At 69.4% G+C, this 56,460-nt stretch carries 55 protein-coding genes (1 of these 55 only partly in view); 44 read left to right on the top strand and 11 right to left on the bottom strand.

The window, feature by feature from the left end; all coding sequences use genetic code 11:
* The 7 genes from ftsY to QH290_RS35705 all read left to right on the top strand — a co-directional run.
* Positions 1 to 963: the 3' portion of a signal recognition particle-docking protein FtsY gene (ftsY, locus tag QH290_RS35735; protein WP_280387818.1), read on the top strand. It extends 768 nt beyond the left edge of the window; only the last 963 of its 1,731 coding nucleotides appear in the window; the start codon falls outside the window, past its left edge; it ends in the stop codon at positions 961 to 963.
* Between the two features lie 297 nt (positions 964 to 1,260).
* Entirely contained in the window at positions 1,261 to 2,607 is a 1,347-nt protein-coding gene (locus tag QH290_RS35730) for an ammonium transporter (RefSeq protein WP_280269049.1), read from the top strand.
* 4 nt (positions 2,608 to 2,611) lie between these two features.
* The gene (locus QH290_RS35725) at positions 2,612 to 2,950 is read left to right on the top strand and encodes a P-II family nitrogen regulator (protein ID WP_280269050.1); all 339 of its coding nucleotides are present in this window, start codon (positions 2,612 to 2,614) and stop codon (positions 2,948 to 2,950) included.
* Between the two features lie 224 nt (positions 2,951 to 3,174).
* Positions 3,175 to 5,634: a [protein-PII] uridylyltransferase gene (locus QH290_RS35720; protein WP_280387816.1), complete on the top strand. Its 2,460-nt coding sequence runs from the start codon at positions 3,175 to 3,177 to the stop codon at positions 5,632 to 5,634.
* Positions 5,635 to 5,825: 191 nt separating this feature from the next.
* A complete protein-coding gene (locus tag QH290_RS35715) occupies positions 5,826 to 6,137 on the top strand; it encodes a hypothetical protein (protein WP_280269052.1) in 312 nt (103 codons plus the stop codon).
* 65 nt (positions 6,138 to 6,202) lie between these two features.
* A complete protein-coding gene (ffh, locus tag QH290_RS35710; protein ID WP_280387814.1) occupies positions 6,203 to 7,774 on the top strand; it encodes a signal recognition particle protein in 1,572 nt (523 codons plus the stop codon).
* A gap of 21 nt (positions 7,775 to 7,795) precedes the next feature.
* Positions 7,796 to 8,896, top strand: coding sequence for an amidohydrolase family protein (locus tag QH290_RS35705; RefSeq protein WP_280387812.1), 1,101 nt, complete (start codon positions 7,796 to 7,798; stop codon positions 8,894 to 8,896).
* Between the two features lie 14 nt (positions 8,897 to 8,910).
* On the opposite strand, the gene QH290_RS35700 is transcribed toward QH290_RS35705, so the two are convergent.
* The 3 genes from QH290_RS35700 to QH290_RS35690 are packed head-to-tail and all read right to left on the bottom strand — an operon-like array spanning position 8,911 to position 10,002.
* Entirely contained in the window at positions 8,911 to 9,240 is a 330-nt protein-coding gene (locus QH290_RS35700) for a type II toxin-antitoxin system RelE/ParE family toxin (RefSeq protein WP_280387810.1), read from the bottom strand.
* On the bottom strand, positions 9,237 to 9,476 hold the full coding sequence (locus QH290_RS35695) for a type II toxin-antitoxin system ParD family antitoxin (RefSeq protein WP_280387809.1): 240 nt from the start codon (positions 9,474 to 9,476) through the stop codon (positions 9,237 to 9,239). Before QH290_RS35695 ends, QH290_RS35700 begins: the two co-directional genes overlap by 4 nt.
* Before the next feature lie 43 nt (positions 9,477 to 9,519).
* Complete coding sequence (locus QH290_RS35690; protein WP_280264466.1) at positions 9,520 to 10,002, bottom strand: MarR family winged helix-turn-helix transcriptional regulator; 483 nt, start codon at positions 10,000 to 10,002, stop codon at positions 9,520 to 9,522.
* A gap of 58 nt (positions 10,003 to 10,060) precedes the next feature.
* Here QH290_RS35690 and QH290_RS35685 point away from each other — a divergent pair, with 58 nt between their 5' ends.
* The 5 genes from QH290_RS35685 to trmD all read left to right on the top strand — a co-directional run bounded on the left by QH290_RS35685 (position 10,061) and on the right by trmD (position 13,429).
* Positions 10,061 to 11,203, top strand: coding sequence for a questin oxidase family protein (locus QH290_RS35685; protein ID WP_280387807.1), 1,143 nt, complete (start codon positions 10,061 to 10,063; stop codon positions 11,201 to 11,203).
* 265 nt (positions 11,204 to 11,468) lie between these two features.
* Positions 11,469 to 11,915, top strand: coding sequence for a 30S ribosomal protein S16 (gene rpsP / locus QH290_RS35680; RefSeq protein WP_280264464.1), 447 nt, complete (start codon positions 11,469 to 11,471; stop codon positions 11,913 to 11,915).
* Positions 11,915 to 12,157, top strand: a complete 243-nt coding sequence (locus QH290_RS35675; protein ID WP_068013624.1) for an RNA-binding protein — start codon at positions 11,915 to 11,917, stop codon at positions 12,155 to 12,157. Before rpsP ends, QH290_RS35675 begins: the two co-directional genes overlap by 1 nt.
* Complete coding sequence (gene rimM, locus QH290_RS35670) at positions 12,158 to 12,697, top strand: ribosome maturation factor RimM (protein ID WP_280387805.1); 540 nt, start codon at positions 12,158 to 12,160, stop codon at positions 12,695 to 12,697.
* A 3-nt stretch (positions 12,698 to 12,700) separates the two neighbouring features.
* Entirely contained in the window at positions 12,701 to 13,429 is a 729-nt protein-coding gene (gene trmD / locus QH290_RS35665; RefSeq protein ID WP_280264461.1) for a tRNA (guanosine(37)-N1)-methyltransferase TrmD, read from the top strand.
* Positions 13,430 to 13,533: 104 nt separating this feature from the next.
* Here the strand turns inward: trmD and QH290_RS35660 are convergent, their stop codons facing one another.
* The gene (locus QH290_RS35660; RefSeq protein WP_280387802.1) at positions 13,534 to 14,418 is read right to left on the bottom strand and encodes an SDR family NAD(P)-dependent oxidoreductase; all 885 of its coding nucleotides are present in this window, start codon (positions 14,416 to 14,418) and stop codon (positions 13,534 to 13,536) included.
* Positions 14,419 to 14,502: 84 nt separating this feature from the next.
* Here QH290_RS35660 and QH290_RS35655 point away from each other — a divergent pair, with 84 nt between their 5' ends.
* The 11 genes from QH290_RS35655 (at position 14,503) to QH290_RS35605 (ending at position 25,870) form a co-directional block, all read left to right on the top strand.
* Complete coding sequence (locus tag QH290_RS35655) at positions 14,503 to 15,084, top strand: TetR/AcrR family transcriptional regulator (RefSeq protein ID WP_280387800.1); 582 nt, start codon at positions 14,503 to 14,505, stop codon at positions 15,082 to 15,084.
* 133 nt (positions 15,085 to 15,217) lie between these two features.
* Positions 15,218 to 17,677 carry a Tex family protein gene (locus QH290_RS35650; RefSeq protein WP_425303694.1) on the top strand — a complete coding sequence of 820 codons (2,460 nt, stop codon included), beginning with the start codon at positions 15,218 to 15,220 and terminating at the stop codon, positions 17,675 to 17,677.
* A gap of 164 nt (positions 17,678 to 17,841) precedes the next feature.
* Entirely contained in the window at positions 17,842 to 18,708 is an 867-nt protein-coding gene (locus QH290_RS35645; RefSeq protein ID WP_280264456.1) for a hypothetical protein, read from the top strand.
* Positions 18,709 to 18,891: 183 nt separating this feature from the next.
* On the top strand, positions 18,892 to 19,233 hold the full coding sequence (rplS, locus tag QH290_RS35640; RefSeq protein WP_280264455.1) for a 50S ribosomal protein L19: 342 nt from the start codon (positions 18,892 to 18,894) through the stop codon (positions 19,231 to 19,233).
* 154 nt (positions 19,234 to 19,387) lie between these two features.
* Entirely contained in the window at positions 19,388 to 20,212 is an 825-nt protein-coding gene (gene lepB, locus QH290_RS35635; protein WP_425303693.1) for a signal peptidase I, read from the top strand.
* A 150-nt stretch (positions 20,213 to 20,362) separates the two neighbouring features.
* On the top strand, positions 20,363 to 21,106 hold the full coding sequence (locus QH290_RS35630; protein ID WP_425301598.1) for a ribonuclease HII: 744 nt from the start codon (positions 20,363 to 20,365) through the stop codon (positions 21,104 to 21,106).
* Between the two features lie 43 nt (positions 21,107 to 21,149).
* Positions 21,150 to 21,455, top strand: coding sequence for a DUF2469 domain-containing protein (locus tag QH290_RS35625; RefSeq protein WP_011210678.1), 306 nt, complete (start codon positions 21,150 to 21,152; stop codon positions 21,453 to 21,455).
* Between the two features lie 100 nt (positions 21,456 to 21,555).
* Positions 21,556 to 21,912 carry a YraN family protein gene (locus QH290_RS35620; RefSeq protein WP_280264453.1) on the top strand — a complete coding sequence of 119 codons (357 nt, stop codon included), beginning with the start codon at positions 21,556 to 21,558 and terminating at the stop codon, positions 21,910 to 21,912.
* Entirely contained in the window at positions 21,912 to 23,420 is a 1,509-nt protein-coding gene (locus tag QH290_RS35615; protein ID WP_280387797.1) for a YifB family Mg chelatase-like AAA ATPase, read from the top strand. Before QH290_RS35620 ends, QH290_RS35615 begins: the two co-directional genes overlap by 1 nt.
* A 279-nt stretch (positions 23,421 to 23,699) precedes the next feature.
* Positions 23,700 to 24,878: a DNA-processing protein DprA gene (gene dprA, locus QH290_RS35610; protein WP_280387835.1), complete on the top strand. Its 1,179-nt coding sequence runs from the start codon at positions 23,700 to 23,702 to the stop codon at positions 24,876 to 24,878.
* A 68-nt stretch (positions 24,879 to 24,946) separates the two neighbouring features.
* The gene (locus QH290_RS35605) at positions 24,947 to 25,870 is read left to right on the top strand and encodes a tyrosine recombinase XerC (protein WP_280387794.1); all 924 of its coding nucleotides are present in this window, start codon (positions 24,947 to 24,949) and stop codon (positions 25,868 to 25,870) included.
* 19 nt (positions 25,871 to 25,889) lie between these two features.
* Here QH290_RS35605 and QH290_RS35600 read toward each other — a convergent pair whose 3' ends face one another.
* Positions 25,890 to 26,336: a MarR family winged helix-turn-helix transcriptional regulator gene (locus QH290_RS35600; RefSeq protein WP_280387792.1), complete on the bottom strand. Its 447-nt coding sequence runs from the start codon at positions 26,334 to 26,336 to the stop codon at positions 25,890 to 25,892.
* Positions 26,337 to 26,444: 108 nt separating this feature from the next.
* Between QH290_RS35600 and QH290_RS35595 the strand changes: the two genes are divergently transcribed.
* Entirely contained in the window at positions 26,445 to 26,912 is a 468-nt protein-coding gene (locus QH290_RS35595) for a PPOX class F420-dependent oxidoreductase (RefSeq protein ID WP_280387790.1), read from the top strand.
* 37 nt (positions 26,913 to 26,949) lie between these two features.
* On the opposite strand, the gene QH290_RS35590 is transcribed toward QH290_RS35595, so the two are convergent.
* Positions 26,950 to 27,465 carry a DUF1990 domain-containing protein gene (locus QH290_RS35590; RefSeq protein ID WP_280264444.1) on the bottom strand — a complete coding sequence of 172 codons (516 nt, stop codon included), beginning with the start codon at positions 27,463 to 27,465 and terminating at the stop codon, positions 26,950 to 26,952.
* A 130-nt stretch (positions 27,466 to 27,595) separates the two neighbouring features.
* Here QH290_RS35590 and QH290_RS35585 point away from each other — a divergent pair, with 130 nt between their 5' ends.
* Positions 27,596 to 28,357 carry a siderophore-interacting protein gene (locus QH290_RS35585; protein ID WP_280387788.1) on the top strand — a complete coding sequence of 254 codons (762 nt, stop codon included), beginning with the start codon at positions 27,596 to 27,598 and terminating at the stop codon, positions 28,355 to 28,357.
* A 117-nt stretch (positions 28,358 to 28,474) separates the two neighbouring features.
* Here the strand turns inward: QH290_RS35585 and QH290_RS35580 are convergent, their stop codons facing one another.
* Entirely contained in the window at positions 28,475 to 28,975 is a 501-nt protein-coding gene (locus tag QH290_RS35580) for a M23 family metallopeptidase (protein ID WP_425303692.1), read from the bottom strand.
* Between the two features lie 309 nt (positions 28,976 to 29,284).
* On the opposite strand from QH290_RS35580, the gene rpsB reads away from it, so the two are divergent.
* From rpsB to QH290_RS35555, 5 genes are all read left to right on the top strand, one after another.
* The gene (rpsB, locus tag QH290_RS35575) at positions 29,285 to 30,157 is read left to right on the top strand and encodes a 30S ribosomal protein S2 (RefSeq protein ID WP_280264439.1); all 873 of its coding nucleotides are present in this window, start codon (positions 29,285 to 29,287) and stop codon (positions 30,155 to 30,157) included.
* A gap of 125 nt (positions 30,158 to 30,282) precedes the next feature.
* Complete coding sequence (gene tsf, locus QH290_RS35570; RefSeq protein ID WP_280264436.1) at positions 30,283 to 31,107, top strand: translation elongation factor Ts; 825 nt, start codon at positions 30,283 to 30,285, stop codon at positions 31,105 to 31,107.
* 272 nt (positions 31,108 to 31,379) lie between these two features.
* Positions 31,380 to 32,108, top strand: coding sequence for a UMP kinase (gene pyrH, locus QH290_RS35565; RefSeq protein ID WP_280264434.1), 729 nt, complete (start codon positions 31,380 to 31,382; stop codon positions 32,106 to 32,108).
* Between the two features lie 83 nt (positions 32,109 to 32,191).
* Complete coding sequence (gene frr, locus QH290_RS35560; protein ID WP_280264432.1) at positions 32,192 to 32,749, top strand: ribosome recycling factor; 558 nt, start codon at positions 32,192 to 32,194, stop codon at positions 32,747 to 32,749.
* A 117-nt stretch (positions 32,750 to 32,866) separates the two neighbouring features.
* Entirely contained in the window at positions 32,867 to 33,742 is an 876-nt protein-coding gene (locus tag QH290_RS35555; protein ID WP_280264472.1) for a phosphatidate cytidylyltransferase, read from the top strand.
* Positions 33,743 to 33,774: 32 nt separating this feature from the next.
* Here QH290_RS35555 and QH290_RS35550 read toward each other — a convergent pair whose 3' ends face one another.
* Complete coding sequence (locus tag QH290_RS35550) at positions 33,775 to 34,149, bottom strand: LapA family protein (protein WP_280264431.1); 375 nt, start codon at positions 34,147 to 34,149, stop codon at positions 33,775 to 33,777.
* 307 nt (positions 34,150 to 34,456) lie between these two features.
* Between QH290_RS35550 and QH290_RS35545 the strand changes: the two genes are divergently transcribed.
* The 9 genes from QH290_RS35545 to QH290_RS35505 all read left to right on the top strand — a co-directional run bounded on the left by QH290_RS35545 (position 34,457) and on the right by QH290_RS35505 (position 49,441).
* Entirely contained in the window at positions 34,457 to 34,762 is a 306-nt protein-coding gene (locus QH290_RS35545) for a CU044_2847 family protein (RefSeq protein ID WP_280387786.1), read from the top strand.
* A 7-nt stretch (positions 34,763 to 34,769) separates the two neighbouring features.
* Positions 34,770 to 36,647 (top strand): S1 family peptidase, encoded by a 1,878-nt coding sequence (locus QH290_RS35540; RefSeq protein ID WP_280387784.1) that lies wholly within the window; start codon positions 34,770 to 34,772, stop codon positions 36,645 to 36,647.
* 16 nt (positions 36,648 to 36,663) lie between these two features.
* Entirely contained in the window at positions 36,664 to 37,695 is a 1,032-nt protein-coding gene (locus tag QH290_RS35535; RefSeq protein ID WP_280387782.1) for an AAA family ATPase, read from the top strand.
* A 1-nt stretch (position 37,696) separates the two neighbouring features.
* Positions 37,697 to 40,144 (top strand): SAV_2336 N-terminal domain-related protein, encoded by a 2,448-nt coding sequence (locus QH290_RS35530; RefSeq protein WP_280387781.1) that lies wholly within the window; start codon positions 37,697 to 37,699, stop codon positions 40,142 to 40,144.
* 35 nt (positions 40,145 to 40,179) lie between these two features.
* Positions 40,180 to 41,778: a chloride channel protein gene (locus QH290_RS35525; protein WP_280387780.1), complete on the top strand. Its 1,599-nt coding sequence runs from the start codon at positions 40,180 to 40,182 to the stop codon at positions 41,776 to 41,778.
* A 20-nt stretch (positions 41,779 to 41,798) separates the two neighbouring features.
* Positions 41,799 to 43,049 carry an aKG-HExxH-type peptide beta-hydroxylase gene (locus tag QH290_RS35520; RefSeq protein WP_280387778.1) on the top strand — a complete coding sequence of 417 codons (1,251 nt, stop codon included), beginning with the start codon at positions 41,799 to 41,801 and terminating at the stop codon, positions 43,047 to 43,049.
* Positions 43,050 to 43,083: 34 nt separating this feature from the next.
* Entirely contained in the window at positions 43,084 to 46,113 is a 3,030-nt protein-coding gene (gene fxsT / locus QH290_RS35515; protein ID WP_280387776.1) for an FxSxx-COOH system tetratricopeptide repeat protein, read from the top strand.
* Between the two features lie 60 nt (positions 46,114 to 46,173).
* Positions 46,174 to 47,283, top strand: a complete 1,110-nt coding sequence (rlmN, locus tag QH290_RS35510; RefSeq protein WP_280264416.1) for a dual-specificity RNA methyltransferase RlmN — start codon at positions 46,174 to 46,176, stop codon at positions 47,281 to 47,283.
* A gap of 1,501 nt (positions 47,284 to 48,784) precedes the next feature.
* Positions 48,785 to 49,441: a hypothetical protein gene (locus QH290_RS35505; RefSeq protein WP_280387774.1), complete on the top strand. Its 657-nt coding sequence runs from the start codon at positions 48,785 to 48,787 to the stop codon at positions 49,439 to 49,441.
* A 197-nt stretch (positions 49,442 to 49,638) separates the two neighbouring features.
* Here the strand turns inward: QH290_RS35505 and QH290_RS35500 are convergent, their stop codons facing one another.
* Entirely contained in the window at positions 49,639 to 50,529 is an 891-nt protein-coding gene (locus QH290_RS35500) for a helix-turn-helix domain-containing protein (protein ID WP_280387773.1), read from the bottom strand.
* A 227-nt stretch (positions 50,530 to 50,756) separates the two neighbouring features.
* Here QH290_RS35500 and QH290_RS35495 point away from each other — a divergent pair, with 227 nt between their 5' ends.
* The 3 genes from QH290_RS35495 to QH290_RS35485 are packed head-to-tail and all read left to right on the top strand — an operon-like array spanning position 50,757 to position 52,664.
* Positions 50,757 to 50,891, top strand: a complete 135-nt coding sequence (locus QH290_RS35495) for a hypothetical protein (protein ID WP_280387771.1) — start codon at positions 50,757 to 50,759, stop codon at positions 50,889 to 50,891.
* A 52-nt stretch (positions 50,892 to 50,943) separates the two neighbouring features.
* On the top strand, positions 50,944 to 52,173 hold the full coding sequence (locus tag QH290_RS35490) for a hypothetical protein (RefSeq protein ID WP_280387769.1): 1,230 nt from the start codon (positions 50,944 to 50,946) through the stop codon (positions 52,171 to 52,173).
* Complete coding sequence (locus QH290_RS35485; RefSeq protein WP_280387767.1) at positions 52,170 to 52,664, top strand: glycine-rich domain-containing protein; 495 nt, start codon at positions 52,170 to 52,172, stop codon at positions 52,662 to 52,664. The genes QH290_RS35490 and QH290_RS35485 overlap by 4 nt, the downstream gene beginning before the upstream one ends.
* Here QH290_RS35485 and QH290_RS35480 read toward each other — a convergent pair.
* Positions 52,632 to 53,993: an MFS transporter gene (locus QH290_RS35480; protein WP_280387765.1), complete on the bottom strand. Its 1,362-nt coding sequence runs from the start codon at positions 53,991 to 53,993 to the stop codon at positions 52,632 to 52,634. The two genes, QH290_RS35485 and QH290_RS35480, sit on opposite strands and share 33 nt — an antisense overlap.
* A gap of 72 nt (positions 53,994 to 54,065) precedes the next feature.
* Entirely contained in the window at positions 54,066 to 54,587 is a 522-nt protein-coding gene (locus QH290_RS35475) for a pyridoxamine 5'-phosphate oxidase family protein (RefSeq protein ID WP_280264400.1), read from the bottom strand.
* A 334-nt stretch (positions 54,588 to 54,921) separates the two neighbouring features.
* Here QH290_RS35475 and QH290_RS35470 point away from each other — a divergent pair, with 334 nt between their 5' ends.
* A complete protein-coding gene (locus QH290_RS35470) occupies positions 54,922 to 55,500 on the top strand; it encodes a hypothetical protein (RefSeq protein ID WP_280387763.1) in 579 nt (192 codons plus the stop codon).
* 34 nt (positions 55,501 to 55,534) lie between these two features.
* Positions 55,535 to 56,377, top strand: a complete 843-nt coding sequence (locus QH290_RS35465) for a LysR family substrate-binding domain-containing protein (protein WP_280387761.1) — start codon at positions 55,535 to 55,537, stop codon at positions 56,375 to 56,377.
* Positions 56,378 to 56,460 lie beyond the last annotated feature (83 nt).

Raw genomic sequence — 56,460 nt, 5'->3', positions numbered from 1 at the left:
GCACCCGAAACCTCCACGCTCGCACCGGAGCTCGAGGAGATCGAGCCCACGGCAGGGCGCCTCACCCGGCTGCGCGGGCGGTTGTCGCGCTCGCAGAACGCGGTCGGTAAGAGCCTGCTCGGCCTGCTCGGCGGCGGCGATCTCGATGAGGACTCCTGGGAGGAGATCGAGGACACGCTGGTCATGGCCGACCTCGGCACGGCCAGCACCACCGCGATCGTGCAGCGGCTGCGCGAGGAAATGGCCGCGCGCAGCGTCCGCACCGACGAACAGGCCCGCCAGGTGCTGCGCGACGTGCTGGTCGAGGCGCTGCGCCCGGAGCTGAATCGCTCGATCCGGGCCCTCCCGCACGACGACCATCCGTCGATCCTGCTGGTCGTCGGCGTCAACGGCACCGGCAAGACCACGACCACCGGCAAGCTGGCCCGCGTGCTGGTGGCCGACGGCCGCCGGGTCCTGCTCGGCGCCGCCGACACCTTCCGCGCCGCCGCCGCCGACCAGCTGCAGACCTGGGGAGAGCGGGTCGGCGCGGAGACCGTGCGCGGTCGCGAGGGCGCCGATCCCGCATCGGTGGCCTTCGACGCGGTCAGCACCGGTATCGATAACGGCGTGGACGCGGTGCTGGTCGACACGGCGGGCCGCCTGCACACCAAGACCGGCCTGATGGACGAGCTGGGCAAGGTCAAGCGAGTGGTGGAGAAGAAGGCCGCGGTCGACGAGGTGCTGCTGGTGCTCGACGCCACCGTCGGCCAGAACGGGCTCACCCAGGCGCGGGTGTTCGCGGAGGTCGTCGACATCACCGGCGTGGTGCTGACCAAGCTGGATGGAACCGCCAAGGGCGGCATCGTCTTCCAGGTGCAGCACGAACTCGGCGTCCCGGTGAAGCTGGTCGGCCTGGGCGAGGGCGCCGACGACCTCGCGCCCTTCGAGCCCGGCGCCTTCGTCGACGCCCTCCTCGGCTGACATTCCGGTCGGTTCGGTGGGGAGGGCCCGAGCTGAGCGGGCCTCGGATCCGGCGGGTGGTTTTCCCGGATTGCCGGGCTGACCACGGCATACCCGAGTCCGGAAGCTCACAGCCCCGAGTCGATCGCCGCGAGGTCCGTACAGTGGTGAACATCACGAAACGTGATGGCAACAATGCACGTTCATCCGTTCACCCAGCGGAAACATCGCCGCGTCACGGCGGAAACACCGACTGAGGAACCTTCTTGTCAGGCTCGTTCGCCGTAATCGGCCGGGCCCGAGATGAGGAGGAACAAGGTGGCGTTTCCCGTAATCGGTGAACCCAACACCGGGGACACCGCATGGATGCTGGCTAGCTCGGCACTCGTGTTGCTGATGACTCCAGGCCTGGCGTTTTTCTACGGCGGCATGGTGCGCGGCAAGAACGTGCTCAACATGATCATGATGAGCATCAGCGCGATGGGCCTGATCACGGTCCTATGGTCGCTCTACGGCTTCTCGATGGCCTTCGGCGACGACAAGGGCAGCCTGTTCGGCGACCCGACGCAGTACTTCGGCCTGAAGTCGGTCTTCGGCGGCAGTTACCTGGCCACCACCGATCCGGCCGCCCCTGCCTCGGTGCCGATCGCGGGCAGCATTCCCCTGTCGGTCTTCGTGGCATTCCAGCTGATGTTCGCGATCATCACCGTCGCTCTCATCTCGGGTGCGGTCGCCGACCGCCTGAAGTTCGGCTCCTGGCTGCTGTTCGCGGGCGTGTGGGCCACGGTCGTCTACTTCCCGGTGTCGCACTGGGTGTTCTCCTTCGACGGCATCACCGGCGAGCACGGCGGCTGGATCGCCAACAAGCTGAAGGCGATCGACTTCGCGGGTGGCACGGCCGTGCACATCAACGCCGGTATCGCGGGCCTGGTGCTGGCGATCGTGCTCGGAAAGCGCAAGGGCTGGCCCAAGACCCCGATGCGCCCGCACAACCTTCCGTTCGTCATGCTCGGCGCCGGTCTGCTGTGGTTCGGCTGGTACGGCTTCAACGCCGGTTCGGCCACCGCCGCCAACGGCATCGCGGGCGCCACCTTCGTGACCACCACCATCGCCACCGCGGCCGCCATGCTGGCCTGGCTGCTGGTGGAGAAGTTCCGCGACGGCAAGCCCACCTCGCTGGGCGCGGCCTCGGGCATCGTGGCCGGACTGGTCGCGATCACCCCGGCGTGTTCCTCGGTGAATGTCGTCGGTGCCCTGGCCATCGGCATCGTCGCCGGTGCGCTGTGTGCCCTGGCGGTGGGCCTGAAGTTCAAGTTCGGTTTCGACGACTCGCTCGACGTGGTCGGCGTGCATCTGGTCGGCGGCCTGGTCGGCACCCTGATGGTGGGCCTGGTGGCCACCTCGGAGGCGCCCGCCGCGGTCGAGGGCCTGTTCTACGGCGGCGGCTTCGACCAGCTCGGCAAGCAGGCCGTCGGCGCCTTCGCGGTGCTGATCTTCTCCGGCGTGGCCACGGCGATCATCGCGCTGGCGATCAAGTTCACCATCGGCCTGCGCGCGAACGAAGATGCCGAGTTCCAGGGGATGGACGAGTCGGAGCACGCGGAAACGGCATACGATTTCGCTGCTGTGGGTGGCACGGCACGTACGGCCGTCAAGGAGGCATGACGCAATGAAACTGATCACTGCAATCGTCAAACCGTTCACGCTCGAGGACGTCAAGAGCGGGTTGGAGCAGGCAGGCGTGCTGGGCATGACCGTCAGCGAGGTGCAGGGCTACGGGCGCCAGAAGGGGCACACCGAGGTCTACCGCGGGGCCGAGTACTCCGTCGACTTCGTGCCGAAGGTTCGCGTCGAGGTCGTCGTGGACGATGCCTCCGTCGAGAAAGTCGTCGAGGTGATCGTCGAGGCGGCCCGCACCGGCAAGATCGGCGACGGCAAGGTCTGGGTGAGCCCGGTCGAGTCGGTGATCCGGGTCCGGACCGGCGAACGCGGGGCCGACGCGCTGTAGGAACGCGGCACATGATTCGGCGGGAGCGGCAGTTCCGCACGGCCGCGTAGGGCTCGCTCTCGCCGATATCGGCTGCGGCAGGCGACACGCCCCCGCCGCAGCGAACAGCAGCGCACGGCGGCCCCCCCCCGGCCGGACAGGTGGGGGCGGGGCCGCGCGCATGCGATCCGGCCCGCTCCGGGCCGGGCGGATGCACGGGTCGTTCCGCACGCAGGGTGCGGGACATGGATTGGGTGGTGGTTGTGGGTAGGCAGGCGAGAGAGGAAACACCGGGCGGCGCAACGGATCTGGTGCGGGCCCGGGAGCAACTGCTCGACGGCGGCGACACCCGCCATCCGCGCCTGGATGCCGAATCGCTGCGCCAGGCGCTGGTCGACCTGCACGATCTGTGGCTCACGAGCAAGGGCGCCGAACTGGGGATCACCCGCGACAGCGGCCTGGCGGTGGTCGCGGTCGGCGGGCTCGGGCGCCGGGAGATGCTGCCCTACTCGGACCTGGACCTGGTGCTGCTGCACGATGACGTCGATCCCGAGCGCGTGGCCGAGATCGCCGATCGGCTGTGGTATCCGCTCTGGGACGCCCACATCAAGCTCGATCACAGCGTGCGGACGGTCCCGCAGGCGCTGCGGGTGGCCGCCGACGATCTGACCGCCGCCCTCGGCATGCTCGAGGCCCGGCACATCGTCGGCGATACCGAGCTGAGCAACCTGCTGATCGGCGGCGTGCGCCGGGAGTGGCGCACCGGAATCCGTTCCCGCTTCGGCGAATTGGTGGAGCAGGCACAGCTCCGGTGGAAGCGCAGCGGCGAGATCGCCCATCGCGCCGAGCCCGATCTGAAGAACGGCCGCGGCGGGCTGCGGGACATCCAGCTGCTGGACGCCCTCGCCATCGCCCAGCTGACCGATGCCATGCCGGGGCTCGGCCCGGACGTTCCCGGCGGCGGTCTGAAGCAGGCGCACCGCCGCCTGCTGGACGTGCGCACGGAACTGCATCGCGTCGCCCGCCGCTCCCGCGAGCAGCTGCGCGCCCAGGACGCCGACGAGATCGGCGCGGCCCTGCGCATCGGCGACCGGTTCGACCTGGCCCGCACGCTCAGCGACGCCGCGCGCACGGTGGGCTATTCGGTCGATGTCGGATTGCGGACCGCGGGCAATGCGCTGCCGCGGCGCGGCCTGGCCCGGCTGCGCCGCATGCCGGTGCGCCGACCACTCGATGAGGGGGTGGTCGAACACGCCGGCGAGGTGGTGCTCGCGCGCGATGCCCGCCCGCAGAAGGATCCGGGCCTGATCCTGCGGGTGGCCGCGGCCTCGGCGCAGACGGGGCTGCCGATGGCGGCGACCACGCTCAACCGGCTGTCCGAGGACGCGCCGGAGCTGCGCGAGCCGTGGCCGCGGGAGGCGCTCAACGATCTGCTCGTGCTGCTCGGTGCCGGCCGGGGCACGGTGGATGCGGTGGAGGCGCTGGACCGAACGGGGTTGTGGGGCAGGCTGTTTCCGGAATGGGGCGCGGTGCGCGACCTGCCCCCGCGCGATCCGCAGCACACCTGGACCGTGGACCGCCACCTGGTGGAGACCGTCGCCTACGCCAGCGGCCTGAGCACCCGGGTATCGCGTCCGGACCTGCTGCTGCTGGGTGCGTTGCTGCACGACATCGGCAAGGGCCGCCCCGAGGACCACAGCATCGTGGGCGCCGACCTGGCGACGCAGATCGGCCGCCGGCTCGGGCTGTGGCCCGCCGATGTGCGGGCGCTGTCGGCCGTCGTCCGCCACCACCTGCTGCTGCCCGATACGGCGACCCGGCGCGACCTCGCCGATCCCGAGACCGTGCAGCGGGTCGTCGACGCGCTCGGCGGCGACCCACAGCTGCTGGAGCTGCTGCATACGCTGGCCGAGGCGGACTCGCTGGCCACCGGCCCAGGCGTGTGGGGCGACTGGAAGGCCTCTCTGATCGGCGAGCTGGTGCGCCGCTGCCGGTTGGTGATGGCCGGAGAGCCGCTGCCGCAACCGGATCCGATCTCCGGCGACCTGCTGGAGAAGGCGAAGGCCGGTGGCGTGCACGTCGAGCTGGTGCCCGGCGACGGGCGCTACACCCACGTCGTCACGGTTATCGCGCCCGATACGCCCGGCCTGCTGTCCGACGCCGCCGGGGTGCTGGCGCTGCATTCGCTGCGGGTGCTGTCGGCTGACCTGGGCGGTTCCGGGGCCGCCGCGATCGATCGGTTCGTGGTGACACCGATGTTCGGCGATCCGCCGGATCCGGGGCTGCTGCGTCAGGAGCTGATCCGCGCGGTAAAGGGCGATCTGAATCTGGCTGCGGGGCTGGCGAAGAAGGAACGCGATGCGGGTGCGCGGGCGAATCCGTATGCCCAGGCCCGTCCGCGGCTGATCTGGACCGAATCCGGCGCCCCCGGCCAGGTGCTGCTGCAACTGCGCGCCGAGGACCGGATCGGCCTGCTCAGCCGGTTGGCCGCCGCCCTCGCCGGGGCGGGGGTCGACGTGCTCTGGGCGAAGGTGGTCACCATGGGTTCGGCCGTGGTCGACGCGTTCTGCCTGGATCTCGGCGACGAGGATACGGCCGAGCGGCGCGCCGGAATCGAGGCCGCGCTGCTGGCGGTCGTTCCGCAACCGGAACCGGAGAAACCGGCCGAAACGGACAGCGGTGCCGAGTCCTGGGCGATTTACTGATCGATCGCCCCGTTGGGGTTTGCCGGGCAAACCCGATGTTTGCTGGTTAACCAGATCGTTGCGTGCGACTTGCGGCAACCTGTATCGGGTGTGACACGGGCCACTCTAGTATCGGAACCGTTTGGAGTTCTTCCGGCTGTTTCGTCCGTCGCAGTACCTGTCTTGGCGTGAAGCATGAGGGGAGCAGGTCGGTGGCTATTGAAGTCGTATCCGCGTCGATGATGACCAGCGATATGACCCGGCACATCGCGCGCTGCGTCGGCGGAGACCGCTGGGTGGTTTCGTGGCTACCGGGCCGCACGCTCACGGGGCAGCAGGCGGTGACGGCCATGACGATCGCATCGACCGTCACCGACCACGAGCTCACCGCGGCCGAATGGGCGATGCTCGACAATATGGCGCTGGAGCTGGGATTGACCGCCCGCGAGGCGCTGCACATGGTGGCGTCGGAGGACCACGACATCCGGCAGGCCCCGCGGCCGCGACGGCGGTCGCTGGAGTAACGCAACGGCAGCCCGATACCCTGGTATGTCGAGTGACGTCCGTCGAGATACCAGGAGCGCGATCGGTGTTCGAATCCCTGTCCGACCGGTTGACCGGTGCCCTCAGTGATCTGCGTGGCAAGGGGCGTCTGTCACCGGCCGATATCGACGCCACCGCGCGCGAGATCCGCCTGGCCCTACTCGAGGCCGACGTCGCGCTGCCGGTGGTCCGGCAGTTCATCGCCAAGATCAAGGAGCGCGCCAAGGGCGCGGAGGTCTCGGCGGCGCTGAATCCCGCGCAGCAGGTCGTCAAGATCGTCAACGAGGAACTCGTCGGAATTCTCGGCGGGGAGACGCGGCGGCTGCGGTTCGCCAAGACCCCGCCGACGGTGATCATGCTCGCCGGTCTGCAGGGTTCCGGTAAGACGACGCTGGCCGGAAAGCTCGCGAAATGGCTGCGGGGCCAAGGACATACGCCGCTGCTGGTGGCCTGTGACCTGCAGCGGCCGGGTGCCGTCACGCAGCTGCAGGTGGTGGGCGAGCGCGCGGGCGCGCAGGTCTTCGCGCCGCATCCGGGCACCTCGATCGGTGGCGGCGAGAATCCGCTGGGGATCACCGCCTCGGACCCCATCGATGTCGCGCGCGCCGGTGTCGAGGAGGCGCGGCAGAAGCAATACGACGTCGTCATCGTCGATACGGCGGGCCGCCTGGGCATCGACGAGGAGCTGATGCGTCAGGCCGCGGGCATTCGCGACGCGGTGCAGCCGGACGAGACCCTGTTCGTGCTCGACGCCATGGTCGGTCAGGACGCCGTCACCACCGCCGAGGCATTCCGCGATGGTGTCGGTTTCACCGGCGTCGTGCTGACCAAGCTGGACGGCGACGCGCGCGGCGGTGCGGCGCTGTCGGTGCGCGAGGTGACCGGCGAGCCGATCCTGTTCGCGTCCACCGGTGAGAAGCTCGAGGACTTCGACGTCTTCCACCCCGACCGCATGTCCAGCCGCATCCTCGGCATGGGCGATCTGCTCACGTTGATCGAGCAGGCCGAGCAGGTCTACGACCAGCAGCAGGCCGAGGAGGCCGCGCGCAAGATCGGCTCCGGCGAGCTGACCCTCGAGGATTTCCTCGAGCAGATGATGGCCATCCGCAAGATGGGCCCGATCGGCGACCTGCTGGGTATGCTGCCCGGCGCAGGTCAGATGAAGGACGCGCTGGCCCAGGTCGACGACAAGCAGCTGGACCGGGTGCAGGCCATCATCCGCGGCATGACGCCCGCCGAACGGGCCAACCCCAAGATCATCAACGCGTCCCGCCGACTGCGCATCGCCAACGGCTCCGGCGTCACCGTCACCGACGTCAACCAGCTGGTCGACCGCTTCTTCGAGGCCCGCAAGATGATGGCGCAGATGGGCCGCCAGATGGGCATGCCGGGCGGTGGCCGCCGAAATGCCAAGGGCAAGAAGGGGAAGAAGGGCAAGAAGGGCGGCCGCGGGCCCACGCCGCCGAAGATGCGCGGCGGATTCCCGGGCATGCCCGGGATGCCGGGTGGCATGCCCGCAGGCATGCCGGACCTGTCGAGCATGCCGTCGGGGCTCGACGAACTCCCGCCGGGGCTCGAGGGTATCGACCTGTCCAAGCTGAACTTCCCGAAGAATTAGATCCTTTCCCCGGAAGGCGATATGCGACTGCACTTGCGGGGAGTTGTTCTTCCCGGCGACGAGGTCCGTGATCTCTGGGTGCACGACGGCACGATCTCGTTCGAGCCGGTGGGCGATGCCGAAACCCTGTGTAGCAGTGGGTGGATCGTGCCGGGGCTGGTGGATGCGCACTGTCATGTCGGGATCCGGTACGGCGGGGGACACGAGGATCGGGAGGGGGCGGTCGCGCAGGCCGAGACCGAGCGGGATGCCGGGGCGCTGCTGCTGCGCGATGCCGGTTCGCCGATCGATACCCGGTTCATCGACGAGCGCGAGGACCTTCCGAAGATCATCCGCGCCGGTCGCCACATCGCGCGGCCCAAGCGCTACATCCGGGAGCTGGGCATCGAACTCGACGACGAGCGCGACCTGCCGGAGATCGTCGCCGAACAGGCCCGGCTCGGCGACGGCTGGGTGAAGATCGTCGGCGATTGGATCGACCGGTCGGTGGGCGATCTGGCACCGCTGTGGAGCGATGCGGTCCTGAAGGAGGCCATCGACGCCGCCTACCGGGAGGGCGCCCGCGTCACCGCGCACGTCTTCGGTGAGGACGCCCTGCCGGGCCTGCTCGGCGCCGGTATCGACTGCATCGAGCACGGCACCGGGCTGACCGACGAAACGATCGGGATGATGGTGCACCACGGCACCGCCCTCGTCCCGACGCTGGTCAATATCGATACCTTCCCCGAAATCGCCGACAGCGCAACGAAATTCCCGCTGTACGCGGCCCACATGCGCGACCTGCACCGCCGCGTCCGGCAGACGGTCGCCGCCGCGCACGAGGCGGGCGTGCCGATCTACACCGGCACCGACGCGGGCGGCTCGATCCGCCACGGCCGCATAGCCGACGAGATCGACGCGCTGTCCGGTGCGGGCCTGACCCCCGGCGAGGCCCTCGGCGCCGCCTCCTGGGAGGCACGCGCATGGCTGGGCCGCCCCGGCATCGAACCCGGCGCCCCCGCCGATTTCGTCGTCTACGAGGAAGACCCACGCACCGCCCCGCACATCCTCGCCGCCCCGGCATTCGTGGTTCTGCGCGGGCGCGTACACCGCCGCCGCGACCCGGTCACGGGCCACCGCTGAGATTCCGCCCGCGGCTACTCCTTGTCGAGCCCCCGCATCAGCTCCGGAATGTCCCGGCTCTGATGCAACACGCGCCAGACATCCACATGGTCCTCACGCTCGAGATAGAAGACCGTATAGGGAAACCGGGCAAGAGCGCGGCTGCGCAGTCCGGGAATGTCCAGTTCATGGCCGAATCGCGGCGAACCGACTCCCGGGTGCATGCCTATCAGCCGGTAGGTGGCCTGCAGCGCGTCTATCAGTCCCAATGCGGGTGGTTCGGCATCGGTGGCGAGATAGAAATCGATTGCTGCCTCGACATCGAGGGCCGCTCGCGCGCGGGGGATTACGGGTTTGATGGTCATTCCTGTGGCCGCCGTCGGATCCGGCCGCGCAGGTTATCGAAGTATGTCTCATCGGCGGGCTCGGTGAGTTCGGAACCCATCCCTTCGATGAGCAGATTACGCAGCGCCATCCGGTCCTGATCCCGGCGGATCAGGTCGCGCACATACTCGCTGCTGGTGCCGTATCCGCGTTCGGAGACCTGCTGTTCCACGAACGCCTTCAGTGAATCCGGTAGCGAGATGTTCATGGTGCTCATCTTGAAAGAGTATTCGGCTATGGCAAAGATTGTCAACGCCAGATCAGGCGCGCCAGGTGCGGATTTCGTGGGCCCAGGCGCGGAGGCCCGCGGCGAAGCCGTCGCGCTCGGTGGGGGTGAGGGTTGTCAGGGCGTCGAGGAGTGGTTCGGCGCGGCGGGCGACGAAAGTCTCCATGTGGTGGCGTTTTTCGGGGCGCAGGCGGACCAGGGTGCGGCGGCGGTTGGACGGGTCGGGGGTGCGGCTGACCCATTCCGCGCGGTCCAGGTCGCCGACGAGTTCGCTGACCGTGGACAGGGCCAGGCCCATCCGGGCGGCCAGTTCGCCGACGCTCAGCGACTCCTCGGGAACCAGCTGAACGCAGACCGCCCCGTGCCGGTTGGTGAGCCCGGCGAACGCCTCCTCGTACTCGGCGGGCATATCGGCGTGGGCCTTGGCGAAGAACGCCGCGATCAAGGGGAGGAACCCGATGATCTCGGTGATCTCGGTACGGCTGGGAACCCTTGGGGCGCTGGTCTTGTCGGGCACCACCGCATCCTATATCTTCGGATACACAAATAGTTCGTATATCCGAAGTGAGGTTGCGATGACCACGTACCGCGATGCCGTGAACGACGCGCTGGAACGGCTCGACGACCTCGGCTACGAACGCAACCTCGGGGGTGGTGACCTGGCCAACCATGGCCCGATGGCCGCCGAGGCGCTCGCCGTGCTGGGCCACGGCGAGGTGATTCCGGAATGGGTGCGGGTGTATCGCCGCGCGGCCCCGCATCACGAGCCGCCGGTGCCGTATCAGCGTCTCGACGGGGCCGACGAGGCGGATTGGCGTGCGGCGCTGGGGGATATCGGCCGCGCCGGGGATTTCGAGGAGCTGTTCGTGCGGGAGATCGCGGAGCAGGGCTGGCAGGCGGTCCTGACCCGCTGGTGGCCGCGGCTGCTGCCGGGGCCGATGACCGGACTGACGCACGGGCTGATTCGCACCGCCCACGCGGTGCGCGGGCTCGGCGCCACCGACCGGCCGACCCCGCTGCAGGTGCGGGAGCTGGCCCGGGGGCTGGGGTATTGGGCCGCGCGGTTCATCGATGCGCCGGGACGCGGGCGGCTGGTGGGGAAGCTGGCGGTGCCCGCGGCGGTGGCCGCCGTCGGCCGGTTGCCGCAGCCGGTCGGCAGTCCGCAGGAAGGGCTGACCCGCATGCGGAACCCGTCCTCGATGTCCGGATATGCCGAGGCGCTGGACACCCTCGCGCCCGACCACACCGACCGGCTGCTGTCGGATATGACCGCGCACTACGCGGGAGTCTGTGTGGCGCACACGGATTCGTGGTTTCCCATCCCGCTGCTGCACGGTGTGACCGCACCGGCGGCGGCGCGGCTGGTCCTGCCGCACCTGCCACCGGAGCTGCACGAGCCGACGGTCGCCGCGCTGTGGCAGGCCCAGGTCACCCTGCTGATGATGGTCACCACGAGCCCCGCGGGGGAGGACGACGCACTGGACCGCGCGCGACAGGCGCAGCCCCCGGCCTGGGACGAACTGATCGCGCGGGCGGTCGACCACCGCGACGAGCATGTCATCAAATTCACCGAGGCGTGCCTGCGCGAACACGCCCTGCGCCCCGATCCCCGCTACGCCTGGGCCGTCGACATCGCCCAGCAGCGCATCGAGCGCCCGGACGCCGCCGGCGGCTCGGCGGTCGAGGTCAGGTTCCGCGGGGCGACGGCCCGGCAGTAATCCACTGGACCGGAATCCACTGGACCGGCCCGCGTCGGTCCCGGGGCGATTTCTTCGGGTCGGGGGTGGTCTGGCAGAATGGACGACCGTCCTCGTCGGAGCCCTGCGGCTCCGCATCGGGACAGTGTCAGCCCGTCTCCGGTTACGTACCGCGCGGCGGTCACACACTCTACGCAAAACCGGGCCCGCATCCGTGTGGGTCGCTGAATTGCGCCGTGACCAACCGGCCGTCCCCGCGGCGGCCACCACCTGAAAGGCAACAGCCATGGCTGTCAAGATCAAGCTCACCCGGCTCGGGAAGATCCGCAATCCGCAGTACCGCATCGTCGTCGCCGACGCGCGGACCCGCCGCGACGGCCGGGCGATCGAGAGCGTCGGCAAGTACCACCCCAAGGAGGAGCCCTCGCTGATCGAGGTGAACTCCGAGCGCGTGCAGTACTGGCTGGGCGTCGGCGCGCAGCCGACCGAGCCGGTCAAGCGCATCCTCGAGGTCACCGGCGACTGGCAGAAGTTCAAGGGCCTGCCGGGCGCCGAGGGCACCCTGAAGACCAAGGCGGAGAAGCCGTCGAAGCTGGATCTGTTCAACGCCGCGCTGGCCGCCGCCGACAGCGAGCCGGTCGCCGAGGCCACCACGCCGAAGAAGAAGGCGTCGAAGAAGGCCGACGACGCCGAGAAGGCCGAGACCGCTGAGAAGGCCGAGGCTGCCGAGTAATGAGCGCTGTCGTCGCCGATGCTGTCGAGCACCTGGTGCGCGGCATCGTCGCCAATCCCGATGACGTCAGCGTCGAGCTGATCACCAGCCGCCGCGGGCGCACCGTCGAGGTGCATGTGCACCCGGACGATCTGGGCAAGGTGATCGGTCGCGGTGGTCGCACCGCGACCGCGCTGCGCACCCTCGTCGCCGGTATCGGCGGCCGGGGTATCCGGGTCGACGTGGTCGACACCGACCAGTAGATGGAACTGGTAGTCGGGCGGGTCGCCAAGTCGCACGGTGTGCGCGGTGAACTCGTGGTCGAGGTCCGCACCGACGAGCCGGAGCTGAGGTTCGCGACCGGCGCGGTGCTGCGCGGGCGCATGCCGCGGTCGAAGGCGGTACAGGAGTACACGGTGGAGTCGGTCCGGGAGCACTCGGGCCGGCTTCTCGTTCGCCTGCACGGTGTTTCGGATCGCGAGGCCGCGGATGCGTTGCGCGGCACGCTGTTCGTGGTCGACAGCGCCGATCTGCCGCCGTCGGAGGATCCCGACGAGTATTACGACCACGAACTCGAGGGGCTCACCGTGCGGCTGGGCGACGGCACCGTTGTCGGTGAGGTCGCCGAGGTGCTGCATTCGGCTGCGGGAGAACTGCTTTCGGTGCGCGCGGCCGAGGGCGCCGGGGGCACCGCCGGGCGCGAGATCCTCATTCCGTTCGTCACCGCGATCGTGCCGACCGTGTCGGTTGCCGAGGGCGTGATCGTCATCGATCCGCCCGAGGGACTGCTCGACGAGGAGTGAGCGATGCGTAGCGTCGACGAACCCGCCCCGGCGCAGGACGCCGCGCTTCGCCTCGATATCGTCACGATTTTTCCCGAGTATCTCGAGCCCATGCGAACCGCCTTGCTGGGCAAGGCAATCGACAAGGGGCTCGTGGAACTCGGCGTGCACAACCTGCGCCGGTGGACCCACGACGTGCACCAGGCCGTCGACGACGCGCCCTACGGTGGCGGGCCCGGCATGGTCATGAAGCCGACCGTGTGGGGTGATGCGCTCGATGAGGTGTGTCCCGACGACGCGCTGCTGGTCGTTCCCACTCCCGCGGGCGTTCCGTTCACGCAGGAGACGGCCCGGCGCTGGTCCGCCGAACGGCATCTCGTCTTCGCCTGTGGCCGCTACGAGGGCATCGATCAGCGGGTGTTCGACGATGCCGCCCGCCGGGTGCGCGTCGAAGAGGTCAGCATCGGTGACTACGTGCTCATCGGCGGCGAGGCCGCGGTGCTGGTCATGACGGAGGCCGTGGTCCGCCTCATCCCGGGCGTACTCGGCAATCAGCTGTCGCACCAACAGGATTCGTTCTCCGACGGTCTGCTCGAAGGCCCCAGCTACACCCGCCCGGTCAGCTGGCGCGGTCTGGACGTCCCCGAAATCCTGCTGTCCGGCAACCACGCCCGCATCGAAGCCTGGCGCCACGCCCAATCCCTGACCCGCACCCGCCAACGCCGCCCAGACCTCCTCCCGGACAACGACTAGCCCGCCCCGTCCAGCATGCGCGCCATCCTTCCTCGGCGTGCCCGCCTCCATCCATTCCCGCCGAAAGCATGCCGGAAAGACCTGGTGGCGGTGGATGATTCGGCCTAGACGGGCAGGCCGACCAGCCCGGCGCTCGCGGTCCACAGCCGGTCCAGCCGGGCGGTGTCGGTGGTGTGCGGGGCGGTCCGAACGGCCTTGCGGCGCACGAAGAATCGGCCCGTCGTATCCGACAGCTCCGGTGCCGTGGCGAGCCAGACCGGGGTGTCCGCGCCCGCGTCCGGGCCGCCGAGCAGCGGGTTCAGCCATTGCGTCCAGCCGAAGACCCGGAGCAGGCCCGCGGCCGAGTCCCGGCCCAGGCCGGTATTGCGGATGATGCCGGGGTGGGCGCCGTTCACGGTGATGCCGGTCCCCGCCAGCCGCCGGGCGAGGCTGTAGACGAACATCGCGTTCATGTTCTTGGTCCGGCCGTAGGCTACGAAGGGCCGGAAGCTGGGCGCCAGGGCGAACCGCCGCTCGGCCGCGAAACCCAGATCGTCCAGGTCCACCGGCACTCGGCGCAGCGCGGTGGGGGAGGCGCCGACCACCACCAGCCGCGCCGAACGCCCTGTCGCGGAAAGCTTTTCAGCGAGCAGCCGCAGGAGCAGGTACGGCGCCAGATGGTTGGTCGCGAGGGTGCGCTGCAGTCCTTCGGCGGTGTGATCGCCGAGATCCGCGATCACCGCAGCATTGCTGATCACCACGTCGACGGCCGCCGGGTCGAGCCGATCCGCCAGCGCGCGCACCTGCGCCAGCAGCGACAGATCGGCGAGCTCCGATCTCAGGTCGGCCTCCGGTACCGCCGTCCGGATACGGCGCTGCGCCGCCGACAGCCGCTCGGTGTCGCGGCCCACCATCACCACCGTCCAGCCCTGCGCCGCAAGCTGTCTCGCGATCGCCTCACCGATGCCGTTGGTCGCACCGGTGACGACCGCCGTCCGTGCGTCGTGCATTGCCCACTCCCGTTCACTGCCTGGTTGACAACGTCAACCTAGGTCGCCCGGTTGACGTTGTCAACCCCGCCGTAGGATGGGCCGATGCCCCCGACGACCCGCGATCTCCTGCTCGATTCCGCGCTGCGGCTGCTCGACGCGGGCGGGGTCGAGACCGTGACGCTGCGTGAGGTCGGCATCGGCGCGGGGGTGTCGCACAATGCCCCGTACAAGCACTTCGCCAGCAAGCAGGCGCTGCTGGCCGCCGTGGCGGCCCGCGAATTATCCGAGCGCGCAACCGAATTCGCCGCGATCGCACAGCGGTACCCCGACCCCGCGGAGGTGTTGCGGGAGGTGCTGCACAGCTACATCGCGTGGGCGCTGTCCCGCCCGGCGCGCTTCAAGCTGGTCTTCGGCAGCTGGTCGGTCGAATCGCCGGAGTTGGCCGAGGTCGCCCACAACGCGCAGCAGGCGCTGGTGGCGCTGGTCGCCCGGGCGCAGGCCGTCGGAACGGTGCCCGCGGGCGATCCCGAACGTCTCGCCGCGCTGCTGCGGGCGCTGGCGCACGGAGCGGCCGACCTGGCCGCCGCCGGACATCTGTCGGCCGAGGGCAAGGGACACGCCGATCCGGCCGATCTCGTCGACGATCTGCTGGCATACCTGCGCGCCTCGGCCCGCGTCGACTGATCTGCGCTGGTCCCGGCGTGCGACCGTTGTCGCAGTTGAGGTGGGTGCGGCGAGCGTAACAGGGTGCGGCCGAAGGTAGTTCCGGTGCGGCACCCTGGCTGGCTGTCGGGGTACGGCGGTAGTGTCTGCGGGCGTGACGACAGCCCCAGAATCCGTCAGCGCAGCACCCAGCACCGAATCCGCCGGTTCCGTCTCGGCCGATACGCCGGTCGCCGGGACGGTTCGCCTAGCCAGCGTCAGCCGTCGCATCGCCGACGAGCTGAACGTGCGCGACGAGCAGGTGCGCGCCGCGGTGGATCTGCTCGACGGCGGGTCGACCGTGCCGTTCATCGCGCGCTACCGCAAGGAGGTCACCGGCGCGCTCGACGATGCGCAGCTGCGGCTGCTCGAGGAGCGGCTGCACTACCTGCGCGAGCTGGACGAGCGCCGGGCTTCGATCCTGGAATCCATTCGCGGCCAGGGCAAATTGGACGAGGCGCTGCAGCAGCAGATCATGCTCGCCGAGACCAAGGCCCGCCTCGAGGACATCTACCTGCCCTACAAGCCCAAGCGCCGCACCAAGGCGCAGATCGCCCGCGAGGCCGGGCACGAGCCGGTCGCCGACGCGCTGCTGGGCGACCCCACCACCGATCCCGCGCAGTACGACGCCGAACAGCTCGACGGCGCCCGCGCCATCCTGGTCGAGCGCTTCGCCGAGGATGCCGACCTGGTGGGCGAGCTGCGCGAGCTGATGTGGACCCGCGGGCAGATCACTTCCCGGGTGCGCGCCGGTAAGGAGGAGGCGGGCGCCAAGTTCTCCGACTACTTCGATTTCGGCGAGCCGTTCACCAAGCTGCCCTCGCATCGCATTCTGGCGCTGCTGCGCGGGGAGAAGGAGGAGGTGCTCTCCCTGCACCTCGAGCCCGACACCGAGGAGCCGGAAGAGGGCGAGCGCACCATCTACGAGGGCCGCATCGCGCGGCAGTTCGGCATCGCCGAGCAGGGCCGCCCGGCCGACTCGTGGCTGCTGGACACCGTGCGCTGGGCGTGGCGCACCAAGCTGCAGGTGAGCCTGGGCATCGATATCCGGATGCGACTGCGGCAGTCCGCGGAGAAGGACGCCGTGGACGTCTTCGCCGCCAACCTGCGCGACCTGCTGCTGGCCGCGCCCGCGGGCACCCGGACCACGATGGGGCTGGACCCGGGGTACCGCACGGGTGTCAAGGTGGCCGTCGTCGATCCCACCGGCAAGGTCGTGGCCACCGAGACCATCTACCCGCACAAGCCGCAGGGCCAGACCGAGAAGTCCCTGGCCGTGCTCGGCGCCCTGGTCGCCCGCTTCGGTGTCGACCTGATCGCGATCGGTAACGGCACCGCCTCGCGCGAGACCGATGCCCTTGCCGCCGAACTGATTTCGCGGATTCCGGAGAACAAGCCCACCAAGATCGTGGTGTCGGAGGCCGGTGCCTCGGTGTACTCGGCGTCGGCCTACGCCTCCCAGGAGCTGCCCGATCTGGACGTATCGCTGCGCGGCGCGGTCTCCATCGCCCGCCGCCTGCAGGACCCGCTGGCGGAGCTGGTGAAGATCGACCCCAAGTCGATCGGTGTCGGCCAGTACCAGCACGACGTTTCGGAGACGCTGCTGGCCCGGTCGCTGGGCGCGGTGGTCGAGGACGCGGTGAACGCGGTCGGCGTCGACGTCAACACGGCCTCGGTGCCGCTGTTGTCGCGGGTGTCGGGCATCTCCTCCTCGGTCGCGGAATCCATTGTGGCGCACCGCGATCAGAACGGCCCGTTCCGCAACCGCACCGGCCTGCGCGACGTGCCGCGGCTGGGGCCCAAGGCCTTCGAGCAGTGCGCGGGCTTCCTGCGCATTCGCGACGGCGAGGATCCGCTGGACAATTCCGCGGTGCACCCGGAGGCATATCCGGTGGTGCGGCGCATCGTCGACAGCACCGGTCGCGGCGTGCTCGAGATCATCGGCAACAGCGGCGTGCTGAAGTCGTTGCGCCCGGCCGATTTCACCGACGAGACGTTCGGCGTGCCCACCGTCACCGACATCATCGCCGAGTTGGAGAAGCCCGGCCGTGACCCGCGCCCGGAGTTCAAGACCGCGGAGTTCGCCGCGGGCGTGGAGAAGGTCGCCGATCTGCAGCCCGGCATGGTGCTCGAGGGTGTGGTCACCAATGTCGCCGCGTTCGGCGCGTTCGTCGACGTCGGCGTGCACCAGGACGGTCTGGTGCACGTCTCGGCGATGTCGCACAATTTCGTTCGCGATCCGCGTGAGGTCGTGAAGTCCGGCGACGTGGTGAAGGTCAAGGTGCTGGAGGTGGACGTGGCCCGTCAGCGCATCGGCCTGAGCCTGCGGCTCGACGACGAGCCCGGCAAGCCGGACAAGAGCGGCCAGGGGCGCGGCGGCCAGCGCCCGCAGGGCCAGCAGGGCCGCGGTGGCGGCCAGAACCGTGGTGGCCAGGGCGGCGGTCAGAACCGCGGTGGCCAGGGCGGCGGCCAGGGGCGTGGCAACCAGGGGCGCGGTAATCAACAGCGCCGCAATGCTCCCGAGCCCTCCGGGGCCATGGCGGACGCGCTGCGCCGGGCGGGATTCGGCAAGTAGCGACCGGCTGGCGCCCGCAGCCGCACACCGTCGTCATCCGGCATGCTCCGGTTCGGCCGGTCGTCACGTAGTTCCTGCACAATGTGGCAGCGGGTCCGGCACAGCGCGGCGTCCGGATCCGGGTACGGGACCGATCCCGCGGCGACTCCGGAGACGACTGGGACATGGCAGGTATCAGACGGTGGCTCGATGACTCGGTCATCGCGCAGGGACGCCTGCCGCTGCTGTGCTTCCTGCTCGGATTCATCGTCGGATTCCTGCTGATCCGCCTGAGCGTCCGCCTGATCCGCAAGCAGGTGCGCTGGTGGCCGGGCAATCTGCGTGCCGGGGACGTGCACATCCACCACATGGTGTTCGGGGTCGTGCTCGTGTTGTTGTCGGGCATCGGGCTGGTCGCGACGTACGGCTCCGGGGTCGGCACGGTGAGCGCGCTGGCGGCGGCGTTCGGTGTCGGCGCGGCCCTCGTGCTCGACGAGTTCGCGCTCATCTACTACCTGCGCGACGTGTACTGGGAGGAACAGGGCAGGACCTCGGTCGACGCGGTCTTCGTGGCACTGGCGGTGACGGGGCTGCTGCTGCTCGGCTTCCATCCGCTGTGGCTGCTCGAGGTCAACGACATTCGTTACGACGGCAGCAGGCCCGGCCAGATCCTGGGGGCGCTGTTCGCCGTCGTGAACCTGGCGCTGGCGGCGATCGTCATCGCCAAGGGCAAGATCTGGACCGGCCTGTTCGGCATGTTCTTCCTCCCGCTGCTGGTGGTCGGCGCGTTCCGGCTCAGCCGCCCCGGAGCACCCTGGGCGCGCTGGCGCTATGCGGGCCGGGCGAAACTGATGCAGCGGGCGATCCGGCGCGAACGCCGCTACCGCCGCCCGGTGATCCGCGCCAAGATCTTCGTGCAGGACCTGATCGCGGGCAGCCCGGATGTCGTCGCCCACGTGCGCCGCGCGACGGAAGAGGAACTGGCCCGCACGGTGGTGCCCGCGCCCGCGCCGCCGCACCCGCTCCGGGTCGGCAGGAAGGCGGCCGACTGAGCGGCTCGTAGCGGCCATGGGCGGCACTGGCAACCCGATTAACCCTCCGGTCGCGTGGTCTGGCACAATAGCCGGGTTGCCCTGGGCGAGTCCGCCCGGCGCACCGCCCATTATCCGGAGCACGAACCGGTCGAGCGATCGCCGCCAGGTTCCTCTGTTCACGCGAACTTCCAAAGGACGGAAATGAACACCCTCGACTTCGTCGACGAAAAGTCGCTGCGCACCGATGTCCCCGACTTCCGGCCGGGCGACACCATCAACGTGCACGTGAAGGTCATCGAAGGCAACAAGGAGCGCATCCAGGTCTTCAAGGGCGCCGTGATCCGGCGCCAGGGTGGCGGCATCCGCGAGACCTTCACGGTCCGCAAGGTGTCCTTCGGCGTCGGTGTCGAGCGCACCTTCCCGGTGCACAGCCCCACCATCGACCACATCGATGTCGTGACCCGCGGCGATGTCCGCCGGGCGAAGCTGTACTACCTGCGCGATCTGCGCGGCAAGGCCGCCAAGATCAAGGAAAAGCGCTGAGGTAGCGACGCTGCTCGAGACCCCCGGCCGGTCGGCCGGGGGTTTTCCTTTTCCTGCGGCCGGGGGATTTTCCTTTTCTTGCGGCCAGGGGTTTCCTTCCCCGGCCGGGGCGGCACTGCGCGGGCACTCGGCATGCCGGGCTACGCTGTTCGGCGTGGCAGACGAAATCGACTCGGTGCGGGTGTCCGGAGCGGATGACGAACGCGCGGGGGGAACGACGCCGAGGCGGCGGTCGCGGGCCAAGAAGCAGAAGAAGCAGCGCCCGTTCTGGCAGGAGCTGCCGATCCTGATCGTGATCGCCGCGGTGATCGCCGCCCTGGTGGTGACCTTCATCGGCCGTCCGTACGTGATCCCGTCGCAGTCGATGGAGCCGACGCTGCACGGGTGCGCCGGGTGCACCGGCGACCGCATCTACGTCGAGAAGCTCAGCTACGACTTCGGGGACCCGTCGCCCGGCGACGTGGTGGTGTTCGTGGGCCCGACCAACTCCTGGAACAAGGCCTACCGCTCCAACCGCTCCAGCAACGTCGTCATCCGTGGCGTCCAGAACTTCTTCTCGTTCTTCGGGCTCGTGCCGCCCGACGAGAACGACCTCGTCAAGCGGGTGGTCGCGACGGGTGGGCAGACCGTGCAGTGCTGCGACGCGCAGGGCCGGGTGATGGTCGACGGCAAGCCGCTCGACGAGCCGTACGCGCACTACAGCTTCCCGTACCAGCCGGGCCTGCCCTATGCGGCGAATGTGCAGGGCGCACTGCGGATCAACCCGGTGGGCCGGGAGTTCGGGCCGGTCAAGGTTCCCGACGGCAACGTGTGGGTGATGGGCGACAACCGCAACGAATCCGCCGACTCCCGCGCGCACGTCGACGACGAATACTCCGGCACCGTGCCCGTCGACGACATCCGCGGCAAGGCCGTGTTCAAGATCTGGCCGCCGAACCGGATCGGGCCGATCCGGTCGGAGGATCCCCAGACCAACTGACCCGGGTGGCAGCCGGATATCGAACGCGCGGATAATCGAATGGTGGGAACAGTGGCGCGGAACCAGCAGCGCGTCGCCCGCAAGGGTAAGGGCGGCAACGGGATTCGATCCATCGCTGTTCGCAGCGGCGACTGGCCGCCCCGGGTGGTGATGCGCAAGGCCGGTGGTCTGCGCACCCTGGAGGCGGCGCTGATCCGCAGCGGGCTGGGGCCCGTCGCGGGCGTCGACGAGGCCGGGCGCGGATGCTGCGCCGGTCCGCTGGTCGTCGCGGCCTGCCTGCTGGCGCCCAAGGCCTACGATTCGCTGGCCGAACTGGACGACTCCAAGAAGCTCACCGAGGCGACCCGCGAGCGGCTGTTCCCGATCATCAAGCGGCGGGCGCTGGCGTGGCAGGTGGTGGTGATCCCGGCCTGGGAGATCGACGCCATCGGCATCCACGTCGCGAATATCGAGGGCATGCGCCGGGCGGTGGCGGGGCTGGGCGCCGACCCCGGCTACGTACTCACCGACGGCTTCCGCGTGCCCGGCATTCCCGTTCCGTCGCTGCCGGTGATCGGCGGCGACGCGTCCGCGGCCTGCATCGCGGCGGCCAGCATCCTCGCGAAGGTGACCCGCGACCGGATGATGGTGGACCTGGACAAGCGGATGCCCGGTTACGGCTTCGCCGCGCACAAGGGGTACAACACCCCGGAGCATCTGGCCGCCCTGAAGGAACTCGGGCCGAGCAGCGAACACCGCCGGTCCTGGAAGAACGTGCGGCTCAACGGCCAGGCCGAGGAGGCGGGGCCGGACGAGATGGTCGATGCCGCGATGTTCGATGCGGAGGCGGCGATCACCGACCCGGACATGCCCGAATCGAGGCGAGTGGCTACCGGCACCGCCCATGCGAGATGATGTCGGCACACGCATTGTGGCGAGAAGGAGGACATTCCACCAGATGAGTGCAGAGGACCTCGAGAAGTACGAGACCGAGATGGAGCTCTCGCTGTATCGCGAGTACAAGGACATCGTCGGTCAGTTCTCGTACGTGGTGGAGACCGAGCGCCGCTTCTATCTCGCCAATTCCGTCGAACTGCGCCCGCAGAACGCCGACGGTGAGGTGTATTTCGAGGTGCGCATGTCCGACGCGTGGGTGTGGGACATGTACCGGCCCGCCCGCTTCGTCAAGCATGTTCGGGTGATCACCTTCAAGGACGTGAACATCGAGGAGCTGGAGAAGCCGGACCTGCGGTTACCCGAGTAGGTCGCCCCCGGTTGTGCACAGGCTCGCGGTTATCAACAGACTTCTTGTTCGCCCAGGTCGGAGTCGTTGAGCGGGTTGGGGTTTCGGTCACGCTGGACGGGTGGCAGATAATCTGGCGCTCGGCGCGCAAGGGGAAGAGCTGGCCGCGCAGTTCCTGCGCGAGGCCGGAATGGAGATCGTCGAACGGAACTGGCGCTGCCGGTACGGCGAGCTGGACCTGATCGCCCGCGATGCGGAGTTCACCGCGTTCGTCGAGGTGAAGACCCGCTCCGGGTTGGGGTTCGGGGCCCCGGCGGAGGCGGTGACGTTCCGCAAACAACAGCGCATCCGCCGGCTGGCCCTGCTGTGGCTCAACGAGCAGGCGGGGCCGTGGCTGCGGGTGCGCTTCGACGTGGTGTCGGTGCTGCTGTCCCGCGACCGTGAGCCGGTCATCGAACATCTGCGGGCGGTGTTCTGATGGCGCTGGGCCGGGCCCATTCGGTCGCGGTGACCGGCGTCGACGGGCAGCTGGTCGAGATCGAGGCCGATATCGGGCAGGGGCTGCCGTCGGTACATCTGGTCGGGCGGCCCGACACCACGCTGCAGGAATCGCGGGACCGGGTGCGGGCGGCGGTGACCAATTCCGGTGAGAAATGGCCCGACGGCCGGGTCATCCTGGCGCTGTCGCCCGCGACGCTTCCGAAGATGGGCAGCGTCTACGACCTGGCCCTGGCGGCGGCGGTGCTCGACGCGGGGGACGCGATTCCGTCGGCCCGGCTGGCGGGCGCGGTGCTGCTGGGCGAGCTGGCGCTGGACGGGCGGGTGCGGCGGGTGCGCGGCATCCTGCCCGCGGTGCTGGCGGCGCGGGGCGCGGGGCGGTCGACCGTGGTGGTGCCGGAGAGCACGCTCGGGGAGGCGGGTCTGGTGGACGGGATCACGGTGCTCGGCGCGGCGACGCTGCGCGAGCTCGTCGACTGGCTGCGTGGCGACGGCGTCCTGCGCGAACCGGACGGGATCGTTCCGCCGTCGGAGCGGACCACCGGCGACCTCAACGAGGTGGTGGGGCAGGACGAGGCGCGCTGGGCGCTCGAGGTGGCCGCGGCCGGGGGCCATCACCTGCTGCTCACCGGGCCGCCCGGCATCGGGAAAACCATGCTGGCGCAGCGACTTCCGGGCCTGCTGCCCCCGCTGAGCGAGACCGAATCACTCGAGGTGACGGCGATCCACTCGGTGGCGGGCACGCTGTCCGGCGACCACCCGCTGATCACGATGCCGCCGTTCGTCGCGCCGCACCACTCGTCGTCGGTGAGTTCGATGGTCGGCGGCGGTTCCGGCTCGGCCCGGCCGGGAGCGGTCAGCCGCGCCCACCGCGGTGTGCTGTTTCTCGACGAGTGCGCCGAGGTCGGTACCAAGGTCCTGGAGGCCCTGCGCACGCCGTTGGAGGAGGGCGAGGTACGCATCGCCCGCCGCGACGGGGTGGCCCGGTATCCGGCGCGCTTCCAGCTCATCCTCGCGGCCAATCCGTGTCCGTGCGCGCCCGCCCGCGATGTGGACTGCATCTGCGCACCGCTGGCGCGGCGGCGGTACCTCGGCAAGCTGTCGGGGCCGCTGATGGACCGGATCGACATCTCGGTGCAGATGCACGGGCAGGCGGCGGGCGCCTTCGCGTCGTCGGAGGCCGAGAGTAGCGAGGTGGTGCGGGGGCGCGTCGAGCTGGCCCGCCAGGCCGCCGTGCGGCGCTGGTCGGGCCACGGGTGGGTCACCAACGCCGAGGTCCCCGGACACGTACTGCGCCAACGATTCCGGTTGCCGAGGGAGTCGCTGGCTCCGGTGGAGAACGCCCTCCGCCAGGGGCGCATGTCGGCGCGTGGAGCCGACCGGGCCATCCGTGTCGCGTGGACGATAAGCGACCTGCGGGGTGGAGACGTGCCGACCACGCAGGATGTCCTGCAGGCGCTGAATTTCCGGCAGCGGGGTGCGTCGTGAGCGGGGACCGGCGGCGCACGATCGGAGGACCACCGAGTTCTTTTGCGATCGTCCTCGCCACCGCGGCGCGCGCTATTCGGGTGCGCACGTGGGTATTTCGGGTCGCTGCGGCGAAACCGGCCGCCGTTCCTGCGACGCGAGAGTGCAGCCTGCGTACGACGGCTGTGGTCGGCCCCGCCGGGTACCGGCGATTCGGCGGACATCAGGTCCAGGGCCGGGCGAGTGTGTCGGCGAGGGTGCCGGATGACCGCGGGTGAGGTCGATCTCGACAGCGGCGACATGCCGGAGGTCGTTCCCGGTGGCGCGAGCGAACCTACGACCGATGCCGATGCGCGGCGGCTGGCGTGGGTGTATCTGTCGCGGGTGGTGGGAGGTCCGTGTGCGGCGCTGTCGGCGCTGATCGAGCAGGTGGGCGTCGTCGAGGCGGCGCGGGCGGTGCGGGAATGCGATCTGCCGCAGTCGCTGCGCGGGCCCACCGAGACGCGGCGCGGAATCGACTGTGCCGAGCGGGATCTGGAGTCGATGGCGCGGCTCGGCGGGCGCGTGGTGACCCCGGACGACCCGGAGTGGCCCGCCTGGCGGCTGCTCGGGCTGAGCCAGCTCGATCCGGCGCGGGATGCCGGTGCCGCGGTGCCCCTGGTGCTCTGGGCGCGCGGCCCGCTGTCGCTGCTGGACTGCACGGACCAGGCGCTGGCCGTGGTGGGCGCGCGGTGCAGCAGCGGGTACGGCGAGCACGCGACCGCCGATATCGCCGGGGATCTCGCCGGGCGCGGCTGGACGATCGTCTCGGGGGCCGCGTTCGGTATCGACGGCGCGGCGCATCGCGCGGCGCTGGCCGCGGGCGGGTCCACGGTCGCCGTCCTGGCGTGCGGGGTGGATCGGCCCTATCCGGCCCAGCACGCGCGACTGCTCGCCGAGATCGCCGACCTCGGCGTGGTGGTCAGCGAGTATCCGCCCGGGACGGTCGCCCACAAACACCACTTCCTGGCCCGGAATCGGCTCATCGCGGCACTGGCCGACGGTGTGCTCGTGGTGGAGGCGGGCCTGCGCAGTGGTGCCCGCAACACCGTGAAATGGGCTCGGCGCCTGGGCCGTCCGGCGCTGGCCGTGCCCGGTCCGATCACCGCCGCGTCCTCGGTGGGCTGCCATCGCATGATCCGCGACGGCGAGGCGCTGCTGGTGGGCGGCGCCGAGGAGGTCATCGATGAGATCGGTCCGCTGCGCCTGTCACTGCCGGGCACCCCCGCCGCCGACCCCGCCTCCGAGCTGGACGAGGACCTGACGGCGATCTATGCGGCGTTGCCCACGGTGGGCTCGCGTGCCCCCCACGAACTCGCGCACCAGTCCGGCCTCTCACTTCCGTCCGTGCGCGCGGGCCTGCCCGCACTCGAACTCGCCGGGCTGGTCGGGTACGACGAAAGCGGCTGGTACCGAACGTTTCAGGGCCGGGAGAAGTGATGGAGTCGCCGGGGGTGGGCTCGGCGGGGCGGCTTGCCAATGCTCGCACGGCGGGTGACCGTGGTGGGATGGACGATCTGCCCGAGGATCTGGATGCGCTGCTCGCGGAGTACGGGCGGCATCTGCGGCTCGGGCGGAATCGGTCGGCGCATACGGTGCGGGCCTATCTGGGCGATGCCCGGTCCCTGTTGCGGCATCTGGTGGCGCGGTCGGCGGATTCCGGTGTGGCGGAGGTGGATCTGCCGCTGCTGCGATCGTGGCTGGCGGCGCAGGCCAGCGAGGGCGCGGCCCGCACCACGATGTCCCGGCGCGCCTCGGCGGCCCGGACGTTCACCGAGTGGTTGACCCGAACCGGCAGGCTCGCCGTCGATCCCGGGCCCCGGCTGGGATCGGCGAAGGCGCATCGGGTGCTGCCCGCGGTGCTGGGGCGGGAACAGGCGGACACCGCCATGCGCGCCGCGGAATCCGGTGCGGCGCAACACGACCCGATGGCGCTGCGGGACAGGCTGATCGTCGAGCTGCTGTACGCGACCGGGATTCGCGTCAGCGAACTGTGCGGGCTGGACATCGACGACGTCGATCGGGAGCGTCGACTGGTCCGGGTGCTCGGCAAGGGCAACAAGGAGCGCTCTGTTCCCTTCGGTGTCCCGGCCGACCAGGCCCTGGAAGACTGGTTGCGTTCGGGCCGCCCGTCCTTCGCGACCGGCGACTCCGGCCGCGCCCTGCTGCTCGGCCGCCGCGGCCGCCGACTCGACCAGCGCCAAGCCAGAACGGTTGTGCACGAGGTGATCTCGGCGATACCCGGCGCCCCGGACATGGGCCCGCACGGCCTGCGTCACACCGCCGCCACGCACCTCCTGGAGGGCGGCGCCGACCTGCGCGTCGTGCAGGAACTACTCGGCCACGCCAGCATGGCCACCACCCAGCTCTACACCCACGTCTCCATCGAACGGCTGAAAAAGGTCCACGACCAGGCCCACCCGCGCGCCTGAGGGCGCGGCCGTAGGGCTGTCACTGCTCGGGTAAGGCGGCCAGACACGCCACCAGGTCGTCGCGCAGCCGAGTCTTTTCGACCGCGGACAGCGGGGAGAACATCTGCCGTTCGACGGCACGCACGGCCACGCTGGCGGCGTGCAGCTTCTCCTGTCCCGAGGCGGTGAGCCGGGTGGGCAGCACGCGGCCGTGCGGAGCCCGCTCGGGTCGGGTGAGCAGCCCGCGATCTTGTAACCCGCGGAGGACGAGGTTCATCGATTGGCGGGTGACGAACGCGCCACGGGCGAGTTCCGCATTGGATATCCCGGGGAACTGGCCGAGCAGTTCGAGGCAGGCGTATTGCGACACGGTCAAATCCAGCGGTCGCAGCACCGCGTGCATCGCGGAGTGCAGCGTGGCCTGGGCCTGCTTGAGGACATAGCCCACCGACCGCGCGAGTTCGCCGACGGTCTCCTCTTGACTCATGTCAGCATGTTGACACAGACTCTGTATGTCAACATGCTGACATGCCTGAGCCCTGCGCGGAATATGCGCCCGGGTCTGGCTCCACATCCACAACCGCGAGGAGTGACGATGGCCGAGATCCGCAACAGGGCGGACGATATCGATGACATCAATCGGCGAACACGCAGCAAGAAGACGCCTGTCACGATCTCCGGCAGCGATACCGACATCCTCGGCAAGAAGGGCTTCGCGCATGTCGCGTCCCTGGGCCCGGACGGTGCGCCGCAATCACATCCGGTGTGGTTCGACTTCGACGCAGCCCGTGGGCAACTGCTCGTCTCGACCGGCACCGACCGTCAGAAGTACCGCAACATTCAGCGGGATCCGAGGGTGTCGGTCTCGATCCTCGATCCCGACGACCCCTATCGCTACGTGGAGGTCCGCGGCCGCGTCGTCGAGATCGAGCCGGATCCGGACAAGGCGTTCCTGGACCGGCTGGCCCGCAAATACCTGGGACTCGACACCTACCCCTACGAGCAGAGACGGAATGTCGAGCGGGTGATCCTCCGTATCCAGCCCGATCACGTCGTGGCCTGACCCCGCGCCCACGCCTCGCCACGATCTGCGGCGGCTGTCAGCGCGGCCGGATGGCGTCGATGTACTTTCCGGCGATGTAGCGCTGGACGGCGCGGACGAGGGGGCCGCCGAGGCGGGTGTACCAGGCGGCGGGGCGGGAGAAGGAGGCGACTACGCCGTAGACGGAATCGTCGGCCGGATCGTATTCGGCGGCGAACAGTTCCTCGCCGATCTCCGGGTGGCCGGGCAGGGTGCCGTAGGCGAAGCCGCCGCGGTTCGGCTCGTCGAGCACGTAGACGACGCGGCACGGCGCCGTGATGCCGAACGGGCCGGGGCCGAGGCGGACGGTCAGCGCGGTCCCCGGCTCGGCCGTGGGTGTGCTCGCCGAATGGAAGATCCCGGTGCCGTGCTGCATGCGGTAGGCCAGGATCTGCGCGGCCGCGGAATCGAAGACCGCCCGGCCGGATCCGATACGCCGGCGCAGCCGGAAATGGTGGTAGCCGGGCGGGAATTCACCGTTGGTCGCGCCGGTTTCGGCATAGGTAAAGGCGGGGACGCCGGACGGTGTGGACATGTCGCCATCCTGCTCGACATCGGGACGGTACGGAAGATGCCGGGCCGAAGCGCCCGGATGTATCGCGAGCTATCACCGATACTTTCGTGCTACGGTCAGTTAGGTAACCCTAATTATGGAGGTGTCTTCCTTGGCTCGCACCCGTCACAGCTTCGTGGTCCGCCGCACCGAGCGCCTGAACGACCACCTGATCCGGGTTTACCTCGGCGGTCCCGGATTCGCCACCTTCGAACCCAGCGAGTACACCGACTCCTACGTGAAGCTGCTGTTTCCCGGCCCGGACGGCGACACCATGCGCACCTATACGGTGCGGTCGGTGGATGCCGAGGCCGAGGAGATCGCGATCGATTTCGTCTACCACGGAGACGAGGGTGTCGCCGGTCCCTGGGCCGCCGCCGCGCAGCCCGGCGATGCGATCGACCTGTTCGGTCCCGGCGGCGCCTACTCGCCGCGCCCGGACGCCGACTGGCATCTGCTGGCCGGTGACGAGGCCGCGCTGCCCGCCATCGCGACGGCCTGCGCCGCCCTCCCGGCCGATGCCGTCGGCCGGGCATTCGTCGAAATCGCAGGCCCCGCAGACGAACTCGACTTCGACCGCCCCGCCGGAGTCACCCTGACCTGGGTGTACCGCGGCGATGCCGAACCGGGCGAGGCGCTGGTGGCGGCCGTCCGCGCCGAGCCCTGGCTCGACGGACAAGTACACGCGTTCATCCACGGCGAGGCCCAGGCCGTCATGCACAATCTGCGCCCGTACATCCGCAAGGAGCGCGCGGTCCCCGCGGACCGAGCCTCGATCTCCGGCTACTGGCGCCGCGGCCGCACCGAGGAAACCTTCCGCGAATGGAAGCGGGAACTGGCCGAACGCGAGGGCGCGGTCCCCGCAGGCCGCTGAGCCGGGCCCGGCGACGAGCTAGGTTGCGACGGCCGTCCGGGCAATGAGTCGCATGTCGTCGACTACATCCGCGCGGTTCTCGAAAACGCGCTGTCGGGAGGCCGCCGGGCAGGGCACTCACGGGTTTCGCCCGACCGGTTTGAGGCGCAGCGGGCCCGGGCGGATCAGGCCCAGCGGGTCGAGGTACTCGCGGGCGCGCCGGGCTCCCCAGTGCAGGCACGGGGTGGTGCACCCGGCATGGCCGAGGTCCAGGCTGCCGACGGGCTCGCCGCGAAGTACTTTGCGCCCCACCGGGACCGAGGCGCGCACCGGTTCGTAGGTGGTGCGCAGGCCGCCCGGATGGTCGAGCGAGACCACCGGCTTCCCGCCCACCTCACCGGCGAATACCACCACACCGTCACCGGCGGCGAGCACCGGCTGGCCGCGTGCGCCGCCCAGATCCACGCCGCGATGTCCGGGCAGCCAGTCCTGCGGCGGCTTGTCGAAACGGCGCAGCACCGGCGGGCGCGGCTGCAGCGGCCAATCGAATCGACCGCCCGGCGCCGCACCGGCCTCGGGCGCGGGCAGCACGACCGGCAGCAGCAGCCACCCGAGAACGAGAATGATCACCCTGCGCACCCACCCAGCCTGTCCCGCAGCGCACCGCGCCGGAAGCCCGTGGTCGGCGAGTGTGGACAACTTCCATGGTTGTGAACAGGGCATGTCCGCCGCACTCCGTCGCTCGACCACCGATTAGGTCCGAACAGGGCGGGAGCGTAGACTGGCCGGGCGGTTCACCACGTGTGGGCCGACTTCGCGCGCCTGCATCGCACGGTCGCCGGCTGGTCCCGAACGGCTTCGACGCTACGGGTCCGGCGGCCTCGGGCGCCAGGGCGGGGATCGCCGATTCCCGCATCAACCGGCAAACGAAAGAGAGATACGAGAGCCATGGCTGTCGTAACCATGAAGCAGCTGCTGGACAGCGGCGCACACTTCGGGCATCAGACCCGCCGTTGGAACCCGAAGATGAAGCGGTTCATCTTCACCGACCGCAACGGCATCTACATCATCGACCTGCAGCAGACACTGACCTACATCGACAAGGCGTACGAGTTCGTCAAGGAGACCGTCGCCCACGGTGGCACGGTGCTGTTCGTCGGCACCAAGAAGCAGGCGCAGGAGTCCATCGCCTCCGAGGCCACCCGCGTCGGCATGCCGTATGTGAACCAGCGCTGGCTGGGCGGCATGCTCACCAACTTCTCGACCGTCCACAAGCGCCTGCAGCGCCTCAAGGAACTCGAGGCGATGGAGCAGACCGGCGGTTTCGAGGGTCGCACCAAGAAGGAAATCCTCATGCTGACGCGTGAGAAGAACAAGCTGGAGCGCACCCTCGGCGGTATCCGCGATATGGCCAAGGTCCCCTCGGCCATCTGGGTCGTGGACACCAACAAGGAGCACATCGCCGTCGGCGAGGCCCGCAAGCTGAACATCCCGGTCATCGCGATCCTGGACACCAACTGCGATCCCGACCTGGTCGACTACCCGATCCCGGGCAACGACGACGCGATCCGCTCGGCCGCGCTGCTCACCAAGGTCGTGGCCTCCGCCGTCGCCGAGGGCGTGCAGGCGCGCGCCGCGCGTGCCGGTGGCGACGCCAAGCCGGAGGCCGGCGCCGGTGAGCCGCTCGCCGAGTGGGAGCAGGAGCTGCTGGCTCAGGCCAACCCGGGTGCCGAGGGTGCCCCCGCCGAGGCTCCGGTCGAGACCGCGGCCGAGGCCGAGCTGAAGGAAGACCCGGCCGCCAAGACCCCGGCCGACTTCTGAGCGGTGCTTTGACGCTTCTACCGCGTTGCCAGTTGTTGTTCACTGTGCCGACCCTTCCTGTTCGGGAGCGGTCGGCATGGTGTTGCTAAGCGGACTCACACCTAACCCCAAGGAGGCTCGCCAGGATGGCGAACTACACCGCCGCTGACGTCAAGCGGCTCCGCGAGCTCACCGGCTCCGGCATGATGGACTGCAAGAAGGCGCTCGAGGAGACCGACGGCGACTTCGACAAGGCCGTCGAGGTGCTGCGCATCAAGGGCGCCAAGGACGTCGGCAAGCGCGCCGAGCGCGCCACGGCCGAGGGCCTGGTCGCCGCGTCGAACGGCGTCATGTTCGAGATCAACTCCGAGACCGACTTCGTCGCCAAGAACGACGAGTTCCAGAACGTCGCGGGCGATATCGCCGAGGCCGCCGCCAAGGCCCGCCCGGCCGACCTGGACGCGCTCAAGGCCCTCGACGTCAACGGCAAGACCGCCGACCAGGTCGTGCAGGAGCTGGCCGCGAAGATCGGCGAGAAGCTGGAGCTGCGCCGCGTCGTGTCCTTCGAGGGCCCGGTCGCGACCTACCTGCACAAGCGCTCCTCGGACCTGCCCCCGGCCGTCGGCGTGCTGGTCGAGTACCAGGGCGAGGGCGACGCCGCCGCCGAGGCCGCGCGCGCCGCCGCCATGCAGGTCGCCGCGCTGAAGGCCCGCTACGTCACCCGCGACGAGGTCCCGGCCGACCTGGTCGAGAAGGAGCGCGGCATCGCCGAGGCGACCGCCCGCGAGGAGGGCAAGCCCGAGGGCGCCCTGCCGAAGATCGTCGAGGGCCGCCTCAACGGCTTCTACAAGGACGTGGTGCTGCTGGAGCAGCCGTCGGTCACCGACTCCAAGAAGACGGTCAAGCAGCTGCTGGACGAGGCCGGTGTCACCGTGACCCGCTTCGCCCGGTTCGAGGTCGGCCAGGCCTGACCGGTCGATCCGCTCAGCGAAAAGAGCCCCCGCGCAACAGGTTCGGTTGTGCGGGGGCTCTTGCCGTCAGGGCGGCGCCCGCGATCCGCCGCGCGGCGCCGGGGTGACGCTGTCCGATGTGCGCCGCCGGGTCACGAATTCGTGGGTCGGTTCACGTTCGGATGGGGTCGTAGGGCAGGATAGACAGAGCTTTTGTCACCGTCCCGTGTTCCTCCCGACACCGGATGGTCTTTTCGCGCGTGTGTACCAGTCTGCCGAGCAGAAGGAGACCGATGTCGGACCCGGAACCGGCCCGCAAGGGTTATCGCCGAGTGCTCCTCAAGCTGGGTGGGGAGATGTTCGGTGGCGGCAACGTCGGCCTGGACCCGGATGTGGTGCAGACGGTGGCCGAGCAGATCGCCGAGGTGGTGGGCTCCGGCGTGCAGGTGGCGGTGGTCATCGGCGGCGGGAACTTCTTCCGCGGCGCCGAGCTCGAGGAGCGCGGCCTCGAGCGCGCCCGCTCGGACTACATGGGCATGCTGGGCACCGTCATGAACAGCCTTGCGCTGCAGGACTTCCTGCAGAAGCAGGGCGTGGATACCAGGGTGCAGACGGCGATCACGATGGGCCAGGTCGCCGAGCCCTACCTGCCGCTGCGCGCCAAGCGGCACCTGGAGAAGGGCCGCGTGGTGATCTTCGGCGCCGGTATGGGCATGCCGTATTTCTCCACCGACACCACCGCCGCCCAGCGTGCCCTGGAGATCGGCGCCGAGGTGGTCCTGATGGCGAAGGCGGTGGACGGGGTGTACACCGACGATCCGCGCGTGGACCCCGATGCCACCCTGTTCTCCGAGATCACGCACAAGGAAGTGCTCGAACGCGGGCTGAAGGTCGCCGACGCCACCTCGTTCAGCCTCTGTATGGACAACCAGATGCCGATTCTGGTGTTCAATTTACTGGTGAAGGGCAATATCGCCCGTGCGGTGGCCGGGGAGAAGGTCGGCACGCTGGTGCGGTCCTGACCCCCGCGAGCTGCGGGGACCCGGAGTGAGTCCCCGCCGAGCCCGCACCCGACATACGACGAAACGCTGTGGAGGAAACGGTCGTGATTGAAGAAGCGCTCTTCGACGCCGAGGAGAAGATGGAAAAGGCCGTCTCGGTGGCGAAGGACGACCTCGGCGCCATCCGGACCGGACGCGCGAATCCGAGCATGTTCAACAGGGTTGTCGTCGACTACTACGGGGCGCCGACGCCGATCACCCAGATGTCGGGTATCACGGTGCCCGAACCGCGCATGGTCGTCATCAAGCCGTATGAACAGGGCCAGCTACAGGCGATCGAGACCGCGATCCGCAACTCGGATCTGGGCGTGAATCCCACCAACGACGGGCACATCATTCGCGTCGTGGTCCCGCAGCTGACCGAGGAGCGCCGCCGCGAGCTGGTCAAGCAGGCCAAGGCCAAGGGCGAGGATGCCAAGATCTCCATCCGCAACGTGCGTCGCAAGGCGATGGACGAGCTGGGGCGCATCCAGAAGGACGGCGAGGCCGGTGAGGACGAGGTCGGCCGCGCGGAGAAGGAACTGGACAAGGTGACCCACAAGTACGTGGGCCAGATCGACGAACTGGTCAAGCACAAGGAATCGGAACTGCTCGAGGTCTAGGCCCTCGGGCGTTTCCTCGCCGGGCCGGGACGGAGCGGACGACAAGTGAGCGACGGGACAATGGTGGCCGAAGAAGCCGCCGCCGGCGATGCGACGCCGGCGAGCGACGCGACCGGTATGACGCCGGCACAGGAAACGCCGTCGGCGGCGCACGAGGCGCAGCCGCACGGCAGGTCCCAGCGTGCCGGTCGGAACCTACCGGCGGCGCTGGGTGTCGGCTTCGCGCTGGGTCTGTCGCTCATCGCGATCCTGCTGTTCGTCCCGAAGGTGCTCATCGGGGTGGCCGCCGCGGCGATCGCGGTCGCCACCTGGGAGGTCGCCAAGCGTCTGCGCGAGGCCGACGTGCTGGTGCCGCGGATTCCGCTGATCGTGGGCGGGCAGGCGATCCTGTGGCTGGCCTGGCCGTTCGGGGCCGACGGCGTGGCGGGGGCGTTCGCGGCGACGGCGCTGGTGTGTATGGGCTGGCGGCTGTTCGATCACGGTCTGTCGGCGACGCCGCGAAACTTCCTGCGCGACACCGCGATTACCGTATTCGTGCTGGCGTGGGTGCCGCTGCTGGCCGCGTTCGCGGTGTTGCAGCTGCTGCAGGACGACGGCAACCTGCGGGTGCTGACCTTCATGATCCTGGTGGTCTGCTCGGATGTCGGCGGCTATGTGGCGGGGGTGCTGTTCGGCAGGCATCCGATGGTGCCGGCGATCAGCCCGAAGAAGTCGTGGGAGGGGTTCGCCGGATCGCTGGTGTTCTGCATCATCGGCGGCCTGCTCACCGTGACGCTGCTGCTGCAGGCGAATTCGATGATCGGCGTGCTCGCGGGCATCGCGGTGGTGCTGGTGGCCACGGGCGGCGACCTCATCGAATCGCAGGTCAAGCGCGAGCTGGGCATCAAGGATATGGGCACGCTGCTGCCCGGCCACGGCGGCATCATGGATCGGCTGGATTCGATGCTGCCGTCGGCATTCGTCTCGTGGCTGGTATTCACCACGCTTCTATGACCCTTGGTATCCCGGCATGCTTTTGGCCGGGATCACTTCCGCTTGGCCGCGCGGCGCAGCTGCAGGATGCGTCCCCCTCCGACCAGCCCCATCACCAGTGCCCCGGCGATCACCGAGAGCAGGATGGTGATCCCGAGCGGCAGCGAGAACTCCCAGAAGAACAGGGTGACCCGCGCCTGGTCCAGATTCTGGATGATGAAGATCAGCAGGACGATTCCGAGCACCGCCGCGGCGACGAGTGCGACCCAGGTGTAGCCGGTGCGGGTCTTGAGCGATCGCTTGCGCGGTGCCGGGGTGGTGGTGGGGCGGGTGGCCGGTGGCGTCTGCGGGTCCTGCGGCGATTGCGGTCGCGCGGGGGTGTCGGCGTGCGGATCCGGGCCTGAGGTCGGGGCGGCATCACTGGTCATATCTCGATCATTGCCGATGGCTATGGTGAATGCACGCATATTCGGCAGCTCCGCGGGATCGTTTCGCCGTCGCGGCCGGGGGATGTGCGCTACCCGGTGGCAATCGCGCGGGGCCGCCGAATAGCTCAGGAATTGCTCGAAAGGTCTTGCTGCTCAAGGTGTTTCGATGATGTAATGCAGGCACGCCGGATCGGAGGGCCGTGGTCGGGCGACCATGGCGGGGTGATCCGGGCGTTTCCTGTGCCGCACGGTGGCCCGGCCGGTACTGTTGGCGCACAGTCCGTTTACGGAAACTGGGGGTTTGGGCATGGCGCACGTCGATCGTGTGGAGATGCCGGACGGCACGGTCGTCTACGCCAGGCTCGAGGAGGACGTCGCCGAGCAGGGCGGCGTGGATGTCGGTCTGCGCGACCGGTTCAAGCTGGAGAACCTGACTCCCACGATCAAAAGCGTTGCGACATCGGTCCATCAGAGTGTCGAGGGCCTGCGGGCGGATCGGGTATCGGTGGAATTCGGGTTGGAACTGTCACTGGACGCGGGCCGCGTCGTGGCGGTGCTGGCGTCGGGCGGACTGAAGGCGACGCTGAAGGTCAAGCTCGACTGGGATCTGTGAGGGTGTCGTGCCCGCGCACGCCGATATCGAGGAGTTGCTGAAAGGGGCCACCGCCGCGGTCGCGCCGGACCGAGCCGGTGCCGAGCGCGTCGGTACCGCGTTTCGCGTCGCCCCGGGATATGCGGTGACGGCGGCGCACGTCGTCGCCGGTGTGGCGGAGGGCCGCGTGCGGCTGTCGTTCGGCGAGGGCAGCGAGTGCGCCGCCGAGGTCGTCGCCGCCTCCCCGCCGCCGGACGGGGGCGGCCGGTGGGATTTCGACGACCACGCGATCCTGCGCCTCGAGCGCCCCGACCTGGTGGCGGCGCCGTGTGTGCTGATGGGCGAGCCCGCGCTGGCCCCGAGCGACGAATTGCTCATCAGCGCACTGAATCCGAGCTATGTCGAGCGCGTCGTGGAGGTCTATCACGGCTACCGCGTCCGCGACACGCATCTGCCGTCGCGGTTCTTCACCATCGATGGGGACCGGGGCGTCATCCGGGGTATGTCGGGCGGGCCGGTGTGGTCGCTCGCGCACGGCGGGGTCGTCGGTTTCGTCAAGGCGAGCGAGAACATCGCGGCCGCGCAGGGCGGTGCGATCGCCTACCTGCTGGAGGGGCTGCGGCGTCTGCGCCTGCCCGGCCTCTACGAGGAGATCGTCACCGCGCACGACAGCCACCATCGCGACGAGCAGGCGTGGGCGGATCGCCTGGTCGGCCCGGAGGCGATGGTGCGGCGCTGGCTGGTCGAGGTGCACGGCCTGCTGGCCCGGATCGCGATCGCGGCGGAGCGCGGCGTCTCCGGCGCCCTGGTCGGCGAGTTGTTCCGCGACACCTTCCCGCCTGCCCCCGGCCGCCTGGTGACGCTGCGGGACGTGGCCGAGTACGTCGGAACCGAAAGTCAGAACCGGGAATTCGATCTGGCCAGGTTCTGCGCGCTGGCACCGAACCACCTGCCCGCCGACTCCGCGGTGGCCGAGGGGCTGCGGAAGATCCCGAAGAAGATCATCCCACCGCGCGACTACCCGGAGTTCGAGCGGCTGTTTCTGGGCCCGCGCCCGGCGTCGGTGGCGGTCACGCGTCTGTTCGGCGTCATCGTCGCCGAGGAGGGGCCGCGCACGGACGAGTACGCGCCGGTACCGTACCGGTTCGAGGTGGCGCAGAAGTTCGACGATCAGGAGATCATCCCGCTCGGTCAGGGCGGTCGGTATCCCGGATACGAGCACGCCAAGCACGCGTTGAAATCCGCGCTGCACCGGCATCTGAGCAATATCAACGCCCCGCGCGACGCGGTGGAGATCGTCGTGGCGCTGCCGGACGAGCACCTGACCGAGGAACCGCTGTACGAGTGGCTGCGGCCGGACGAGCGGCCGTTCAGCAGCAAGTTCGCGATGCGGCTGCGGCGCAGCTGCACCTGGGAGAAGAGCGACGAGCAGCTCGTGGAACTCGAGGAGCGGTGGAATCGGTTGCGGCAGCGGGAATCCGACGGCCTGCTGTGGCTCGGATGTGACGATCCGCGCGCGGGCCGGCTCGCCACCCTGCAGGAGCTGTTCGCGCCCGACGACGCCGGGGACGGCCCGCACGATGCGCTGGGTGTCACCGAACCGCCGACGGCCCACGTGCTCACCGCGTCGGCGACCAACGCGCTGCCGGTGACGCTGTGGCGCAACGAGCGGTGCGGCGCGCATGCGGCCTGCGGCGCACAGTGCGCGGGCAGCGCGTTCCGCGCCCGCCTGACCCGGCGCCTGGGCGGGCGATCGCCGGTCGACTGGCACGGCGAGATCTGGCGTGCGCAGCGGTCCCGCGAGGAATCCGAGGAGCGGGATCGGTTCTGGCGCAAGGTTGTGTACATAGTCGATATCCCAGGTCAGAGTAGGCGACGTCCGCCTCCGCTCGCGGGCCCGGCGTGATGGGAGGGGAGTGGACATGACGGCACCCGGTTGGCATGTATTCCGCGGGACGAGCGAGCCGCGCCCGAACGCGTGGGACGACGTGCCGCCACCGATGATCTCCCGGACGTTCACCGGGCACCCCCTGCTGCCCTTCCCGCAGGATCAGCCCGATCAGCCCACCCAGATCAGCCGCAAGCTCGGCAGCGGCGGCATCGGCGCGCATCAGTTGCGGCCCGCCGACCTCGACGTGATCAACGCCGCGCTGCTGTGCCGCCGACCGCTGCTGGTCACGGGCGCGCCCGGTCTGGGCAAATCCTCGCTGGCGTATCTCATCGCGCGCGAACTGGAGCTGGGCCCGATCCTGCACTGGCCGATCACCAGCCGCAGCGCCCTGCGGGACGGCCTGTACACCTACGATGCGCTGCGCCGTTTCGAGGAGGCGCAGATCCGCCGGGTCCGCGAGCTCGACGACGAGGAGGTGGGGCTGGCGGATTACATCACGCTCGGCCCGCTGGGCACCGCGCTGCTGCCGTACGCCAAGCCGCGCGTGCTGCTGATCGATGAGATCGATAAGGCCGACGTCGACCTCCCCAACGATCTGCTGCACGTATTCGAGAACGGCGAATATCAGATCGATGAGCTGCGCCGCATCCGCGCACACCGGCCGGAGGTCGAGGTCTTCACCCACGAGGGGCGCGAAAGAGTCGGTGTGCGTGAGGGTTTCGTGCAGTGCAACGCCTTTCCCGTGATCATCATGACCAGTAACGGCGAGCGGGAATTCCCCCCGGCGTTCCTGCGGCGCTGCCTGCAACTGCGGCTGGAGCGGCCCGAGCGCGCCCAGCTGGAGCGGGTCGTCGCCGCGCATCTCGGCGGATCGGTGGTGGACGAATACGGCGATATCATCGACACTTTTATGAGACGACGCAGCGAGCTGGGGACGCTGCCGACCGACCGTCTGCTGATCGCGCTGCACGTGCTGACCCAGGCCACGCGGGCCGACGGCGCCGAGGTGGACCGGCAGCGGCTGGCCGAGCGGCTCATGCAGCCCACCGACACCGGAGGCTGAGGTGGAGAGCCTATCCGAACTCCTCGAGGCGCTGCGCGGTCTGGATGTCGACGGCGATACCGTGGCCGAGGCGCTGTATCTGGCGAAACACATCACCGACCAGCCGGATTCGGCTGTCCCGCAATCGCATTCACCACCGGAGATCGAACCGGAAGCGATACCGCCGCCGCTCCCGGACGCGGGGACGGCGCATGCGCTGCTGCCGCGCGATTCCGGCGCGGTGACGCTGCCGGGAAGCCCCGGTGCCTGGCCCGCCCGTGCCGAAATCGACGTTCCCGCACCGTCGCCGCTGGAGTCGGGGGCGAGCCTGCTCGGTGATCTGCGGCCGCTGGCGCAGCGGCTACCCGATCCCCGCGAGACCGTCTTCGACGAGGACGCGTCGGTGGATCGCACCGCACGCACCGGTGTCGCCTGGCCGGTCACCACGCCGAGGCTGGTGCGGCGGCGCGACGCGGCACTGGTCTTCGACCGCCATCCGTCGATGGCGGCCTGGAGCGGATTGGCCGCCGCGGTGCGCCGATTGGTGGATTCGGTCGGATTCCGTCAGGTCACCGTGTGGTACCTGGACGAGGACGAGGCGGGGACGCTGCGGCTGGCCACCGGCGCCCGCCGCGTCGCCGACCGCCCGCTGTCGGCGCTGGCCGATCCGTCCGGGCGCCGCGTGGTGATGGTGTTCACCGCCTGCCTGGGCGATGCCTGGGGGTGGGGGAGCGCGGCGGCGCAGCTGGAGCGGCTCGCGGCGCTGTCTCCGGTGGCGATCGTGCAGCCGCTGCCCAACAGCCTGTGGCGGCGCACCGGTCTGCAGTGGGGCCACGGACGAATAACTTCCGTGATCCCCGACCGTCCCTCGCCGCTGCGCCTGGCCGCACCCGCGGGCACACCGACCACCGCCATCCCGGTGCTGGAGCTGACGCCCGGCTGGATCCGGCCGTGGGCCGAGCTGCTGGCCGGGCAGCGCCGCACCGCCGGATACCCGCTGCTGCGCCGGGTCGAGCGGCCCGATCCGAACACCGTGAGCACCTTGGCCGTTCGGCAGGACCGGCACCTGGGCCGCCACGCCCTCGAACGAGTGCGGCGCTTCCGGGCGGCGTCGACGCCGGAGGCGTTCCGGCTGGCCGCGAGCCTCGCACAGGTCCCGCTGCTGTTGCCGATCATGCGGCTGGTGCAGCAGGCCGTGCTGCCCGGCAGTAAACCGAGCGTGCTGGCCGAGGTCCTGGCCGGGGGCCTGATCGAGGACACGACGGCCCGCTCCGCGCCGCCGTACACGATCCCCGAGGACAGCAGGGTGTTCGCGTTCCGCCCGGACGTCGCCGAGATTCTGCGCGATGCCATTCCGCGCAGCGAGGCCGCTCGGGTGCTGGCCGCGGCCTCGCAGTTCATCGTGCAGCGCTACGACGTGCCGGGCCCGGTGTTCCGCGCGGCCGTCTCGCAACCGGCCGAGGGCAGCGGCTCCCCGTTCGCCTATCTGTCGCCCGACACGCTGCGGCGCATCGCCCCCAACTTTCCCGACCCGCGCGATCGGCCGCCGACCGAGGAGGAGCAGCTCGGCTACGACGCCGTGGTGCGCGAGGCCGACGCGGCCGCGCGCTCGGGCGACGAGGCGGCGGCGCTGACCGCCGCCCGTCACGCCCTCGAGACCGTGCCCGTGGGACGCCCCGAGCGGGCCGAGCTGCTGGCGATGCTGAGCGGATTGCTGCAGCGCCGCTGGGAAAACCGCGGGGACCCAGCCGATCTCGACGAGGCGATCGCGGTCTCCAAGGCGGCGCTGGACGAACTGCCCGACACCGACGAGCCGACGCCGGTGCTGGTGCGGCTGGGGGATCTGCTGATGCGGCGCTTCACGGCGGTCGGCGGCGGCGAATTCCTCACCGATGCGACCCGGGTGTTGCGCACGGCCCTCGATACGGCCGAGTCCGAGGATCCGATCCGGGCCGACCTGTCCGAGCGGCTCGGCGATGCCACGCTGTGGCGGTCCGAGGTCACCGGGGAGCCGCTGCACGGGTGGGAGGCGGTGGATCTGTACTTGGCGGCGGGGCGGGCGGCCGACGAGAGTACCGGCGCGGGCATGACGAAAGGCGGTGCGCCGCAGGGCAGTATCGCCGGAGGCGGGGGCACCGACGACCGGACCGCGATCCTCATGCTCAAGATCGCCCGGGCGTATCTGGACATCGCGACCCAATCCGCCTATCCCCGTGCCGAACTCGTCGATCGCATCACCGAACAGTTCCGCTACGCGGCCCCGCGACTACCGGCCGTGCCCGCGCCGGAGATCGACGAGGCCCTGCGCCAGGCCGTCACCCGCGTCGTGCACGCGGTGACGACGGATGCGATGCCCCCGGCGATCGCGACCACCCTGTCGAGCATCCTGACGACGGCCCCCGCCACCGCGGCCGTCTCGGAGGCTCGCGCCCTGCTCGACGCCGCCGGTGGCTCCGACGGGCCGCGATGAGCGGCGCCGGGAGATCGCACTCCGGACGATGGGGCGTGCGCTGGGTGGCGCTGCTGCTGGCGGCGGTCGCGGCCGGGCTCGGCGCGGTGGCGCTGCGCGCGCTGCTGGATGTGACCACGCACGGCCTGCTGGGTTCGGTGCTGCCGCTGGAACCGATCGGCGCGGGGCTGTGGTACGCCCCGGCGGAGGCGTTCCTCGACCGCCGCGCCTGGCTGCTGCCGCCGCTCGTCGCGGCGGGCATGATGACCGCGGTGTGGCTGACCCGGCTGGGCGGCCCGCAGGTGAACGGGACCGACGGCGTCATCAAGGCCGTCAACGAGCGGGACACGTCCGGGCTGACCGTGCGGGGCGCGCTGAGCAAGCTCGGCGGCACCGCGGTGACCCTCGGCTCGGGCGGCTCCGGTGGCACCGAGGGGCCGGTCGCCCAGGTGTCGGCGTCGTTGGGCGCCGCGCTCGGCCGTCGGCTGCGGCTGACCGGCGGGGAGGGCGGGCTGGTCGTCACGGCCGCGCTGGGGGCGGGCGTCGGCGCGCTGTTCCAGGCGCCGATCGGCGGTGTACTGCTGGCGGGAGAACTGCTGCGCCGCCGCGGAATCGATTGGGCCGCATCGCTTTTCGCGCTGCCCGCGGTGCCGATCGCGTTCCTGATCTTCGTCGCGGTGTACGGCTACCGGCCGATGTTCGGTGCCGCGGATTTCGGTGCGCTGTGGGATCCGGGTAAGACCGCCCTGCTGGCCGGGGTGGGGCTGGTATGCGCGCTGGTCGCCCGGCTCTACGTGTGGATGTTTCACACGGTCGGCCGACTGGCGGCCCCGGTGCGGCGATGGCCGGTGACCACCGCGGCGGTCGCGGGTGCGGCGCTGGGCACCGTGGGGATCTTCCTGCCGATGACGCTCGGCACCGGCTACGGCGTGGTGTCGATGGGGCTGTCGCAGGTCGCGATCGCGGCGCTGCCGCTGTGGCTGCTGGCCGTGCTGCCGGTGGTGAAGATCGCGGCCACCTCGGTGACGCTGCACACCGGGGGCGTCGGCGGAGTCTTCGGGCCCGCCATGGTGATCGGCGCGACCACCGGGGCGCTGTGCTGGCGGCTGGCGTTCGAGGCCGGGCTGCAGCCCGGGCCGGCGGCGGCGTTCACCGTGACCGGGATGGCGGCCTGCCTGGGCCCGGCCGTGCGCACGCCGCTGGCGGCGATCGTGCTGGCCGTCGAGTCCACTGGCGGGTCGCTGCCGCCGGTGGGGCTGGTGGTCGCCGTCGCGATCGCGGCCGTGTGCACCCGTGACATCACCCTGTTCCGGAGCCAGGCCGAGCGTCAATTCCCAAGGCGCCATCGGCAATTGCGGGTTTCGCGGTGGCATGTTTCGGCTATTTTGAAAGCAGCTGTTACAGGGAAAAGAGCCAGCGTGAGTCCAACGATCGGCGGAATCCGGTCACGGGACCGGGCTCGGTCCGGTTCGCCGGGGGGAGGTTGCGCAATGGAGCCCGAATCCGCAAGGGGCGTACCGGATCTGGCCGACCTGCCGCTCGACGAGCTGCTCGGTGCGCACCGGATCGAGGTGGAGCAGGCGTATCGCACGGCGCTGCACCGCCGCGCCTCGGTGGGGATCATCTTCGCGGGCCACAACGCCGGTGGCGCGTGAGCGCCGCGGCGGAGGCAGCCATGGTGTCGGGGACGGGGCGTGGCGCGGGGGCGGATGTGGTGACGGTTCCCGATGCCGATATCGACGCGCTGGCCGTCCTCGCCGACGAGCCGGGGACAGTGGCGCTGCTGGAGCGCGCCAGGGCCAGCCGCAACCTCGCCTTCTTGGCGGCCGTAGTGCGCGGTGAGTACGACGATCCGCAGCGCCGGATCGTGCGGGCGGGCTTCGAGACCCTCGTCGCGGTGCAGCGGAAGAATCCGGCCGTGGCGCGAAATACGGTGCAGCATCCGCGATTCGGCGCCTGGGTGGCGGTGTGCGCGGCCGGGCTCGACGACGGGGAGAGCACCGGCGAGCAGCCGCCGGTCACGCATCTGGCGTCGTTCGCGGCCGCCGCGGCGATGCGGGCCCGCATCGACTTCGACCTCGAGGTGCCCCAGGTCGGCGACGCCGTGGTGCTGCCGGGCCTGGGCTGCTGGACCGGACCGGCGCAGGCCACCGCGCGGGTGAGCCATCGCGGCACGGCCGGGCCGATACTGGCGGGCCGCCGATGGACGGCGCTGCGCTGGCTGACCGCGCGGTCACCGGCAGGAGCCGTGAGCATCGAGTTCGACGACCTGCCGCCGACGCCGTCGGCCTGGCCGGATATCGCGCCCGCGCACCCCGGGCTGCGCTGGGAACCCTGGAGCGACACCGAATTCCGGACCTGGCAGCGGTTGTTCGACGAGTCCGTGCGGCTGTTGCACGCCGCGGTTCCCGAACTGGCCGCCCCACTGGCACAGGGCTTCCGGGCGGTCCTGCCGCGTTCGCGGGAGACCTGCCCGTTCCGCACCTCGACGCTGGTGGACTCCTTCGGTGCCGCCGCGATGGTGCTGCCCACCGGCACCGTGTCCGCGGCCACCGGGCTGCTGCACGAGTTCCAGCATTCGAAGTTGAGCGCGCTGATGGAGGTCGTGCCGCTCATCGCGACCGACGAGCCGGCCGTGCTGCCCTCTCCGTGGCGCCGCGAGCCGCGGCCGACCAGCGCGGTGCTGCAAGGCGTGTACGCGCACCTGGCGGTGGGGCGACTGTGGCGACGGCTCGCCGACCGCGGGCTCGTCGCATCCGTTCCCGATACCACCGAGGTCCGGGACCAGACCCTCACCGCGTGTGACACCCTGCTCGAATCCGACCGGCTCACCCGGGCCGGTCGGCGTTTCGTGACTCTGATGCGGCGTGCCGCCGTAGCGGATCCCGACGGCCGCGCGGCCGTCCCGACAGCGCGATGGGAGTAGCGACGTGGCGCCCAGTGCACCGCATTCGACCCCGATGACCGAGCCGATCGACATCGTCCACGCCCCCGAGGACACCGTCTGGGCGCTGTGGCTGCAGCAGATCGGTGCCGCGGCCGGATTCGACATCCGGACCCGGCGGGTCACGGCGGAGTCGGATCTCACCGGCGCGGCCGCTGGCGGGTCGGCGATCCTGGTGGTCAGCGGCAGTTTCGTGCATGCCGCCGCGCTCGCGCCCGAGGACTGGGACAAGGTGGGTGCCGACCCGGCCGGGCTGCTCGCGGTCATCGTCGGCACGGCCGCCGAGGTACCGGCCGAGGCGGGCCGGATCGCCGCGGTGGACCTGCGGCTGCTGCCCGACGAGGCACAGGCGCGGTCGAAGGTGTTGCAGGCATTGGGCGCCGATCCCGCCGCGGCGGGGGAGCGGCTGGGGCAGGCCGCGCGCACGCCGGTGCGGTACCCGCGCCAGGAGATGTTCGTCGGCTTCCAGTCGAAGAGCCTGCCCCGCTATCAACCGGCCTGGTTCTACGGCCGCGACCGCGAACTCGACCGCCTCCGCGCCCAGCTCGATACCTCCGGCGCGGCGGTGCTGACGGGTGTGGCGGGGAGCGGGAAGACCTGGCTGGCCGCGGCCTATGTGCACCGGTTCCGGTCGCAGTACGACCTCATCGCGTGGATCTCGGGGGAGAACGGCGCGGTCATGCGCACCGAACTGGGGCAGCTGGCCGAGCCGCTCGGCCTGCCCGACTCGCTGCCGCGCGGCACCCGGCACCACGATGTCGTGGCGGCGCTGCGCCGGTCCGACAAGCGGTACCTGATCGTCTACGACAACGTGACGCCCGACCACTACCGCACGGCGGGCGAGGAGCTGCCGCTGCCGCGCAAACCGGCGCGGCTGTCGGACATGGTGCCCTGGGACGGACCGGGCCACGTGCTGTTCACCTCGAAGGTCTCCGACTGGGACACCCCGCGTCCGGTCCCGGTGCCGATGTTCACCGTCGACGAGGGCTCGAGCTTCCTGCGGCGCCACGTCGACGGCCTGCCGGAGGGGCTGGCGGCGCGGTTCAGCAGCGCTGTAGACGGCAGCCCCGTACTGCTGAACGCGTTGGCGCACCGCGGATCCCGGGGTACCGACGCGGTCGACGAGACGTTGCTCGAGCGGGTGCGGTCCGAGCCGTTCGTGCTGCTGCAGGACGAGCCGGGAGCGTACAAGCGGGCCACCTCGATCATCGGCGATTCGCTGCGGCCGCTGCTCGACGAGCCGGTGGGCTCCGACGCCTGGGCGGCCGGGCACCTGCTGCGGCTGCTGACATGCTTCGCCGCCGATCAGCCGATTCCGTTGGCGCTGTTGATATCCCAGCTGCCGGGCAGCGAACGGCGGCCGGGGGTGCGGCTGCCGGAGGGTCTCGCCGAGGCCCTGGGTAACGAGCAGCGCCGCAAGCGGGTGCTCGATCTGGTGACCCGGGATTCGGTCGCCGAACTCTGCGCCGACCCGCTCACCGACGGCGGCCGGGCGCTGAAGATCCACGCCATCCCCTGGCACGGTATCCGGGAATTCCTGCCCCGTGAGCTCGCCGAGGACAATCAGCATGTCGCCCATCGCGTGCTGTGCGACGCCGACCCGCAGCGGTCCGATGTGCCGGGGCTGTGGAACCGGTACCTGTGGCTGTGGCAGCAGCTGGCGCAGATCGAGGTGCTGTCCTGCCGGAGGGTCGCCGATCCCGGCGACCCGTGCGCCCAGCTGCCGGATCTGATCCGAAATGTCGTGGATGCGCTGCGGGTGCAGGGCGAGCTGACCGCGGCCGCGGGACTGGGGCTGCAGGCCGCCGAGACCTGGTCGGAGTTGCTGGGCGCCGACGATATTCGCGTGATCCGGATCCGGATCGTCACCGGCAATGCGCTGTGGCAGCTGGGGGATTGGGCGCGGGCGCACGATGCCGCAGCGGCGGCGCGTTCCGGAGTCGAGGAGACCCGCGACCGCTTCCCGGAGGAGTACGTCTGGTCCAGCGATCTGATGGCCGCGTGCATGCGGATGGCCGGGAACTGGGCCGGAGCTGTCGGACTCAACGAACAGTCCCATACCTGGGCCCGGGAGTGCCTGGGCGACAACAATATCGAGACGCTGCGTGCCGCCCACAATCTCGCGGTGTCCTATCGCATGATGGGCCGGTTCCCGGACGCGATGGATCTCGACGCGGGCAACTACGAGCGTTTCCGCAGCGACCCGGTGCTGGCCGACGACGCCATCCTGCGGCTGCACTGCGTGAACAACGTCGCACGCAACCACCGGGAACTCGGTGCTTACGAGGCGTCGGTGGCCCTGCAGGAGCGGGTGCTGGCGGAGTTCCGCGAGCTGTTCCCGAATCCGTTGCAGCAGAACATCTTGCGTGCCCGCAAGAACCTGGCGGTGTCCTACCGCAAGGCCGGGCGGCACCGGGAGGCGCTGGAACTGCAGCAGACGACGCTGATCGACCACGTCCGGGTGTACGGCGACGACCATCCCGAATCCGTCGCGGCGCGAACGAATCTCGCGAACGACTACCGGCTCACCGGCAACGCGGGCCTCGCGCTCGCGACCGCCGCCGAGGCCCACCGGCTGTGCGCGGCCGCGCGTCCCGACCATCCGTACACGGCGGCGTGCGCGGTCAACCACGCGGCCGCACTGCGCGTCCGCGGCCGCTACGAGGAGGCCCTGGAGCGGGACCGCGAGGCTGTCGACCTGTTCACCGTCCGCCTGGGCGCCGACCATCCCTACACGCTGGCGGCGCGCAGCGGCGAGGCCTCCGACCTCGCCGGGCTCGGCCGCATCGCCGAGGCCGCCGAACTCGGGGCGGATGTGCTGGAGCGCACCCGCCGGGTGCGCGGCCCGGACCATCCCTACACCCTGCAGTGCGCGATCAATCTCGGCCTCGACCTGCGCGCCCTGGGCCGGATCTCCGAGGCCGACGCGCTCGAGTACGACGCGCTCGACCGGTACGCCGCGGCGCTCGGCCGCGAGCATCCCGAGTTCCGGGCGGCATTCGACCGGGTCCGCGGCACCTGTGACGTGGAGCCGCCGCCGATGTGACCACGGCCTCGTCCACCCGGGGCCGATCCCGCCGCGCCGAGGTGGGACACTGGAACGGTTATGACAACCCCCCTGCCGCTGGTTTTCGATGCCCCGCGTCGCGGTATGCCGCCGCGCCACCTCGCCGATCTCGATGCGGCCGAGCGGCGCCGGGTGGTCGAGGAGCTGGGCCTGCCCAAGTTCCGGGCCGACCAGATCGCGCGGCAGTACTACGGGCGCCTGCAGGCCGACCCGGAGCAGATGACCGACCTCCCGGCGCCGATGCGGGCCAAGGTCGCCGAGGCGCTGTTCCCGCCGCTGCTCACCGAGGTGCGGCACGTGGTGTGCGACGACGGCACGACCCGCAAGTCGCTGTGGCGCGCGGGCGACGGCACCCTGCTGGAATCGGTCCTGATGCGCTACCCGGACCGCAATACGCTGTGCATCTCCAGCCAGGCGGGCTGCGGCATGGCCTGCCCGTTCTGCGCGACCGGCCAGGGCGGCCTCGACCGCAACCTGTCCACCGCGGAGATCGTCGACCAGGTCCGTGCCGCCGCGGCCGCGCTGCGCGACGGCGAGGTGGCGGGCGGCCCGGGCCGCCTGTCCAACATCGTCTTCATGGGCATGGGCGAGCCGCTGGCCAACTACAAGCGCGTGGTCGCGGCCGTGCGGCGGATCACCTCGCCCGCCCCGGACGGCCTGGGTATTTCGCAGCGCAACGTGGTGGTGTCGACGGTCGGCCTCGCCCCCGCGATCCGCAAGCTGGCGGACGAGGGCCTGTCGGTGACTTTGGCTGTCTCCCTGCATACTCCGGACGACGAACTGCGAGACACATTGGTACCGGTCAACAATCGCTGGCCGGTATCGGAAGTCCTCGACGCCGCAAGATATTACGCGGACAAGACAGGCCGCCGAGTCTCCGTCGAATACGCCTTGATCCGCGACATCAACGACCACCCGTGGCGCGCGGACATGCTGGGCTCCAAGCTCCACAAGGCCCTGGGTTCCCGAGTCCACGTCAACCTGATCCCGCTGAACCCGACCCCGGGCTCGAAGTGGGACGCCTCCCCAAAACCCGTCGAACGCGAGTTCGTCCGGCGGGTAGAGGCCCAGGGCGTGCCGTGCACGGTGCGGGATACGCGGGGGCAGGAAATCGCGGCAGCGTGTGGGCAGCTGGCCGCGGAGGGCTAGGGATTCAGCCGACGCGCGGATCGATGTGCTCGAATCACCAGACGCTCCCCGTGGGCCGGCGCCCACTGGCAGGATGGGACCTGTGGAGTTGGAGGTAGCTGCAGTACGGTCCGCTGGAAGGTTGGTACGCCCGGTCGGCGGCTGGTTTCGACGCAGGTACTGGCCGGATACATCGCCTTCTGCTATAAGACAGCGTGCAGATAGACTGGCAGATGAAGTAGGTCGAAGAGAAGACAGAATACTGGGTCAGTTGCGTGGAGCACTGAACACTTGCGCGCGCATCGAGTTCACCGTTGTCGATGCGGGTCAAACGCGGGGGCACTATTCCCGGGATGCACTGTCAGGTCTCGGCCCCTACTTTCGACACCAGCGAGCGAATCGGCTTCTGATACTTGGCGATGTCGGCGCTGGAAAGACCGTGACCGCAATCTACTTGATCCTGAACCAACTCAAATGCAGGAATAGACCTACAGATTCTGAAATAGCTACGTGGTCGGTTCCTGTGCGAATCAACGCAAATGGTTGGGACGGTAGTCAGTCGTTCGTCAGGTGGTTGACGTACCGATTGAAACGTGATTATGGCCTACATGAGAAAATCGCGAGTGAGCTGATCTCGTACAACCTAATTCTTCCAGTAATCGACGGTCTGGACGAGGCCGATACGGAAGAGACAGGGTCAGCCCGCGCAAGAGCTATTCTCGAGCGTCTAAACGCTGATGGCGGGTGGCTTAACCGGCCGGTGATAGTTGTGTGTCGGACTTCCGTTGTCAACAATTTGTGGAGTAGCACATCGCCTATTGGATTGAATTGTGCACCAACCGTTGCTCTGCTGCCTCTTTCGAAGGACGACGTTCGGAGCTATCTTGAGGATTTCAAAGGTCAGAGGAGAGAGCTGTCCGCGGCGGATTGGTCCCCGGTTCTCGATCAACTGACCGCGAATTCAGAGGGCCCTCTCGGCACGACGCTGCGGACTCCCTGGTTGCTCAGTCTGGCGTCGGTGGCACTGAGTCACGGAGGTCACCGCACAGCTGAGCGGTTGGCGACGTGTCGCGACGGTGACGAAATTTGTGACTTGTTGTTCGAGACTCTGATCCCCGCGGCAATCGGTTGTACGCCCGAGTCTAGTCGCCCGTCCCTATACACAGTCGAGAATGTCGAGGCATGGCTGACGACTCTTGCTTGCTATCTTGAGGATCAACGGCAACGGGGGTGCGGCGGTTCCGAATTGGCACTCGATCAGATCTGGGTCCTGGCCGGTGCTCGGCGTTGTCGTGCCTTGCGGACAGCAATCTTCGGCACGGTTGGCGCCCTGGTTTTCGGGACCGTCGGGTGGATGGCTACTGGAGATCTCGTATCGGCTGTCCTGGCTGGATTCGTGGGTGGGTTGGCATTTGGGCCCGGGGGTGGTTATCTGAGTAAGCCGGGTGATGGTTTGTCCGTACGCTTTGCCTGGAAAGTTCCACAGAGGTCTCGATGGCGCAGAGGGCTGGCCAGTGGATGTGTGATCGGGCTCGGTATGTTCGCGGCCGGCGTTATAACCAGCCTGATACCGCCTGGCCCCGGCCCGGATATTCCCAATCGATTTGCTGCCGGTGCGGCACTTGCGATTACGACAGCACTGGTAGTCGGTCTGACTTGCGGATTCGGTACCAATAGCGATGAGCGGCTGATTCTGGGGCATGACGAACGTCGCGCTATCCATGACGATCTCAATGCACTTCTGATTCGCACATTTCTATTTCTGGCGATATCTGTTCTGGTATTCGTCGGTGTAGGTATTGCCATTGGTGGTGCGATCGTTGATTGGCTCACAGGCGGACTGGTTTGCGGAATCTTGATCCCATTTTTTACTGGCCTTGTTTTCGGTTCTATGATTGATAGTCAGTATGGGTCTTGCGGCGGAATGACGGGAGGTTTGTTTGCGGGTATTGCGGCCGAGCAGTATGCGATTGCTTTATTGGTTTTCCGCATTACGGGCGACTTCCCAGCTCGTCCCGAGCGCTTCCTCAACTGGGCTTGCGAAGCGGGTCTGCTCAGAGTAACCGGTATGTCGTATCAGTTCCGTCACGATACTTATCAGCGCTGGCTGGCGCAGCGAAGACGTGGTGCAACGGTTGACCGGCAGAATGCATATGGGGGCAACTCGGGGATGGCCTAATACGTTCGCCTATGTGAATGGCTTGACCTCGGTGGGGTCAAGGCTACGGGCGGTACTTCCGAATCGGCGAGGTATTACTCGAGATAACTCTATCGTTGCGATCGCAGTGTTATCGATGGTCGAGGCGGTTGTCGTAGCGTTCGGCAGATGTAGATGTCGTTGACAGTGCCATAACGACAGGTCGGCCACCCAAAGCCCTACAGCGCCGCGACCCTTTCCTGGAGTAGTTTGCGGGAGCGTTCTGGGGGTTCGGCTTGGACGGTGAGTTGTTCCATTACCTGGCGGTAGCGGTCTAGGTCGTCTTGGCGGTCCAGGTAGGCGGCGCTGGTGAGTTGTTCCATGTAGACCAGGTCGGGGAGTTCAGGTTCGGCGAAGCGGAGGATGGTGAACGAGCTGCCTGCCGCGGGGTGGCCGCCGGCGGCGTAGGGCAGGACCTGGATCGTCACGTTCGGCCTGGCCGATATCTCCACCAGGTGTTCGAGTTGGGCGCGCAGGACGTCGACGCCGCCGATCGGGCGGTGCATGACGGCCTCGTCGAGCACCGCCCACAGGGTGGGGCCGCCGCGGCGGTCGAGAATCTCCTGTCGACGCTTGCGCAGTTCCACTCGCCGCGCGGCCTCGGGGTTGTGGTGGTGGCCGAGCGACACCACCGCGCGGGCGTACTCCTCGATCTGCAGTAATCCCGGAACCAGTTGCCCCTCGAAGGTTCTGATCGACTTCGCCGCGTACTCGAGGCCGAGGTAGGTCTCGAACCACTGCGGCAGCAGATCGCTGTAGCGATGCCACCAGCCGGGTTCGTTGGCCTTGCGGACCAAGCCGAGAAACTCCTCGCGCTCCTGATCGTCGGCGATGCCGTACAGCGTCAGCAGATCCCGGATGTCGCGTTCCTTGAACCCGGTCCGCCCGAGCTCGAGGCGGCTGATCTTGGCATGGGACCCGCGGATGTGGTCACCGGCCGCGTCGCGGGTGATGCCGCGCTGTTCGCGCAGTTTGCGCAGTTGCCTGCCGACCGCTATCCGTAACGCCGTCGGACCGCGCTCGACCACCAGCGGATCCATGCGGTCGATCCGGATCGGTTCTGCCACCATGGGATTCACTCCGAGGTTCGTTAGGCGCCCCGCTGTCACGGCAGCCCGATGCGTCATGACCACGAGTCACTGGACACTCCATGGTAATGCGAATTCATCTGCACACGACAGTCACGAGGCTTTTCACTTTCGCGCGCGTGTGAGGCTGCTTACAACGCCCGACCCCACCTTTACCTTTGCTTTACTCTGAGCCCCGCAGGTAGGTTGCTCGACCGAAGGGATGCTCCATGAACGACGTGATCAAGGTTCTCGCCCGGGACGAGAACTGGGATAAGTGGGTAGCGGCCAACTCGAATTCCGCCGCCAAGGACGGATGTATCTCCAAGGCGGGGTGCATCTCCAAGGCCGGTTGCATTTCCTAGCCGCCACGCGCGAGCCGGGCCGGGCTCCCGGCCCGGCTCCGGGCAGCCAGCCATGACGGAAAGCACCGAAACACGACCCCTTCCGAGCTCGTTCGTCGAGGCCGTTCGCGATATCCCGTTCTATCGGGACCAGGCCGCGGTGAATGCGTTCCCGATCATCACCAAAGCCGATCTGGCGCAGTCGTTTCCCGCGTCGTTCCTGACGCCGGAGGTCGAGTCCGCGCTGGAATCCGGTGCCGCGCAATATGTCTGGTCCACCGGCACCAATCACGCACGCATGCAACTGATTCGGCCTCCACTGTTTCTGCTGCGCACGTACTACGCGGTGTGGCGGGACCATCCGGAGATCGGTGACACCTTCGCCGCCGGGATCCCGCGCGTGTCCGTCACCACCAGGCTGGCCACCGATCACGTGGCGCGGCTCAGCGAGTCCCGAGGCGGCGATGCCTCCGATGTCGCGCGACGCTGGCTCGACGACCGGACCTGCTACGTCAATCAGGACCTGGACCCGGCGCTGTGGCCGACGGCGGCCGTCGACCGGATGCTCGCGGAGATCGACGCGGTCCGGCACGAAAAAGGCGGCGGCAGTTACCATCTCGACTGCTCCTCCTATCACGCCGCGTACCTGCTGCGCGCCGCGGGCACGAGGCTGGCCCGCCCGGCCAGCGCGATTCACGGGTACGAGTTCACGCCGCGCAACGTCCGGCGATTCCTCGAGGAGCGGCTCGGCTGCCGGGTCGTCGAACTGTTCGGGAGTACCGAACTCGGATACCTCTACTACGGCGATACCGAGGGCCGCTACCACCCCCACCTGGACGGGATGGAGGTCGAGCTGGAGCCGATCCCCGGTAGCCGCGGCATTTACAGCCTGGTGGTCTCGAGCATCCGCAATCCGTATATGCCGTTGCTGCGGTACAACACCGGCGACTGCGTGCACACACGCGACGGCTCCGCCGACCCGCGGCAGATCGTCCGCTTCTGCGGCCGGGAGAAGGAACTGCTCGTCAGCGATACCGCGATCACCTCGCAGGCGGAGCTCGACGACGTCATCGCGAATATCAGCACGCGGGTATTCGTCTACCAGCTGCGCGTCGACGGCGCGCGGGCGACGCTGGCCTACACCACATTCGACGGCACGGCCCTGGGCACTGCCGCCGCGAACGACCTGGCATCGGCCGCCTCCGCGCTGACCGGACTGGCCGTCGGTGTCGCGCACCACGACCACATTCCGATCGGCGGATCCGGAAAATACGCCTGGCTCGAGGGGACGGCAGCACGATGACAGCACACGAGACGCTGGGGGAGCTGTACGACGAGACGGTGCGCTATGTGCGGCAGCACAACGACGTCGACGAGCCGACGGCCCGGGTCCAGGTGCGCGAGGCGGTCCGCTATCTGACCCTGGTGTCGGCCCATCCCGACGAACTCGGCGGGCTGTTCCTGCCCGTCGAGCAGGCGATCGACGAGGTCTGGCACTATCTCATCCTGCAGACCCGCGAATACACCGATCTCTGCGAAAACCGGCTTCCCGGAGGGCATTTCATCCATCATCGGTCGATCTCCTACGCCGACTACGGGCGGGAGCAGCCGTCCCGGGAGACCATGATCGAGCAGTCGCTGCGCTGGATTCCGCTGTACTGCACCAGGTTCGGTGGTTTCGACGCCGACGGCGCCAGATGGTGGACGATGGTGCGATTCCTGCACGAGGAGATGGGCTACAGCCTCGACGAGATCTCCGCGCTAGAGGCGGCCGACCCGGCGCACCGAGGCTGACCGCAGACCGGCGGCGATCACCACGGCGGCCAGCAGGATCTGCGTCCCCAGCACCGCGATCATCGCCGTCCGATGCCCCGACGACTGCACGACCTCACCGAAGACGGTCCCGAGCACGGCCGTACCCGCGGCGATCGAGACCTGCTGAGCCGTGAGAAGCACACCGCCGCCCATACCGGCGAACACGGTGGGGACGAGCGACAGCAGATGGGCGTTCATGGCGCCCAGGGCAATTCCCTGACCGGTGCCGATCAGCAACAGCGCCAGGCACATCAGCGGCGTGGACGTGAGGCCGACACCGCCCGCCATGACGGCGAGCCCGATGCCCTGAACCGCCGCCCCCAGCGCAATGGCCCGCACCCCCAGCCGATCTCGGATCCGCGGCACGGTGAACGACGACACCAGGAACCCCAGCGCCATCGGTGCCGTCAGCACACCGGCCGCGAGCGGGGTGTGCCCGAGACCGTCCTGCAGGGTCTGCGGGAGGGCGAACAGGAAGCCACCGGCGCCCGCGAAGAACGGCAGCATGACGACCAAAGCCCAACGGAGGTCCGGGTTTTCGAACATCCGCGCGGGCACAACGGCGCGGATGCCGATCCGCGGCGACCGCCGCAGCCAGGTCCGTCCGGCCAGCACCGCGGCGACGGCGAGGACGATCGCCACGACGCCGGAGGTCGTCGCCAGCGAGGCCGCCAGCAGGAAGGTGAGCACCGTGAGCGACAGCAGGGCGCCGTCGCGCCCGTCGACGGACTGATCGGCATTCGGGCCGGTATCCGGGACCAGCCGGGGGAGCAGCAGCAGAGCGGCGATCCCGACCGGGATATTGATCAGGAACAGCCAGCGCCAGGCGCCGTCGCCGCCGATCACATCCAGCAGCGCACTGCCCCCGATGAGCCCGATCAGCGCCGACAGCCCGCTCATCGACGAGTACCAGCTGATCGCGCGCTCCCGCCGCGGCCCGGCATGGGTGGTGATCAGGCCCAGCACCTGCGGCATGGTGAACGCCGCGGCGGCGCCCTGCGCGATCCGCCCGGCGACGAGCACCGGGAGCGACGGCGCCGACCCGCACACGACGGACGCGGCGAGGAATCCGAAGACCGCCGCCCACAGCACCTTTCGGCGCCCGATACGGTCGCCGACCCGCCCGCCGACGATCAACAGCGATCCGAAACCGGCGAGATAGCCGACCATGACCAGGCCGAGCAGCGCCGAACCCTCCGCGATATCGAAATCGCGCCGGATCCCGGGCAGCGCCACACCCGCGATGAACGCGTCCATCATCGGCACGAACGCGCACGCCAGGATCAGCAGAATCCCTCGTACACCCAACGCCCGGCCGTCCCGTCCCTGAAGATCGAATCCCGGCCATCGTAACGGCGAGGGGCGACCGGGGCTCGGCCGTCAGGGGAGCGTGGGTCGATAGCGCCCCGCGGTCATGTCCAGGCGCAACCGCTGCGGTGGCCGCGCACCGCCCGCCTCGTCCCAGCGCAGCAGGCGCATATCCTCGCCGTCCCAGTGTTTACAGCTCGCCGATTCGATATCGACGGCGAAATAGCGCCAGGAATCCCGCGGCCGCCACCCGCTGCTCGCTTCGATCGCCGCCGCGGTTGCCCCGCGGTGCGCGGTGTCGGATATGTCGTGCACCCGGCCCCGCAGCGCGGCCTCGTCCTCCGGCGCCTCGGACTCGGTGACCGGGGTCTGCACCAGCACCCGCGAATCCCGGTCCAGGTCGTGCACCTTGCGGGTGTGCGGAATCATCACAAGCATCAAATGCCCACCGACACAGTGCCATTCGACCGGACTGAGGCGGGGCGTCCCGTCCCGGCGGATCGTCGCGACCAACGCGAATCCGAACCGCGCGAACGCGCGGCGCACCTGTGCGGCGAGTTCCGGCGCGGCCTGCTCGAATCCACCCCAATCCATACCTCCAGGCTCCACCGCCACGCAGCCGAGTCAAGCCTGTCCCCGTCCGACCGTCGCGTGGCTGCGTCGAGCTTGATCCCGTTCGACCGCCGCGTGGCTGAGGCATGCCTGTCCCCGTTTCACCGCCGCGCCGCCAATTCCAGCTTGTTCCTGCTCTACTGTCGCGTCGCCGATTCCAGCTTGCTCCCGTTCCACTGCCGCGCCGCCCAGTCCAGGCTGTTCCCGGGCGGCTCGACACGCCGAGTGGCCGAAGGGATCTGCCGATCGGCGCGTGGGGTGCGAATCCGCCTCGCAATTCGCTGTGAGATCTACCTCACAGCAATAACATCTTCCTATGTCAGCCCTGCGGAACGTGTCGATGACGATCGAGAGCCGGGTGGAGTACGCGGCGGAGGGTGGGCCGACGGTGACCTTCCGGACCGGAGCCGGGGAACTGCTGGCGGTCGCCGAGCGGGGCACCGAGGCCGGAGTGCGGGGGCGGGTGGCGGGCCTGTTCGGGTCGGCTCGGGTCCGCTGCCGGATCTTCTGCGCGGACGGGTCCACGATCTGGATCGAGTCGAAGGACGCCGCGTGGACGCGGGTGCATCGCGGCGCGGGCGGCGCCGTGGGCGGCATCCTGCACGCCGACACCGCCACGGCGGTCGCCTCGACCGGCGGCACCCTGTTCCATTTCGTCCCGGATCCCGCGCCGAGCCCGGTCCCGGACTCCTCCTGCCTGCTGCTGCTCGACCAGTCGGGCGCGGAGGTCGGGCGCCTCGACCTGTCGCACACGACCGGCGCCGAGTCGGCGAATCGCCTTGCGATCAGCGGTATCCGAGTGTCGGCACCGCACCGCCTCGACCGGGTCGAGCGCGATATCCTGCTCGCCGCCTGTGTGGACATGACACTGGGCGCGCGGCCCTATGGCACATGAACCGGCCGGTGCCCCTGCGGATACGCTTGCCGGAATGAACGGGTTTGCTCCCGGTGCGCTGCGGATCGGTTACGTTCCGGGCGTGACCGTGGCCAAGTGGGCGCGCCGGTGGGCCGAGCGGTTTCCGGACAGCCCGCTGGATGTGATCGGGGTGCCGCAGGCCGATCAGGACGCGGCGCTGCGTGACGGACGGGTCGACATGTGTTTCGTGCGCCTGCCCATCGATCGCGACGGCATGCACGCCATCCCGCTCTATCGCGAGCTGCCGGTGGTGGTGGTGCCCAAGGACCACCCGATCTCGCTGTTCGACGAGGTGACGGCGGCGGATCTGACCGACGAGCGCATGCAGGACGCGAGCGATATCGACGCCCTGGCGGGCACGGTCGAACTCGTGGCGGCGGTGGGCGGCGCCGCGATCATGCCGCATTCGCTGGCGCGGCTGCACCATCGGCGCGACCTGATCTTCCGCACGGTGACCGACGCGCCGGAGACCGAAATCGCCCTGGCCTGGCCGATCGAGTCCGGCTCCGACGCGATCGAGGAATTCATCGGCATCGTGCGCGGCCGCACCGCCCGCAGTTCCCGGTCGCCGAGCGCGAAAGGCGCAGCGGCGGAACAGAAGCGGGCCCCTGAGAGAAAGAGCGGGCAGGGGCAAAGGGGGCAGGTGAAGGGCGGGCAGGGGCAAAAGGGGCAGGTGAAGGGCGGGCAGGGGCGCAGGGGGCAGGAGACGGGCGGGCGGGCGCAAGAGCAAGGGAAAGGTGGGGAGATGCGAACGTGGGGGGGGGGGGGGGGCGCCGGGCGGGAGAAATCGGCCCCCGGCCGGGGGGGGGCCGCCCCCCCCCCGGGGGGGAAAACCCAACCGAAACAAGGTAATTAGGGGAGCCCCCCCCGCCCGAGGCACCCCCCGCCCCACCCCCCCCGCCGCCGCACGAAGACGGCGCGACCCCCCCCGCCCACCCG

The organism is Nocardia wallacei (assembly GCF_029869545.1).
In the GTDB taxonomy this organism is placed as follows: Bacteria; Actinomycetota; Actinomycetes; order Mycobacteriales; family Mycobacteriaceae; genus Nocardia; species Nocardia wallacei_A.
This window is presented reverse-complemented; position numbering and strand designations above follow the sequence as displayed.

Excerpts from the sequence above, each read along its gene's own strand:
- fxsT (WP_280387776.1), top strand. The coding sequence starts at position 43,084 with ATGACCGAGCCGATCGACATCGTCCACGCCCCCGAGGACACCGTCTGG.
- QH290_RS35500 (WP_280387773.1), bottom strand. The coding sequence starts at position 50,529 with ATGGTGGCAGAACCGATCCGGATCGACCGCATGGATCCGCTGGTGGTC.
- QH290_RS35590 (WP_280264444.1), bottom strand. The coding sequence starts at position 27,465 with ATGTCCACACCGTCCGGCGTCCCCGCCTTTACCTATGCCGAAACCGGC.
- QH290_RS35600 (WP_280387792.1), bottom strand. The coding sequence starts at position 26,336 with ATGAGTCAAGAGGAGACCGTCGGCGAACTCGCGCGGTCGGTGGGCTAT.
- dprA (WP_280387835.1), top strand. The coding sequence starts at position 23,700 with ATGCCGGAGGTCGTTCCCGGTGGCGCGAGCGAACCTACGACCGATGCC.
- QH290_RS35655 (WP_280387800.1), top strand. The coding sequence starts at position 14,503 with ATGCCCCCGACGACCCGCGATCTCCTGCTCGATTCCGCGCTGCGGCTG.
- QH290_RS35545 (WP_280387786.1), top strand. The coding sequence starts at position 34,457 with ATGGCGCACGTCGATCGTGTGGAGATGCCGGACGGCACGGTCGTCTAC.
- QH290_RS35490 (WP_280387769.1), top strand. The coding sequence starts at position 50,944 with ATGACGGAAAGCACCGAAACACGACCCCTTCCGAGCTCGTTCGTCGAG.
- rpsB (WP_280264439.1), top strand. The coding sequence starts at position 29,285 with ATGGCTGTCGTAACCATGAAGCAGCTGCTGGACAGCGGCGCACACTTC.
- QH290_RS35495 (WP_280387771.1), top strand. The coding sequence starts at position 50,757 with ATGAACGACGTGATCAAGGTTCTCGCCCGGGACGAGAACTGGGATAAG.
- QH290_RS35555 (WP_280264472.1), top strand. The coding sequence starts at position 32,867 with ATGACGCCGGCACAGGAAACGCCGTCGGCGGCGCACGAGGCGCAGCCG.
- QH290_RS35550 (WP_280264431.1), bottom strand. The coding sequence starts at position 34,149 with ATGACCAGTGATGCCGCCCCGACCTCAGGCCCGGATCCGCACGCCGAC.
- QH290_RS35465 (WP_280387761.1), top strand. The coding sequence starts at position 55,535 with ATGAACGGGTTTGCTCCCGGTGCGCTGCGGATCGGTTACGTTCCGGGC.
- QH290_RS35595 (WP_280387790.1), top strand. The coding sequence starts at position 26,445 with ATGGCCGAGATCCGCAACAGGGCGGACGATATCGATGACATCAATCGG.
- QH290_RS35685 (WP_280387807.1), top strand. The coding sequence starts at position 10,061 with ATGACCACGTACCGCGATGCCGTGAACGACGCGCTGGAACGGCTCGAC.
- QH290_RS35630 (WP_425301598.1), top strand. The coding sequence starts at position 20,363 with ATGCGCAAGGCCGGTGGTCTGCGCACCCTGGAGGCGGCGCTGATCCGC.
- QH290_RS35475 (WP_280264400.1), bottom strand. The coding sequence starts at position 54,587 with ATGGATTGGGGTGGATTCGAGCAGGCCGCGCCGGAACTCGCCGCACAG.
- QH290_RS35725 (WP_280269050.1), top strand. The coding sequence starts at position 2,612 with ATGAAACTGATCACTGCAATCGTCAAACCGTTCACGCTCGAGGACGTC.
- QH290_RS35535 (WP_280387782.1), top strand. The coding sequence starts at position 36,664 with ATGACGGCACCCGGTTGGCATGTATTCCGCGGGACGAGCGAGCCGCGC.
- rpsP (WP_280264464.1), top strand. The coding sequence starts at position 11,469 with ATGGCTGTCAAGATCAAGCTCACCCGGCTCGGGAAGATCCGCAATCCG.
- pyrH (WP_280264434.1), top strand. The coding sequence starts at position 31,380 with ATGTCGGACCCGGAACCGGCCCGCAAGGGTTATCGCCGAGTGCTCCTC.
- QH290_RS35605 (WP_280387794.1), top strand. The coding sequence starts at position 24,947 with ATGGACGATCTGCCCGAGGATCTGGATGCGCTGCTCGCGGAGTACGGG.
- trmD (WP_280264461.1), top strand. The coding sequence starts at position 12,701 with ATGCGTAGCGTCGACGAACCCGCCCCGGCGCAGGACGCCGCGCTTCGC.
- QH290_RS35645 (WP_280264456.1), top strand. The coding sequence starts at position 17,842 with ATGGCAGGTATCAGACGGTGGCTCGATGACTCGGTCATCGCGCAGGGA.
- QH290_RS35720 (WP_280387816.1), top strand. The coding sequence starts at position 3,175 with ATGGATTGGGTGGTGGTTGTGGGTAGGCAGGCGAGAGAGGAAACACCG.
- QH290_RS35700 (WP_280387810.1), bottom strand. The coding sequence starts at position 9,240 with ATGACCATCAAACCCGTAATCCCCCGCGCGCGAGCGGCCCTCGATGTC.
- QH290_RS35615 (WP_280387797.1), top strand. The coding sequence starts at position 21,912 with ATGGCGCTGGGCCGGGCCCATTCGGTCGCGGTGACCGGCGTCGACGGG.
- QH290_RS35705 (WP_280387812.1), top strand. The coding sequence starts at position 7,796 with ATGCGACTGCACTTGCGGGGAGTTGTTCTTCCCGGCGACGAGGTCCGT.
- QH290_RS35485 (WP_280387767.1), top strand. The coding sequence starts at position 52,170 with ATGACAGCACACGAGACGCTGGGGGAGCTGTACGACGAGACGGTGCGC.
- rimM (WP_280387805.1), top strand. The coding sequence starts at position 12,158 with ATGGAACTGGTAGTCGGGCGGGTCGCCAAGTCGCACGGTGTGCGCGGT.
- rplS (WP_280264455.1), top strand. The coding sequence starts at position 18,892 with ATGAACACCCTCGACTTCGTCGACGAAAAGTCGCTGCGCACCGATGTC.
- QH290_RS35520 (WP_280387778.1), top strand. The coding sequence starts at position 41,799 with ATGGTGTCGGGGACGGGGCGTGGCGCGGGGGCGGATGTGGTGACGGTT.
- tsf (WP_280264436.1), top strand. The coding sequence starts at position 30,283 with ATGGCGAACTACACCGCCGCTGACGTCAAGCGGCTCCGCGAGCTCACC.
- QH290_RS35660 (WP_280387802.1), bottom strand. The coding sequence starts at position 14,418 with ATGCACGACGCACGGACGGCGGTCGTCACCGGTGCGACCAACGGCATC.
- QH290_RS35625 (WP_011210678.1), top strand. The coding sequence starts at position 21,150 with ATGAGTGCAGAGGACCTCGAGAAGTACGAGACCGAGATGGAGCTCTCG.
- QH290_RS35470 (WP_280387763.1), top strand. The coding sequence starts at position 54,922 with ATGTCAGCCCTGCGGAACGTGTCGATGACGATCGAGAGCCGGGTGGAG.
- rlmN (WP_280264416.1), top strand. The coding sequence starts at position 46,174 with ATGACAACCCCCCTGCCGCTGGTTTTCGATGCCCCGCGTCGCGGTATG.
- QH290_RS35675 (WP_068013624.1), top strand. The coding sequence starts at position 11,915 with ATGAGCGCTGTCGTCGCCGATGCTGTCGAGCACCTGGTGCGCGGCATC.
- QH290_RS35695 (WP_280387809.1), bottom strand. The coding sequence starts at position 9,476 with ATGAGCACCATGAACATCTCGCTACCGGATTCACTGAAGGCGTTCGTG.